The organism is Saccharopolyspora gregorii, from assembly GCF_024734405.1.
GTDB lineage: Bacteria > Actinomycetota > Actinomycetes > Mycobacteriales > Pseudonocardiaceae > Saccharopolyspora_C > Saccharopolyspora_C gregorii.
In genome coordinates, this window is sequence record NZ_CP059556.1 from 1,436,937 (window position 1) to 1,492,641 (window position 55,705).

At 74.1% G+C, this 55,705-nt stretch carries 56 protein-coding genes and 1 riboswitch (2 of these 57 only partly in view); of the genes, 27 read left to right on the plus strand and 29 right to left on the minus strand.

From position 1 onward, the window contains the following. The 6 genes from H1226_RS06280 to H1226_RS28080 all read left to right on the plus strand — a co-directional run. Positions 1-852, plus strand: the 3' end of a protein-coding gene (locus H1226_RS06280; RefSeq protein WP_258347821.1) for a putative cobaltochelatase. Its footprint begins 1,296 nt before the window's first position; the window shows 852 of its 2,148 coding nt (coding positions 1,297-2,148); the start codon falls outside the window, past its left edge; the stop codon is at positions 850-852. 458 nt (positions 853-1,310) lie between these two features. Continuing rightward, the gene (gene cobO, locus H1226_RS06285) at positions 1,311-1,925 is read left to right on the plus strand and encodes a cob(I)yrinic acid a,c-diamide adenosyltransferase (RefSeq protein ID WP_224963240.1); all 615 of its coding nucleotides are present in this window, start codon (positions 1,311-1,313) and stop codon (positions 1,923-1,925) included. After that, positions 1,922-3,313, plus strand: coding sequence for a cobyrinate a,c-diamide synthase (locus H1226_RS06290; protein ID WP_224963244.1), 1,392 nt, complete (start codon positions 1,922-1,924; stop codon positions 3,311-3,313). The genes cobO and H1226_RS06290 overlap by 4 nt, the downstream gene beginning before the upstream one ends. Positions 3,314-3,503: 190 nt before the next feature. Beyond that, the gene (locus H1226_RS06295) at positions 3,504-5,087 is read left to right on the plus strand and encodes a cobalt-precorrin-4/precorrin-4 C(11)-methyltransferase (RefSeq protein WP_258347823.1); all 1,584 of its coding nucleotides are present in this window, start codon (positions 3,504-3,506) and stop codon (positions 5,085-5,087) included. Positions 5,088-5,180: 93 nt separating this feature from the next. Next, positions 5,181-6,386: a bifunctional cobalt-precorrin-7 (C(5))-methyltransferase/cobalt-precorrin-6B (C(15))-methyltransferase gene (locus tag H1226_RS06300; protein ID WP_258347825.1), complete on the plus strand. Its 1,206-nt coding sequence runs from the start codon at positions 5,181-5,183 to the stop codon at positions 6,384-6,386. Next, complete coding sequence (locus tag H1226_RS28080) at positions 6,383-7,699, plus strand: cobalamin biosynthesis protein (protein ID WP_309148784.1); 1,317 nt, start codon at positions 6,383-6,385, stop codon at positions 7,697-7,699. The genes H1226_RS06300 and H1226_RS28080 overlap by 4 nt, the downstream gene beginning before the upstream one ends. 40 nt (positions 7,700-7,739) lie before the next feature. Here H1226_RS28080 and H1226_RS06315 read toward each other — a convergent pair whose 3' ends face one another. Further along, on the minus strand, positions 7,740-8,009 hold the full coding sequence (locus H1226_RS06315) for a DUF1876 domain-containing protein (RefSeq protein ID WP_258347827.1): 270 nt from the start codon (positions 8,007-8,009) through the stop codon (positions 7,740-7,742). Positions 8,010-8,344: 335 nt separating this feature from the next. Between H1226_RS06315 and cobA the strand changes: the two genes are divergently transcribed. Next, positions 8,345-9,589 carry a uroporphyrinogen-III C-methyltransferase gene (cobA, locus tag H1226_RS06320; protein WP_258347829.1) on the plus strand — a complete coding sequence of 415 codons (1,245 nt, stop codon included), beginning with the start codon at positions 8,345-8,347 and terminating at the stop codon, positions 9,587-9,589. A 93-nt stretch (positions 9,590-9,682) separates the two neighbouring features. Here the strand turns inward: cobA and metG are convergent, their stop codons facing one another. From metG to H1226_RS06345, 5 genes are all read right to left on the minus strand, one after another. Further along, entirely contained in the window at positions 9,683-11,401 is a 1,719-nt protein-coding gene (metG, locus tag H1226_RS06325; protein WP_258347831.1) for a methionine--tRNA ligase, read from the minus strand. A gap of 371 nt (positions 11,402-11,772) precedes the next feature. Beyond that, the gene (locus tag H1226_RS06330; RefSeq protein ID WP_258347833.1) at positions 11,773-13,008 is read right to left on the minus strand and encodes an NAD(P)/FAD-dependent oxidoreductase; all 1,236 of its coding nucleotides are present in this window, start codon (positions 13,006-13,008) and stop codon (positions 11,773-11,775) included. After that, the gene (locus tag H1226_RS06335; protein ID WP_258347834.1) at positions 13,005-13,133 is read right to left on the minus strand and encodes a hypothetical protein; all 129 of its coding nucleotides are present in this window, start codon (positions 13,131-13,133) and stop codon (positions 13,005-13,007) included. The genes H1226_RS06330 and H1226_RS06335 overlap by 4 nt, the downstream gene beginning before the upstream one ends. 119 nt (positions 13,134-13,252) lie before the next feature. Further along, positions 13,253-14,344: a winged helix DNA-binding domain-containing protein gene (locus tag H1226_RS06340; protein ID WP_258347835.1), complete on the minus strand. Its 1,092-nt coding sequence runs from the start codon at positions 14,342-14,344 to the stop codon at positions 13,253-13,255. A 25-nt stretch (positions 14,345-14,369) separates the two neighbouring features. Then, complete coding sequence (locus H1226_RS06345) at positions 14,370-14,930, minus strand: DinB family protein (RefSeq protein ID WP_258347837.1); 561 nt, start codon at positions 14,928-14,930, stop codon at positions 14,370-14,372. Between the two features lie 93 nt (positions 14,931-15,023). Here H1226_RS06345 and H1226_RS06350 point away from each other — a divergent pair, with 93 nt between their 5' ends. Next, positions 15,024-16,031, plus strand: a complete 1,008-nt coding sequence (locus H1226_RS06350; protein ID WP_258347838.1) for a helix-turn-helix transcriptional regulator — start codon at positions 15,024-15,026, stop codon at positions 16,029-16,031. A 100-nt stretch (positions 16,032-16,131) separates the two neighbouring features. Here H1226_RS06350 and H1226_RS06355 read toward each other — a convergent pair whose 3' ends face one another. Next, the gene (locus tag H1226_RS06355; protein WP_258347839.1) at positions 16,132-16,323 is read right to left on the minus strand and encodes a DUF397 domain-containing protein; all 192 of its coding nucleotides are present in this window, start codon (positions 16,321-16,323) and stop codon (positions 16,132-16,134) included. After that, positions 16,320-17,162 carry a helix-turn-helix domain-containing protein gene (locus H1226_RS06360; protein ID WP_258347840.1) on the minus strand — a complete coding sequence of 281 codons (843 nt, stop codon included), beginning with the start codon at positions 17,160-17,162 and terminating at the stop codon, positions 16,320-16,322. Before H1226_RS06360 ends, H1226_RS06355 begins: the two co-directional genes overlap by 4 nt. Before the next feature lie 129 nt (positions 17,163-17,291). Here H1226_RS06360 and H1226_RS06365 point away from each other — a divergent pair, with 129 nt between their 5' ends. After that, on the plus strand, positions 17,292-17,507 hold the full coding sequence (locus H1226_RS06365) for a hypothetical protein (RefSeq protein WP_258347841.1): 216 nt from the start codon (positions 17,292-17,294) through the stop codon (positions 17,505-17,507). Between the two features lie 186 nt (positions 17,508-17,693). Here H1226_RS06365 and H1226_RS06370 read toward each other — a convergent pair whose 3' ends face one another. Further along, entirely contained in the window at positions 17,694-18,632 is a 939-nt protein-coding gene (locus tag H1226_RS06370) for an MBL fold metallo-hydrolase (protein WP_258347842.1), read from the minus strand. Between the two features lie 173 nt (positions 18,633-18,805). Between H1226_RS06370 and H1226_RS06375 the strand changes: the two genes are divergently transcribed. The 6 genes from H1226_RS06375 (at position 18,806) to H1226_RS06395 (ending at position 21,568) form a co-directional block, all read left to right on the plus strand. Further along, positions 18,806-19,132 carry a hypothetical protein gene (locus H1226_RS06375; RefSeq protein ID WP_258347843.1) on the plus strand — a complete coding sequence of 109 codons (327 nt, stop codon included), beginning with the start codon at positions 18,806-18,808 and terminating at the stop codon, positions 19,130-19,132. Between the two features lie 338 nt (positions 19,133-19,470). After that, complete coding sequence (locus tag H1226_RS28245) at positions 19,471-19,728, plus strand: YbaB/EbfC family nucleoid-associated protein (RefSeq protein ID WP_373690066.1); 258 nt, start codon at positions 19,471-19,473, stop codon at positions 19,726-19,728. Beyond that, the gene (locus tag H1226_RS06380; protein WP_258347844.1) at positions 19,728-20,015 is read left to right on the plus strand and encodes a YbaB/EbfC family nucleoid-associated protein; all 288 of its coding nucleotides are present in this window, start codon (positions 19,728-19,730) and stop codon (positions 20,013-20,015) included. Before H1226_RS28245 ends, H1226_RS06380 begins: the two co-directional genes overlap by 1 nt. 5 nt (positions 20,016-20,020) lie before the next feature. Further along, a complete protein-coding gene (locus H1226_RS06385; protein ID WP_224960420.1) occupies positions 20,021-20,329 on the plus strand; it encodes a hypothetical protein in 309 nt (102 codons plus the stop codon). 13 nt (positions 20,330-20,342) lie between these two features. Next, positions 20,343-20,999, plus strand: a complete 657-nt coding sequence (locus H1226_RS06390) for a hypothetical protein (protein WP_224960419.1) — start codon at positions 20,343-20,345, stop codon at positions 20,997-20,999. A gap of 257 nt (positions 21,000-21,256) precedes the next feature. Further along, positions 21,257-21,568 (plus strand): hypothetical protein, encoded by a 312-nt coding sequence (locus H1226_RS06395; protein ID WP_258347846.1) that lies wholly within the window; start codon positions 21,257-21,259, stop codon positions 21,566-21,568. A gap of 59 nt (positions 21,569-21,627) precedes the next feature. On the opposite strand, the gene cobN is transcribed toward H1226_RS06395, so the two are convergent. Next, positions 21,628-25,242: a cobaltochelatase subunit CobN gene (gene cobN / locus H1226_RS06400; protein WP_258347847.1), complete on the minus strand. Its 3,615-nt coding sequence runs from the start codon at positions 25,240-25,242 to the stop codon at positions 21,628-21,630. A 123-nt stretch (positions 25,243-25,365) separates the two neighbouring features. Next, positions 25,366-25,496, minus strand: a riboswitch (cobalamin riboswitch). 254 nt (positions 25,497-25,750) lie between these two features. Here cobN and H1226_RS06405 point away from each other — a divergent pair. Genes H1226_RS06405 through H1226_RS06415 form a run of 3 tightly spaced genes read left to right on the plus strand, consistent with a single transcriptional unit; the run spans position 25,751 to position 29,204 of the window. Next, a complete protein-coding gene (locus tag H1226_RS06405) occupies positions 25,751-27,004 on the plus strand; it encodes a precorrin-3B synthase (RefSeq protein ID WP_258347848.1) in 1,254 nt (417 codons plus the stop codon). Next, positions 27,001-27,648, plus strand: a complete 648-nt coding sequence (locus tag H1226_RS06410; protein ID WP_258347849.1) for a precorrin-8X methylmutase — start codon at positions 27,001-27,003, stop codon at positions 27,646-27,648. Before H1226_RS06405 ends, H1226_RS06410 begins: the two co-directional genes overlap by 4 nt. A gap of 8 nt (positions 27,649-27,656) precedes the next feature. Beyond that, entirely contained in the window at positions 27,657-29,204 is a 1,548-nt protein-coding gene (locus H1226_RS06415) for a precorrin-2 C(20)-methyltransferase (protein WP_258349357.1), read from the plus strand. Here the strand turns inward: H1226_RS06415 and H1226_RS06420 are convergent. Beyond that, entirely contained in the window at positions 29,192-29,929 is a 738-nt protein-coding gene (locus tag H1226_RS06420; RefSeq protein ID WP_258347850.1) for a cobalt-precorrin-6A reductase, read from the minus strand. The genes H1226_RS06415 and H1226_RS06420 overlap by 13 nt on opposite strands. A 23-nt stretch (positions 29,930-29,952) precedes the next feature. Here H1226_RS06420 and H1226_RS06425 point away from each other — a divergent pair, with 23 nt between their 5' ends. Beyond that, on the plus strand, positions 29,953-31,035 hold the full coding sequence (locus tag H1226_RS06425; protein WP_258347851.1) for a cobalt-precorrin-5B (C(1))-methyltransferase: 1,083 nt from the start codon (positions 29,953-29,955) through the stop codon (positions 31,033-31,035). A gap of 7 nt (positions 31,036-31,042) precedes the next feature. Here H1226_RS06425 and H1226_RS06430 read toward each other — a convergent pair whose 3' ends face one another. From H1226_RS06430 to H1226_RS06440, 3 genes are all read right to left on the minus strand, one after another. Continuing rightward, positions 31,043-31,597, minus strand: a complete 555-nt coding sequence (locus tag H1226_RS06430; protein ID WP_258347852.1) for a PIN domain-containing protein — start codon at positions 31,595-31,597, stop codon at positions 31,043-31,045. 2 nt (positions 31,598-31,599) lie between these two features. Then, a complete protein-coding gene (locus tag H1226_RS06435) occupies positions 31,600-32,073 on the minus strand; it encodes a helix-turn-helix domain-containing protein (RefSeq protein ID WP_258347853.1) in 474 nt (157 codons plus the stop codon). Between the two features lie 384 nt (positions 32,074-32,457). Further along, positions 32,458-32,739, minus strand: coding sequence for a hypothetical protein (locus H1226_RS06440; protein WP_258347855.1), 282 nt, complete (start codon positions 32,737-32,739; stop codon positions 32,458-32,460). Positions 32,740-33,047: 308 nt separating this feature from the next. On the opposite strand from H1226_RS06440, the gene H1226_RS06445 reads away from it, so the two are divergent. Both H1226_RS06445 and H1226_RS06450 read left to right on the plus strand, forming a co-directional pair. Continuing rightward, entirely contained in the window at positions 33,048-33,914 is an 867-nt protein-coding gene (locus tag H1226_RS06445) for a helix-turn-helix domain-containing protein (protein ID WP_258347856.1), read from the plus strand. Then, positions 33,911-34,108 (plus strand): DUF397 domain-containing protein, encoded by a 198-nt coding sequence (locus H1226_RS06450; RefSeq protein ID WP_258347857.1) that lies wholly within the window; start codon positions 33,911-33,913, stop codon positions 34,106-34,108. The genes H1226_RS06445 and H1226_RS06450 overlap by 4 nt, the downstream gene beginning before the upstream one ends. A gap of 27 nt (positions 34,109-34,135) precedes the next feature. Here the strand turns inward: H1226_RS06450 and H1226_RS06455 are convergent, their stop codons facing one another. From H1226_RS06455 to H1226_RS06475, 5 genes are all read right to left on the minus strand, one after another. Then, complete coding sequence (locus tag H1226_RS06455; protein ID WP_258347858.1) at positions 34,136-34,879, minus strand: SDR family oxidoreductase; 744 nt, start codon at positions 34,877-34,879, stop codon at positions 34,136-34,138. A 128-nt stretch (positions 34,880-35,007) separates the two neighbouring features. Then, positions 35,008-35,442 (minus strand): nitroreductase/quinone reductase family protein, encoded by a 435-nt coding sequence (locus tag H1226_RS06460; RefSeq protein WP_224962053.1) that lies wholly within the window; start codon positions 35,440-35,442, stop codon positions 35,008-35,010. A gap of 214 nt (positions 35,443-35,656) precedes the next feature. After that, a complete protein-coding gene (locus H1226_RS06465; protein ID WP_258347859.1) occupies positions 35,657-37,243 on the minus strand; it encodes a CocE/NonD family hydrolase in 1,587 nt (528 codons plus the stop codon). A gap of 320 nt (positions 37,244-37,563) precedes the next feature. Beyond that, a complete protein-coding gene (locus H1226_RS06470) occupies positions 37,564-38,004 on the minus strand; it encodes a nitroreductase family deazaflavin-dependent oxidoreductase (protein WP_224962058.1) in 441 nt (146 codons plus the stop codon). Between the two features lie 19 nt (positions 38,005-38,023). Then, positions 38,024-39,088: an alkene reductase gene (locus H1226_RS06475; protein ID WP_258347860.1), complete on the minus strand. Its 1,065-nt coding sequence runs from the start codon at positions 39,086-39,088 to the stop codon at positions 38,024-38,026. A gap of 142 nt (positions 39,089-39,230) precedes the next feature. On the opposite strand from H1226_RS06475, the gene H1226_RS06480 reads away from it, so the two are divergent. After that, positions 39,231-39,773, plus strand: a complete 543-nt coding sequence (locus tag H1226_RS06480; RefSeq protein WP_224962061.1) for a MarR family winged helix-turn-helix transcriptional regulator — start codon at positions 39,231-39,233, stop codon at positions 39,771-39,773. A gap of 276 nt (positions 39,774-40,049) precedes the next feature. On the opposite strand, the gene cobM is transcribed toward H1226_RS06480, so the two are convergent. Further along, a complete protein-coding gene (gene cobM, locus H1226_RS06485) occupies positions 40,050-40,793 on the minus strand; it encodes a precorrin-4 C(11)-methyltransferase (RefSeq protein ID WP_258347861.1) in 744 nt (247 codons plus the stop codon). After that, positions 40,790-42,004: a precorrin-6y C5,15-methyltransferase (decarboxylating) subunit CbiE gene (cbiE, locus tag H1226_RS06490; RefSeq protein WP_258347862.1), complete on the minus strand. Its 1,215-nt coding sequence runs from the start codon at positions 42,002-42,004 to the stop codon at positions 40,790-40,792. The genes cobM and cbiE overlap by 4 nt, the downstream gene beginning before the upstream one ends. Positions 42,005-42,120: 116 nt before the next feature. Here cbiE and H1226_RS06495 point away from each other — a divergent pair, with 116 nt between their 5' ends. Then, positions 42,121-43,122: an MDR family NADP-dependent oxidoreductase gene (locus H1226_RS06495; protein ID WP_258347863.1), complete on the plus strand. Its 1,002-nt coding sequence runs from the start codon at positions 42,121-42,123 to the stop codon at positions 43,120-43,122. Positions 43,123-43,157: 35 nt separating this feature from the next. After that, entirely contained in the window at positions 43,158-43,574 is a 417-nt protein-coding gene (locus tag H1226_RS06500; RefSeq protein ID WP_258347864.1) for a MerR family transcriptional regulator, read from the plus strand. A gap of 14 nt (positions 43,575-43,588) precedes the next feature. Here H1226_RS06500 and H1226_RS06505 read toward each other — a convergent pair whose 3' ends face one another. The 3 genes from H1226_RS06505 to yaaA all read right to left on the minus strand — a co-directional run bounded on the left by H1226_RS06505 (position 43,589) and on the right by yaaA (position 46,632). Then, positions 43,589-44,005, minus strand: coding sequence for a pyridoxamine 5'-phosphate oxidase family protein (locus tag H1226_RS06505; protein ID WP_258347865.1), 417 nt, complete (start codon positions 44,003-44,005; stop codon positions 43,589-43,591). Positions 44,006-44,007: 2 nt separating this feature from the next. Next, the gene (locus tag H1226_RS06510) at positions 44,008-45,564 is read right to left on the minus strand and encodes a DEAD/DEAH box helicase (protein ID WP_373690021.1); all 1,557 of its coding nucleotides are present in this window, start codon (positions 45,562-45,564) and stop codon (positions 44,008-44,010) included. 324 nt (positions 45,565-45,888) lie between these two features. Further along, on the minus strand, positions 45,889-46,632 hold the full coding sequence (gene yaaA, locus H1226_RS06515) for a peroxide stress protein YaaA (RefSeq protein ID WP_258347866.1): 744 nt from the start codon (positions 46,630-46,632) through the stop codon (positions 45,889-45,891). 137 nt (positions 46,633-46,769) lie between these two features. Between yaaA and H1226_RS06520 the strand changes: the two genes are divergently transcribed. Then, positions 46,770-48,518 (plus strand): proline--tRNA ligase, encoded by a 1,749-nt coding sequence (locus tag H1226_RS06520; protein ID WP_258347867.1) that lies wholly within the window; start codon positions 46,770-46,772, stop codon positions 48,516-48,518. A gap of 52 nt (positions 48,519-48,570) precedes the next feature. Here the strand turns inward: H1226_RS06520 and H1226_RS06525 are convergent, their stop codons facing one another. From H1226_RS06525 to H1226_RS06535, 3 genes are all read right to left on the minus strand, one after another. After that, positions 48,571-51,135, minus strand: a complete 2,565-nt coding sequence (locus tag H1226_RS06525) for a tetratricopeptide repeat protein (protein WP_258347868.1) — start codon at positions 51,133-51,135, stop codon at positions 48,571-48,573. Positions 51,136-51,188: 53 nt separating this feature from the next. Next, positions 51,189-51,881: a haloacid dehalogenase-like hydrolase gene (locus tag H1226_RS06530; protein WP_258347869.1), complete on the minus strand. Its 693-nt coding sequence runs from the start codon at positions 51,879-51,881 to the stop codon at positions 51,189-51,191. A gap of 87 nt (positions 51,882-51,968) precedes the next feature. Then, positions 51,969-52,379 carry a YjbQ family protein gene (locus tag H1226_RS06535; protein ID WP_224960190.1) on the minus strand — a complete coding sequence of 137 codons (411 nt, stop codon included), beginning with the start codon at positions 52,377-52,379 and terminating at the stop codon, positions 51,969-51,971. A 148-nt stretch (positions 52,380-52,527) separates the two neighbouring features. On the opposite strand from H1226_RS06535, the gene H1226_RS06540 reads away from it, so the two are divergent. Together H1226_RS06540 and H1226_RS06545 are read left to right on the plus strand one after the other, a co-directional pair. Next, positions 52,528-53,553: an aminotransferase class V-fold PLP-dependent enzyme gene (locus H1226_RS06540; RefSeq protein ID WP_258347870.1), complete on the plus strand. Its 1,026-nt coding sequence runs from the start codon at positions 52,528-52,530 to the stop codon at positions 53,551-53,553. Positions 53,554-53,718: 165 nt separating this feature from the next. Further along, the gene (locus H1226_RS06545; protein WP_258347871.1) at positions 53,719-54,846 is read left to right on the plus strand and encodes a hypothetical protein; all 1,128 of its coding nucleotides are present in this window, start codon (positions 53,719-53,721) and stop codon (positions 54,844-54,846) included. A gap of 109 nt (positions 54,847-54,955) precedes the next feature. Here H1226_RS06545 and H1226_RS06550 read toward each other — a convergent pair whose 3' ends face one another. Both H1226_RS06550 and H1226_RS06555 read right to left on the minus strand, forming a co-directional pair. Next, positions 54,956-55,417 (minus strand): ferritin-like domain-containing protein, encoded by a 462-nt coding sequence (locus H1226_RS06550; protein ID WP_258347872.1) that lies wholly within the window; start codon positions 55,415-55,417, stop codon positions 54,956-54,958. Continuing rightward, a protein-coding gene (locus tag H1226_RS06555) for a hypothetical protein (RefSeq protein WP_258347873.1) crosses the window boundary here: on the minus strand, positions 55,414-55,705 show its 3' portion. It continues 146 nt past the right edge of the window; the window shows 292 of its 438 coding nt (coding positions 147-438); its start codon lies off the right edge, out of view; its stop codon occupies positions 55,414-55,416. Before H1226_RS06555 ends, H1226_RS06550 begins: the two co-directional genes overlap by 4 nt.

Consider the following 55,705-nt stretch of genomic DNA (forward strand, 5'->3'; position numbering starts at 1 on the left):
GCGCCCGCGCCCGCGTTCCGCGCCCGGCTGCTCGAAGTCCCCGGCGTCGGCGAAGGCGCCCCCGGCCGGCGGTCCCGCGCCCGCTCCCGCAGCGGGCAGACCGTTCGGGCCTCCACAGTGGACGGTCATGGCGTGCACCTGCCCGCCACCCTGATCGCCGCCGCCCCGCACCAGCGCACCCGCGGCCGCAGCGGCCCCGGCCTCGTGCTGCACCGCGACGACGTCCGGCGCTCCGTCCGCGAAGGACGCGAAGGCAACCTCGTGCTCTTCGCCGTCGACGCCTCCGGCTCCATGGCCGCCCGCGAACGCATGTCCGCCGTCAGCGGCGCCGTGCTCTCGCTGCTGCGCGACGCCTACCAGCGCCGGGACAAGGTCGGCGTGGTCACCTTCCGCGGCGACCAGGCCGAACTCGCGCTGCCGCCCACCTCCTCCGTGGAGATCGCCGCCACCCGGATGCGCGACCTGCGCACCGGCGGCCGCACCCCGCTCGCCACCGGTCTGCTCAAGGTCCACCAGGTCATCGGCACCGAACGCACCCGGGACCCGCGGCGGCGCCCGCTGCTGGTGCTGCTCACCGACGGCAAGGCCACGGTTCCCGCCGGTGACGGCGGAACCGGGCGCGCCCGCGCGAAGCGCGCGGTGCAGGACTCCATGCGCGCCGCCGGACTGCTCGCCGGGCTCGGCGTCGCCTCCGTCGTCGTCGACTGCGAGCAGGGCGTGGTGCGGCTCGGCCTCGCCGCCAAGGTCGCGACCGCGCTCGGCGGGGCCTGCCTCCGGCTCGACGAGCTCTCCGCCGACGCCGTCGCCGGAGTCGTCCGCGCCGCCCGCGGCACCACCGCCGGCGCAGCTTGATTCCGATTCGATTACGACACCGGCCGGGCGGAGTAGGAATATCCCGATGTAGTTGGTAAGGTGTTCTTCGTCCACCTGACCCCCAGGGGTGGACCACGAAGCGCCCTCGCGCTCCCGATGACCCCCAGGTCGGTCGAGCGCGGGGGCGCTTTCTATTGCTTGGGGGGTCGTGGTCGTTTTGCTCGGGGGGCGGGTGGCGGAACCTCAGCTGTTCCCTCGCTGCGGGATCGTTTTCACCGGTGGCTCCGCCACAGGAGAAAACGCTGTCCTCGCGAGGAAACAGCTGAGAACCCGCTGCGGTGCCGGTTGCTCGGGTGGTCGGCAGGTCAGCGGCTTCGCCGCTGAGAGGATCAACTGATCAACTGATCAATCGGTCGACTGGTTGGGGTCGGTCGGTGGTGGTGAGGTCTGCGACAGCGGGGTGGGGTGGTCCTGGGGGTGGCTTAGGGTCTGGGGTCATGCCTCAGGGAAAGCCGAACGTCGTTCCGCAGGACGGTCTCACCACGCGGCAGCGTCGCAACCGTCCGCTGCTGCTCGTGCACACCGGGGAGATGAAGGGCAAGTCCACCAGCGCCTTCGGGCTCGCGCTGCGCGGCTGGAACCAGGGCTGGTCCATCGGGGTGTTCCAGTTCGTGAAGTCGGCGAAGTGGAAGGTCGGCGAGGAGAGCGCGTTCCGCGCCCTGGGCAAGCTGCACGACGAGACCGGTGAAGGCGGCCCCGTCGAATGGCACAAGATGGGCGAAGGCTGGTCCTGGGCCCGCAAGCAGGGCAGCGAAGAGGACCACGCCGCCGCCGCGCTCGAAGGCTGGCGGGAGATCGCCCGCCGCCTCGGCGAGGAACGGCACGGCATGTACGTCCTCGACGAGTTCACCTACCCGCTGCACTGGGGCTGGATCGACGTCGGCGAAGTCGTCCGGACGCTGCGCGACCGGCCCGGCCACCAGCACGTCGTGATCACCGGCCGCAACGCTCCCCAGGAGCTCGTCGACGCCGCCGACCTGGTCCTGGAGACCACGAAGGTCAAGCACCCGATGGACGCCGGGCAGAAGGGCCAGAAGGGCATCGAGTGGTGAGCCCGCGCGTCGTCATCGCCGCGCCCGGCTCGGGGCAGGGCAAGACGACGGTGGCGACCGGTCTGCTCGGCGCGCTGCGCCGCCGGTCGCTGCGGGTCGCGCCGTTCAAGGTCGGCCCCGACTACATCGACCCCGGCTACCACCACGTCGCCTCCGGGCTGCCCGGCCGGAACCTGGACCCGGTGCTGGTGGGGGAGGAGCGGATCGCGCCGCTGTTCCGGCACGGCAGCGCCGGTGCCGACCTGGCCGTCGCCGAAGGCGTGATGGGCCTGTTCGACGGCAAGATCGACGGGCCGGGTCCGGGCGACGAACCGGCCTTCGGCTCCACCGCGCACGTCGCGGGCCTGCTGCGCGCCCCGGTGGTGCTCGTCGTCGACGCGCAGGGGCAGTCGCAGAGCATCGCCGCGCTGCTGCACGGGTTCCGCAGCTTCCAGCCCGGGGTGCGGCTGGCCGGCGTGATCCTCAACCGGGTCGGTTCGCCGCGCCACGAGCAGGTGCTGCGGGACGCGGCGGACTCGGTGGGGCTTCCGGTGCTCGGCGCGCTCGGCCGCACCGGCGGGCTCAGCGTCCCGTCCCGGCACCTCGGGCTGGTCACCGCCACCGAGCACGGCGGCGCCGCCACCGACGCCGTCGAAGCCATGTCGGACGCGGTCGAGTCCGGGGTGGACCTGGACGCGGTGATCGCGCTCGCGCGCAGCGCCCCCGCCCTGGACGGGCCCGCGTGGGACGCCGCCGCCGAAGTGGTGCCCGTCCCGGACCGCCCGGTGATCGCCGTGGCGGGCGGGCCCGCGTTCACCTTCGCCTACACCGAGCACGTCGAACTGCTCACCGCCGCCGGAGCCGAGGTCGCGGTGCTCGACCCGCTGCGCGACGAGGAGCTGCCCGCGGGCACCCGCGGGCTCGTGCTGCCCGGCGGGTTCCCCGAGCAGCACGCCGCGGCGCTGTCCGCGAACTCCGCGCTGCGGGCGGAGATCACCCGGTTCGCGGCCACCGGCGCCCCGATCCACGCCGAGTGCGGCGGGCTGCTGTACCTCGCCGAGGAGCTCGACGGGCATCCGCTGTGCGGGGTGATCCCGGCGCGCGCGGAGATGTCACCGCGGCTCACCCTCGGCTACCGGGATGCCGTCGCCGCCACCGACTCCGCGCTGAGCAGCGCCGGAACCCGGTTCACCGGCCACGAATTCCACCGCACCCGGCTCGAACCGGGCAGCGGCGGGCAGCCCGCCTGGTACTGGCGGGACGGCGCGGCCGTCGCGGAAGGATTCGTGCGCGGCGGGCTGCACGCTTCTTACCTGCACACCCATCCGGCCGGTGCGCCGGAGGCGGTGTCGCGGTTCGTGACCCGCTGTTCCCGGACGGTGACGGGCGGTGCGGGTACGGCCGTGTAGCCCGCCGCGATCAACAGGTACGGTCGTCACCTGTGCGGCCACGGTGGGCGACGGGGTTCCGGTGCCAGCGGACCGGTCGATCCCCCGCCCGACCTGGCCATCGAGCCGGTGCCCCCTCCCTCGGTGTGGTCCGATGTGGACGGTTCGGCGCGGCGAGCCGTACCGGTGACGCGGAAGAGGAGAGCGAACAGTGAGTGGCCGGATCTCGTTCATCGGTGCCGGACCCGGCGCCGCGGACCTCATCACGGTCCGCGCCGCGCGACGCATCGCCGAAGCCGACGTCGTGGTGTGGTCCGCCAGCGTGCTCGCCCCCGAATGCGTGCGGGAGCACGCGAGCCCCGACGCGGAGCTGCTCGACTCCTCCCAGCTCACCCACGAGCAGGCGGTCGAGGTGTACCGCCGCGCCGAGCGGGACGAGCTGCGGGTCGTGCGGCTGCACGCCGGTGACCCGGCGCTGTGGGGTTCCGTGCAGGAGCAGCACGACGCCTGCGCCAAGATGGAGCTGGACGTGGAGATCGTGCCCGGCGTCAACGGCTTCTCCGCCGCCGCCGCGGCCGTCGGCCGCGAGCTGACCACCGCGGACACCGCGCGATCCGTGCTGGTCACCCGCCTCGGCGCCGGGAACCCGGACGCCGAGCAGGTGCGCGAACTGGCGCGGCACCAGGCGACGATGGCGGTGACGCTGCCCGCCTCCCGCGCGGCCCAGCTGGTGGAGGAGCTGCGCGCCGGTGGCTGCGCCGACGAGGTGCCCGTGCTCGTCGCCTACAAGGTGAGCTGGCCGGACGAGGTGCTGCTGAGCACCACCGTCGGCGAGCTGGAGCAGGCGGTGAAGCAGCGCAAGCTGTGGGGCACCGCGCTGTTCCTCGTCGGCAAGGCGCTCGGCGCGAGCGGCCGGTCCCGCGGTTACGGCGAGTCCGGCTACCGCCGGACCGAGACCTCCGGGCGCCGCCGCGGCTACCGGTCGGCGCGGCGGCACGACGCGGCCGAGCGCTCCGGCTCCGACCAGGAGGACGCCCCCGGCTCGCGTGCGGCGTTCCACGTGGGCACCGGCCCCGCCGTCGAGCGCCCGCGGCCCGAACCGGCGGCCGAACCGGCGGCGCCCGCGCCCGACCCGGTGCCCGGGCGCGGTTCCGACGGTGCGACCGCGGTGCCGAACATCGCCTGGTGGGCGGTGCGTGAGTGGCAGGAGGCCGCTCGCGGTGCCGCCCGGGGGCAGGCGCGGCAGCGGCGCACCGAGGACCCGGCGCAGCCGGAGCTGTTCGGCGGCGGGCCGGAAGCCGAGACCGCACCGGCGGCCGCCGCGGCGTCCGAGACCACCGCGGCATCCCCGGAACCCGAGGGCACCGAGGCGCCGGTGCGCGCGGCGGAGACCGCCGCACCGGACCCGGCCACCGCGGACTCCGAAGTGGACGAACCGGCGCGGCCCGCGCTCGCGGTCGTCCGCGACTCCGGTGCCGGGACCGGAGCGGCCGGTTCGTCCGGCAAGGGCGACGAGAGCACCGGATCGGACGGCGGCGCCGAGCCGGCAGCCGCGACCGGCGAGCAGACCGGGACCGCGGGCACCGCGCGCACCTCGGCGGCGGAGACCACCGGCACCCCCCGCGCCACCGCGAAGACCCGCACCCGGGCGAAGTCGCAGACCAAGGCCCAGACGAAGGCCCAGACGAAGGCCCAGACGAAGGCGCAGACGAAGTCGCAGACCAAGACCGCGGGCACCCGGACCCGCACCGGGGGCGCGAAGTCGACCAAGAACAAGGGCGACGCGTCGAGCTGAGCGCGAGCGCATCCCCAGACGTGGCAAGGTGAACCGGGCTCGTGATCCGCGGGTCCGGCCGGTGCAGCGGCGTGGCAGGACGAGGTGGAAGACGTGACGGTCACGGTGATCGGGATCGACGGGGCGGAGCTGCCCGCGGGCGCCGCCGAGGTGCTGGGTTCGGCGCGGCTCGTGGTGGGCTCGCGCAGACACCTCGACGCGCACGCCCCGCAGCAGGCCCGGTCGCTGGACCTCGCGCAGTGGAGCCAGGCGCTGGGCGCGCTGACCTCGCTGGCGGGTGAGGAGACCGGGGTCGTGCTCGTCGACGGCGATCCGGGTTTCTTCGGCGTGCTGCGGGAGTTGCGGGAGCGCGGGGTGCGCTGCGCCGTCACCCCGGCCGCGCCGAACGTGGCCCGGCTGATGGCCCGCCTCGGCAGGCCGTGGGACTCGGTGCCGGTGGCGGCGGCGAGCGAGGATGACCTGCCCCGCGTGCTGAACCTGTGCCGGGCGCGACCGGCGGTGCTGGTGCTCAGCGGCCCGGGGGCCGGCCCGGCGCGGCTGGCTTCCGGATTGACCGGCTGGCGGCGCACGCTCGTCGTCGGCGAGGACCTCGGCGGCGAGGGCGAGAAGATCACCACCGCCACCCCGGAGGAGGCCGCGCAGCGCAGCTGGCGCCCGGACGCGGTGGTGCTGTGCGCGGCGGAACCGAAGGAGGTCGGCGCCCGGGGCTGGCTCGCCGGCGGTGAGGTGCTGCCGCCCGCGAACGGCTGGGCGCTGTCCGAGGACGAGTTCTCGCACCGCGACGGCGAAGTGACGCCCGCCGAGGTCCGGGCGGTGGCGCTGGCGGATCTCGCGGCCCGCCCCGGCGCGCTGATCTGGGACGTCGGCGCCGGCTCCGGTTCGGTCGCCGTCGAGTGCGCCCGGCTCGGCGCCGCCACGATCGCCGTCGAGTCCGACGAGACCCAGGTGGTGCGGCTGATCACCAACGCCGCCGGGCACGGCGTGGACGTGCGGGTCGTGGAGCGCGCCGCGCCGGACTCGTTGCGGGAGCTGCCGAAACCGGACGGCGTCTTCGTCGGTGGCGGCGGGCCGGACGTGGTCGCGGCCTGCGCGCACGCGGGCGCGGCGCGGATCGTGGTGGAGCTGACCGAGCTGGAGCGGGTCGGGCCGACCCGGGAGGCGCTGCGCACCGCGGGCTACCAGGTCCGCGGGGTGCAGCTGGCCGCGAGCAGGCTGGTGGAGCTCGCCGACGGCGGCTCCAAGCTGGAACCCACGGCGCCGGTGGTGCTGGTGTCCGGGCACCGCAAGGCCGACTCGTGATCGGTCTGTTCCCGCGCACCCCGCAGGAGCAGCGCACCGCGAACGAGCTGGCCGCCCGGTGGGGGCCGGACGCGGTGCTGGTCGACGGCGGACCGGGCCCGGCGCTGCGCCGGATGTGGTCCTCGCTGGACGCGGTGGTGCTGTTCCTGCCGGTGGGCGCGGCGGTGCGGCTGATCGCGCCGCTGCTGCGCGCCGAACGCACCGATCCGGAGGTGGTGTGCGTGGACGAGCACTTCGCCGTCACCGTCTCCGGTGGGGCGCAGGCGATCGCGCCGCGGATCGCGGAGGTGCTGGGGCGGATCCCGGTGCTCACCGCGGGCGCGGCGGCCACCGAGCTGGACGAGCTCGTGGACCGGCTCGGGGCCACCGCGGACGGTGATCTCACCGGGTGCGCGCGGGCGATCGACGACGAGGAACCGGTGCTGCTGGTGAACCCGCACGGGTTCCCGCTCCCCGCGCTGCCGGAGAACGTGTCGCCGGACCGGGAGGATCCGGCCTGGACGGTGGTGGTCGACGACCGGCGGCCCGGGGAAGATCTCGGCGACCGCGTGGTGCGGTTGATCCCGCCGACGCTGGTGGTGGGCGTCGGTGCCGTGCGGGGCGTGTCGCGGACCGCGGTGACCGGGCTGATGTCCCGGCTCGACCGGGAGCACGGGCTGGACCCGCGCGCGATCCGGGCGTTCGCCACCGCGGAGGCGAAGGCGGAGGAGCGCGGCATCCTGGACGCGGTGCAGGACCTGGGTTTCTGGCACTCGGCGGACGCCGAGGAGCTACCGCTGCGCTCCTACCCGGCGGCCGAGCTCGCCGAGGAGGACGTGCCGAACCCGAGCGAACGGGTGCGGGCCGAGGTGGGCACCGCGTCCGTCGCGGAGGCCGCCGCGCTGCGCGCCGCCCGCGAGTTCGCCGGGGAGGACGCCGAGGTGCGGCTGGTCGTGCCGAAGCTGGGCGCCGACGGCGTCACCGTCGCCGCCGCCCGGATCCGCCCGCGCGGCCGGATCACCACGATCGGTCTCGGCCCGGGGCCGGCGGACCTGCGCACCCCGCGCGCGGACGCGGAACTGCGCCACGCCGCCGCCGTCGTCGGCGGGGCGCCGGAGCTGGAGCTGATCCGCGACCTGCTGCACCCGGGCGCCGTGACCCGCCGCGTCGGGTCCGCCGAGGAAGGTGCGCGCGCCGCCGCCGAACTGGCGGCCGGGGGCCGCACCGTGGCCCTCGTCGGCCCGGACGACGCGGCACCGCTGCGCGCCGCCGTCCAGGACGAACCGGCCTGCCGGGCCGTGCACGCCGAATGGATCCCCGGCGTGCGCGGCTGACGGCCGGATCGTCGCCCCGGGAGCACCGGGGGCCGCGACCTCACGCCATGAGGTGCACGCGCCGGTGCTGGCGGGTGCCGATGTCCGCCGCGGCGGTGTCGAGCAGCTTGTGGCCGAGTTCGAACAGCGCCCTGGCGAGCGCGATCTCATCTCCGATCTGCGGCACGTCCGGGTCGTCCGGGTGCCGCCGCGCGGCGCCGTGCCCGTGCAGCGCCCTGCCGTCGCCGGTGACCATCCCGACGTCCGCGGTGGTCTTCATGCCGGCTTCGACGACCTGCATGTCCAGTGTGAGCGTCCGGTTCGCGTGCATGGCCGCCTCCCTGGTTCGCCTGTCCCCAGGATGCGCCGCCGAGGACCGCGCGGCAAAGCGGTCCGGGCGGCGGTTGCGCTGGTGAGAGAGGTCACCGCAGGTTTGACCTCCGTTCCGGGGCGGGTGACGATACTGCGGTCGGTCGAGGCGCCCCCCCGGATCGTTCGGCGGCGGCCCCGGCGGCACCCCGTGGCAGGATGGTCCGGCGCCGCGCTCGGCAGGCGCCCCGCCCCGGCGGATCGGACCCGGCGACGGGTCGAGGTGACGCAGCGGCGTCCCGCGCTCAGGCCACGGCAACGGCGCCGCGGTGAACATCGACACGAACGACGGACGGCATGACCACGCACTCATCTGCGCAGCACACCTCGGGCGAACACCACTACTTCGCGGGACTCGACCTCACCGGCAGGCGGGTGGTGGTGGTCGGTGCGGGCGGCGTCGCGCAGCGGCGCGTGCCCCGGCTGATCGGCGCGGGCGCGCGCGTGGAGGTCATCTCGCCGGAGGCGACGCCCGCGGTCGAGGCGATGGCCCAGGCCGGGGAGATCACCTGGCACCGCAGGCCGTACGCGGACGGCGATCTGGACGGCGCCTGGTACGCGGTGGCGTGCGCGACGGGCCACGAGGTCAACGCCGCCGTCTCCGCCGAAGCCGAGCGCCGCCGGGTGTTCTGCGTGCGCGCCGACGACGCCGCGCAGGGCACCGCGGTGACCCCGGCCGTCGCCGAGCACGGCGGGCTGCTGCTCGGCGTGCTCGCCGGGGGAGCGCACCGGCGTTCCGCCGCGGTGCGGGACGCGCTGGTCACCGCGCTGCGCTCCGGGGTCGTGGCCGAGCACGCGGAGCGGCCCGCACCGGGCGTCGCGCTCGTCGGCGGCGGCCCCGGCGCCCCGGACCTGATCACGGTGCGCGGCAGGCAGCTGCTCGGCCGGGCCGACGTGGTGATCACCGACCGGCTGGCCCCGCGCGAGCTGCTGGAGGAGCTCGGCCCGCACGTGGAGGTCGTGGACGCCTCCAAGATCCCGTACGGCCGCGCCGCCAACCAGGACGTGATCAACGAGCTGCTGGTGGAGCACGCGCGCGCCGGGAAGTTCGTGGTGCGGCTCAAGGGCGGCGACCCGTACCTGTTCGGCCGCGGCTACGAGGAACTGCTGGCCTGCGTGGCCGCCGGGGTGCCGGTCACCTCGGTCCCCGGCATCACCAGCGCGTTCTCCGTGCCCGCCGCGGCCGACGTGCCGGTCACGCATCGCGGGGTGGCGCACGAGGTCGTGGTGGTGTCCGGGCACGTCGGTCCGCACGACGAGACCTCGCTGGTGGACTGGCCCGCGCTGGCGCGGCTGCGCGGCACGCTGGTGCTGATGATGGCGGTCAAGCGCATCGGCGAGTTCGCCGCGGTGCTGATCGAGCACGGCCGCGACCCGAAGTCGCCGGTCGCGATCGTGCAGGAGGGGACCATGCGCACCCAGCGGGCCGTGCGCACCACGCTCGCCGAGGCCGCCGACGCGGTCCGCACCCACGAGGTGGCCCCGCCCGCGGTGATCATCGTCGGCCCGGTCGCCGACCTCACCCCGCCCGAACGCCGCTGACGTTCGAACGCCGCCGTCGAGCGCGGGAACCGATGACCGCGCGAGAACGGCCCACCCGGGCTGGTGGGCCGTTCGTGGCGTCGTCCGCGCGGGTCAGCTCTCGTCGGGGGCGCCGCCGAAACGGGCCCGGTAGTCCGCCAGGTCGTCCTCGGTGACCTTCGCGAACAGCACCGGCGGGATGGTGAAGTCGGTGCCCGCCGGGACGAGCTCGAAGGACCGCGCCTCCTCGACCGACACCCAGCTGCGCTGCGGGTCGTCGGAGGCGAACGCCGCGCGCATCGCCTTCGCCGCGCCCGGGATCAGCGGTTCGGACACCACCGCGTACAGGTAGATCAGGTTCATCGCGGTGCGCAGCGTCAGCGCGGCCGCGTCCTGGTCGGTGCGGATCTGGATCCAGGGCGCCTTCTCCTCCAGGTAGGAGTTGCCCGCGCTCCACATGGACCGCAGCGCCTGGGCGGCCTTGCGGAACTGCTTGGCCTCCAAGTGGGTCTGGTAGTCGGCGAGCAGTCCGCCGATCTCCGCGGCGAGCCGCTGCTCCGGTTCCCCGGCGGCGTCCCCGGCGGGCACCTGGTCGCCGAACCGCTTGCGGGAGAACGACAACACCCGGTTCACGAAGTTGCCGAGGGTGTCGGCGAGGTCCTTGTTCACCACGGAGGCGAACAGCTCCCAGGAGAACGAGGAGTCGTCGGACTCCGGCGCGCTCGCGATGAGGAAGTAGCGCCAGTAGTCGGCGGGCAGCAGCTCCAGCGCCTGGTCGGTGAAGATCCCGCGCTGGTCGCTGGTGGAGAACTTCCCGCCGTAGTAGGTCAGCCAGTTGAACGACTGGACGAAGTCGACCATCTTCCACGGCTCGCGGGTGCCCAGCTCGGTCGCCGGGAACATCACGGTGTGGAACGGGACGTTGTCCTTGGCCATGAACTCGGTGTAGGTGACGTCCTCGGCCTCGTACCACCAGGACTTCCAGTCCCGCTCGGCCGGTGCGAGGTCGGACCACTCCTTGGTGGCGCCGATGTAGCCGATCGGCGCGTCGAACCAGACGTAGAAGACCTTGCCCTCGGCGGCCAGCTCCGGCCAGGTGTCGGCGGGCACCGGGACGCCCCAGTCGAGGTCGCGGGTGATGGAGCGGTCCCGCAGCCCCTCGGTGATCCACTTCCGGGCGATGGAGGAGGACAGGTTCGGCCACTCGCCGCTCGCCTCGTCCAGCCAGCCCTCCACCTCGTCGGTCAGCTTCGACTGGGTGAGGAACAGGTGCTTGGTCTCGCGGACCTCCAGTTCGGTGCTGCCGCTGATCGCCGACCGCGGTTCCACGAGGTCGGTCGGGTCGAGCACCCGGGTGCAGTTCTCGCACTGGTCGCCGCGGGCCTTCTCGTAGCCGCAGTGCGGGCAGGTGCCGATGATGTAGCGGTCCGGCAGGAACCGGCCGTCGGCGGGCGAGTAGACCTGCCGGATCGACTGCTGCTCGATGAAGCCGTGCTCGTGCAGCTTCCGCGCGAAGTGCTGGGTGATCTCGCGGTTCTGCTCCGAGGAGGTGCGTCCGAAGTGGTCGAAGGAGAGCTCGAAACCGCGGTAGATCTCGGCCTGCGCCCGGTGCTGCTGCTCGCAGAACTCCGCGACCGGCAGCCCGGCGTCGGCGGCGGCCAGCTCGGCCGGGGTGCCGTGCTCGTCGGTGGCGCAGATGTAGAGCACCTCGTGCCCGCGCTGGCGCAAGTACCGGGAGTAGACGTCGGCGGGGAGCATGGAGCCGACCATGTTGCCCAGGTGCTTGATGCCGTTGATGTACGGGAGCGCACTGGTTACCAGGTGGCGGGTCATTCGAGAATGCTCCAATAGCGTTGTTTCGGTGCAGACCCCGCTGAATCCGGCCGACGCCGGCGCGCGCATGGGTGCTGACGAACACCGTTGACCAGGGAGATGCTACCGGCACGGGATCGTCGGCACGGCTCGCCCTCGCCCGGCCGGACGCGGTCCGCGAGGGGGTCGTCCGGCCGGGCGGGTGCTGGTCACCGCACGGGGGAGGACGGTGCGCCGGGCTGCTCGATCTCCCAGGTCGCCGAGGTCGGCGACGAACCGGTCGCGGCCGTCGCCGGTGCGGGACGTGCGCGAGGTGCTGGCCGGTGCGCCTCCCGGTCGCCGTCCCCGGGGCCCGTTCGACCGCTGGCCGAACGGGCCGTTCCGGGTCGGGATCAGGCGGGGACGGCCTCCAGCGCGGCGACGGCCTCGTCCCACGGCCGCGGGTCGGCGACCAGGGTCCGGAGCGCGCGGGTGGGTTTCGGGGGCACACCGATGGTGAGCGCCCCGCAGGCCGTGCTGCCACGGCGGTAGAGGGCCGCGGCCTTCGGCGCCGCCGGATCGGCGCCGTCGAGCACGCGCAGCCGCACCTCGTCCGGTTCGGCCAGGTCGCCGAACGCCTGCACCTTGAACCGGTACTGGTCGGACCAGAAGTACGGCACCGGGGCGAACGGGCTCCGCTCCCCGAAGCGTTCCGGCGCCAGTTCGGCCAGCAGGTTCCGCGCGGCCGCCATGCCCTGCTCGGTGGCGTTCATCCGGTGCTCCACCCGGACCGGGCGGCCCAGCACCGGGTGCGGCCAGCGCGCCACGTCCCCGGCCGCGTAGACACCGGGGGCCGCCGCGCAGAACTCGTCGCAGCCGACGCCGTCGGCGAGGTCCAGCCCGCTGCCCGCGAGCCAGTCCACCGATGGTGTGGAGCCGATCGCGACCAGCACCGCGTCCCCGGTGATCTCCTCGCCACCGGCCAGCCGCACGCCGCGGGTGCGGCCCTCGTCGTGGACGAGCCCGGCGACGGATTCGCCGAGCCGCAGCTCGACGCCGTGCGCCCGGTGCGCGGCGGCCAGCAGCGCGCCCGCCTCGGTGCCGATGGCGCGTTCCATCGGCACCGGTTCCGGCGCGACCAGCACCACTTCGTGCCCGAGTTCGCGGGCGACCGCGGCGACCTCGACGCCGAGCACCCCGGCACCGACGACGACCAGCCGCCGCCCGGGGAACGCCAGCGGTGCGCGCAGCGCCAGCGCGTCGTCGAGGGTGCGCAGCACGTGCGCCCCCGGCGACTGCTCCGGCAGCGCGCGGGCAGCGACACCGGTCGCGATGATCACCCCGTCGCAGTCCAGCGCGTCCGCGCCGAGCAGCACCCGGCGATCGGCCACGTCCAGCCCGGTCGCCCGGGTTCCCAGCCGCAGGTCCAGGTCGAGCCCGTCGAGCGCGTCGGCGGCGCGCAGCCCGGTGCGGTCCGGTTCCCACGCGCCGGACAGCACCTGCTTGGACAGCGGCGGCCGGTCGTAGGGCAGGTGCGGTTCCGCGCCGACCAGCGCGATCTCCCCGTCCCAGCCGCTGCGGCGCAGCTGCTCCGCCGCGGTGAGCCCGGCGGCGGAGGCGCCGATCACCGCGATGCGCCCGGCGCTCATCCGCGGGCCCGGATCGCCGCTGCCGGGCACCCGGCCGCGGCCGCCCGGCCCGTCTCGTGCACCTCGGGCGGGGGTGTGCTGTCCAGCAGCACCACGACGCCGTTCTCCTCGATCGTGATCTCCATGCTTCTTCCTTACCCCTCGACGGGTTCCGGCGTCACCACGGGATGCGAAGCGGCTTGGACCACCTCTGGATGTCAGGGGAGCGGCCCGCTCGACCAGTGCCACGGGGAGAACGGGCCGCTCACCTGGGGAGGTGCACGTCGTCGTGCTGTCCGGCCGAGAGGAACAGCGCGAGCTCCCGGCCCTCGTCGGCGACGGCGGACCGTTCGGCGGCGGTGAGGCGGCGCAGCGGATCGACCCGCAGCGCGTCCGCCTCCGCCCGCCAGGTTCCCGCGACCCGGCCGTCGACCAGCACCACCCGCTCGCCCGCCACGGACAGGCCGCGGTGCTCGTCGGCCACGATCCGGCTCCGGTCGTGGTAGCCGAGGAGCGCGTTGTCGAACGCGGGCAGGAACCGCACCGGTGCGGGCACGTCCGGGTCGGGGCGCGGTGCGTCCGGCAGGTCGAGCAGCTCGCGGCCCCGCTCGTCGCGGAACGACACCAGTTCCGGGCGAAGCTCGGCCACCGCGCCCGGCAGCCCGGCGAGCCCCGACCAGGCGCGCACGTCGGCGGTCGCCGCCGGGCCGAACGCGGCCAGGTAGCGGCGCACCAGCTCCCGCCCCACCGGATCGGAACCCGGCGGCGACGGCGGGTCGACCTCGCGACCCAGCCAGTCCGCGAGCGGCACCACCCGCACCCCGCCACCGCTGCGCCACAACCCGCGCGGCGGGAGCTGCACCGCTGGGACCAGCGCCGCCACCAGCACTTCGCCCAGCGCGCGCCGGGACGGGCCCGGCCAGCGGTCGGTGAGCTCCGCCGCCAGCTCCGCCATCGCGCGCGGTTCGCCGTCGGCCAGCACCGCCCGGCCCGCCGCGGCCAGCTCGTCCAGGTCGATCCCGTCGAAGTCGCGGCGGTAGGCCGCGAGGCCGCGCTGCCGCAGCATCGCGTCGTGCCGGGACCGCCAGCCGAGCGCGTCCTCGGCGGTGAGCAGGTGCACGGTGCGGCGCATCAGGTGCGTGCGCACCAGCCGCCGCCGCACCAGCAGGTCGGAGAGCTCTCCGGGGTCGAATCCGCGCAGCCGGGCGAACAATCCCGCGAACGGGGCCTGCGGTTCCTGCGCCTGCATACCGCACAGGTGGGCCACGGCCCCGGCCACCGGCAGGTCGGCGCGGTCCAGCAGCAGTTGCCGGGCGAGCGTCGCGCGGTTGAGCGCGCGGGTTCCGAGGACGGTCATCTCGTGTCCTGTTCGCGGGAGGGGATCAGAAGCCGCGGCGGCCGTCGATGGTCTCCCGCAGGATGTCGGCGTGCCCGGCGTGCTGGGTGGTCTCGGCGATCACGTGGATCAGCACCCGGCGCGCGCTGCGCACCTCGCCCGGCGGGTTCCACGGCACCTCCGGCAGCGGGTGCGCGACGTCCAGGTCGGGCAGCGCGGACACGACCTCCGCGGTGCGCGCGGCGACCTCCTGGTAGCGGGCGAGGACGTCGGCGAGGGTGTCGCCGGGCCGCATCCGGAAATCCTCCTGGAACTCGACCATGCGCTGCGGCAGCGTCGTCGCCGTCCCCGCCATCAGGTCCTCCCAGGTGACGCCGTCGGGCAGTTCGACGGCCATCGCGGCGGTGCCTTCGAGGATGAAGCGCACCCAGTTGCGCTCCACGGACGTCACGTGCTTGATCAGACCGCCCAGGCACAGCTCGCTGACCGTCGGCCGCAGCCCGAGCTGCTCGTCGTCCAGCCCGTCGGTGGTGGTGATCAGCGCCGTGCGGGCGGCGTCGAGCTCGGCGAGCAGGTCGGCGCGCTCGGCGTCGAGGGTGGTGGTCACGGTGGTCCTTCCGGTCGTGCTTCGTCGTCGTGGGCCCCACCTTGACACCGGTAGCGGACAGGGTGCGTCCGCTACTCCGGGCACGATGGGGTCGTGCCGAAGACCTCCGCGCGGTTGCTGTCGTTGCTGTCCCTGCTGCAGGCCCGCCGGGACTGGCCGGGCGCGCTGCTCGCCGAACGCCTCGACGTCAGCCCGCGCACGGTGCGCCGCGACGTGGACCGGTTGCGGGAGCTCGGTTATCCGATCGCGGCGAGCAAGGGGCCGGACGGCGGTTACCGGCTGGGCGCGGGCAGCGAATTGCCGCCGCTGCTGTTCGACGACGACCAGGCCGTGGCGCTCACCCTCGCGCTCCAGCTCGCCGGCACCTCGGGGGCGGGGCTGGAGGAGGCGGCGCAGCGCGCGCTGCACACCATCCGCCAGGTGCTGCCCGCCCGGCTGCGGCACCGCGTGGACACGGTCCGGGTGACCGCGGTTCCGCAGCCGGAGGCGCGGGTGCGGGTGGAGCGCGGCGTGCTGGTGGCGCTCAGCGCCGCGGTGCACGCCCGCGAAGAGCTGCGCTTCGACTACCTGCACCCGAGGCGGGAGGGACCGCCGCGGCGGGTGCAGCCGCACCACCTGATCACCTGGGGCGGGCGTTGGTACCTGGTGGCGTGGGACCTGGACCGGGCGGACTGGCGCACCTTCCGCGCCGACCGGATCGCACCCCGCACACCGACCGGCCCGCGCTTCGCGCCGCGCGAGGTGCCCGGGGGCGACGTGGCGCGGTTCGTCACCGAGAAGTTCCGGGGCGCGCAGGGCTGGCCGTGCCGCGGGGAGGTGGTGCTGCACCGGCCGGCGGAGGAGGTCGCCGAGTTCCTGTCGGACGACCTGGTGGAACCGCTCGACGAGGGGCGCTGCCGGTTGCTGGCCGGTTCCTGGTCGTGGTCCGGGCTGGCGGCGGCGATCGCGCGGTTCGGGGTGGACTTCGAGGTGGTCGGGCCGCCGGAGCTGCGCGCCGCGGTCGCCGACCTGGGGCGCCGCTGCGCGGCGTCGATCGACCAGCCACCGGCGGCATCGCCACCGGCGGCGGACGTCCCGTCGAGGAGAGCGCCGAAGTCGTGACCCGGACGGCCACCACCGGGCCGGACGGTCCCACCGGCCGGACGGCGAGCTCGGCTGGTGACCCCGCGAGCCGGGGCCACCACCGAGGCCGTCCGTGGTGTCAGCGGTCGTAGCGCCCGGTCTTCACCGCGGTGAGGAACTCGGACCACCGCGGAAGATCGGTGAGCAAGTACCCGGCCGCGCGATTCTTGGTGTCGCGGATGGCGGCACGGCCGTCCGCGCGCCCGATCTCGACGCAGTTGGTCTGGTTGCCGCTGTAGCTCGATTTCCGCCAGCGGAAGGCCTTGCTCATTTCTCTTTCTCCATCTGATCGGTGATCTCAGCGACGAGAGCCGCCGAGGCTTCGCGGCTCATCGCCATCCCGCGAAGTCTCTCGGCTGCGTTCCGGTAGTCCTGCACGTCCTTGGCATCGGTGATGGTCGTACTGGAGCGGTAGTGCTCGAGGTGCACCACCGGCTTGTCCCGATTGAACTCGATCAGCACGAACGGGCCTTCGAGCGCGGGCGAATATCCGCCGCCGAGCGGCAGGACCTGGACCTCGACGTTGTCCCGCTGAGCCCACTCCGCGAGATGTCGGAGTTGTTCGACCATCACGGCGGGTTCGCACGGCGGATAGCGGAGGGCGTGTTCACCGATGATCGCGTTCAAGGTGACCGGTGTGCGGCGGCTGAGCACATCTCGGCGCCCCAGTCGATAGGTCACGCGCTTGTCCGCTTCGCCGCGGGTGGCGCCCGCTCCGAGCATGATCGAACGTGCGTAGTTCCCGGTCTGCAGCAGTCCTGGGATGAGCAGTGGTTCGACATCGGTGATGCGCTGCGCGGTGCGCTCGTACTCGGTCAGCACGGTCAGCTGTTTGCCGACTCCTGGCGCTACCCAGTTCGGATCTCCGGCATCCCGGGCGAGTTGCAGCAAGCGTTCGCGCTCGTCGCCGGTGACGCCGAGGATTCCCAGCACGGCGCCGACATCGGCCTCGCGCGGCGTCAGTTTGCCGTTCTCCCAACGGGAAACATGGGTGTGGCTTCGCCCGAGCCGAGTTCCCAGTTCGCTGGTGGACAACCCTGCTGCTTTGCGCGCTGCGCGTAGCTCCGCTCCGAGCTGTCGCGCTCGAGGTGTGTCAGCTGTGCTGGGCATGCACAAATCCTAGCCAGAGCCCTGTCCCGCTCCCGCTTCACCCGAAGGAGATCTTGGCATTTGTGCATGCACAAGTTTATGGTTCTTGCACAAGCGGGAGCGGGATGGCGACAACGAATGGAACGATCGATGGCACGGGTGTTCATGGCCTCGGAGCGGGAATCGGTGTGGCACGTGGTGGAGCTGCGCACCGGTGGCGCACGGCCGATCGCCCGCTGCGGCCACGTGATCCGCGGCCGGGTGCACCGCCGCCTCGGCTGCCCGGAGCGGCCGCGCGGGATGTGCGACCCGTGTGCTTCGGACGTGAACGGCCGAGAACCGCGCCCCACGCCGGAGGTCTCCTGAGATTTCCAGCAGGCCCTCGGTGCCGACCGCCCGAGGGCCGGGCCGGTCCGCGTCCCCGACCCCCGACCGGGCGTGGACCGGTTCCCGGCCGGGTCGCCCTGCGCCCCTCCCCGAGCGCGGTGGCCCGGCCGGACCCCGGTGGCGGGCGGAGCACCTCCGCCCGCCACCGGACGACCCCGTGGCGGATCAGGCGGTGTTGACGGAGGTCTCCATCGGGGCGCCGCGCCATGCGACGGAGTCGCGGAGGGCGGCGGCGATGTCGGGGGCGGTGCCGGTCAGGTCGGCGTAGGCGCGGTGCAGGTTCGCGACGATGCGCTCGGCGTCGGCCCAGTCCGCGAACTCGCCGAGGTCGGCTTCCTGCGCGGCCCGCAACGGCGGGATCCCGGCGTCCGCCCCGGACTTCGCGAGGTCCAGCACCAGCCGGTAGTAGCGCTCGTGCTCGGCGAGCACGCCCGGCAGGTCCGCGGCCTCGATCACCGGCCCGTGCCCGGGCACCACGCGCTGCGGCTCGAACTCGGCGATCCAGTTCAGCGCCCGCGCCGCGCCCGCCGGCGAACCCATGAACACCAGCGGAGTGAGCCCGTGGAACAGCAGATCGCCGCTGAACAGCACGCGCTCCTCCGGCAGCCAGGCCACCACGTCGCCGCCGGTGTGCGCCGCGTGCCCGGGGTGGCGCAGCTCGACGGTGCGGCCACCGACGTGCACCGACAGCTCGGACCGGAAGGTCACCGACGGCACGCGCCGCACCACGTTCCCCCAGTCCGGGACGGGCGACCAGAACGGCGGGCAACCGTCGATCATCGGGTCGGCCGCCAGCGCGGCCCGCATGTGCTCGTGTCCGAACAGGACGGTCTCGGCGGGCAGCAGCGAGTTGCCGTAGGAGTGGTCGCCGTGCTCGTGGGTGTTCACCGCCCACCGGATCGGCGAATCCGGTGCGGTGCGGGCGATCTCGGCCAGGAACCGGCGGGTGCGCTGCTCGGTGGCGCAGGTGTCCACGACGAGCAGCCCGTCGTCCCCCGAGATCACCCCGGCGTTGTTCACCCACCAGGTCCCGTCCGGCTGCACCCACGCCCACACCCCGTCGGCGAGCGGTTCGAGGCGGGGCTGCGCGTCGTTCGTGTGCATGCGAGCAGTGTGCACCGGCGGCCCGAGTCCGTCCCGACCCGTCTCCGGGCGGGTTCGTGGGGGGAAGGCCGCTGCAGTACCCGGCACGCGCGGAATTCGTCCGGTCACCCGGCGTCCGGCTCTACGCTCCGATTTCCCGGCCAGGTGAGCCGGACAGGTGAGGAGGCCGTGTCGTGCAGGTGAAGAAGTTCCTCGGTGCGCTGGTGCTGGCGGGCGGTGTCGCGGTGGCGGCCCCGGCGGTGGCGCTGGCGGCGGACCCGCCGCCGGACCAGACCGTCCCCGGCAATGGCGACGCCGACGAGACCACGCCCGGTTCCGGCGGTACCAGCGACGGCACCGTGCCCGGCTCGGGCGGGGTGGGCACGATCGCCCTGGCGCAGGGCGACGGCGGTTCCGGCATCGGCGACAGCGGCGGCGGTTCCGGCATCGGCAACAGCGGTGACGACACCGGCTCGGGCATCGGCGACAGCGGCGGCGGCTCGGGCATCGGCCAGAGCTGACCCGATCGCCCGCGCGGAACGGCCCGCCCGACCGTCCGGTCGGGCGGGCCGTTCCGTCCTCGATGGGGAGAGGTCAGGACCCCTGCGGCCCGTCCTCCAGGTCGCCTTCGGCACCGGGAAACCACCTCTTCGGTCGTCCGCGCGGGATCGCGCGGGTGACTGGGGTCCGTTCAGGAAGTCCTCGATGAGATCGTCGAATCCGCCTCGCACCGGCTCGTTGGTCTCTTACGGTACCTGTCACGGGGTGTGGTCCCGTGTACGCGGAGAAAAGGGGGTGCGGTTTTGGACTGGGAAGAGTTGCGGCGCACGGCTGATGCTCTTGATGAGCAGGCCGGCTGATTCGCGAAGCCCGAGAAGAGCAGGAGACGCTGCGGTTCCGCGGCTCGTCGGAGAGCGGAGTCGCGACCGCGACCTGCACCGGAAGAGGCGCTCTGCTCGAACTCGACATCCGAGCCGGTGCGCTCGCTTCGAGTCGACCCGAGATGATTTCGCGCGACCTGGTGGAGTCCATCCAAGCTGCGCGCCGGTCGGCTGGTGAGGCGGTCGGCGAACGGCTCCAGCAGCTAGCGCCAGGATTCACCTCGGAGGCCGAGTGATGCAGGAGATCGAGGACCTGGTCGCTGAGATCGGTCGGCGCACCGAAGAAGTGGCGGAGGTCGGGAGGTCGCTCTCAGAACGACGAATATCAGTTGATGTTCCAGGGGGGATCGGCACCGTCTCCGTGAGCGGTCACGGTCAGTTGATCGACATCGAGCTCGATCGGGAGAACCTCTGGCGTACCAACGAATCGTCGCTCGGTCGGCTCGTCGTAGACGCGCTCGCGGACGCCGAACGGCAGGCTGCCGAATTGCGCGAACGCGATTTCCAGAACGGTCAGGGGTGAGCGGCGTGGCCGGGTTCGACGTGGTGATCGAGGCATTACGCGGGAACGTGATGTTCTTGCAGGAGGCCCAGGACAGCTGGGAAGAGGCGCACAACAAGGTCAAGGGGAAGACCTTGGAGGAGGACGACCTCGGCCTCTTGGGGAAGCAGGGCGACATTCCCGGTGCTTACAACGGCGCTGCGGAGAACCTCTTCGCCGGCCTGTTGAAGGGTGTCGAGAACCTGGGGAAGGCGGCCGCTTCCCTGCGTGCGGTGGTCGACGACCAGGCCGAACGCGAAGAAGAGATCGAAGCAGAGCTGCGGAAGACCCAGTAGGAGGTGGTGCAGCATGACGGCAGCGTTGACTGCGTTCCCTGATCGGGAAGCCGCCATCGTCGTCGAGTACGCCGAGAAGACCGGACGGTACGTGATCGTCCGGGTCATCGATGAGATCCGTGACTGGCTCGGCCATCCCGAGGTGGTCATGGATATCGCCCAGGCCTGGTCTCCCGCTGCCAAGGCAGGTCTGCTGCACGCCGACGACACCATCGTCGAGGCGCGCACGTCCATCAGCGGAAACTGGTCCGGGCCGGCGGCCACCAGCTATCTGACCTACTTGGATCACGTTTCCAAGGTGATGCTGGCGACCGGTGAGCTGTTCGACGAGTTCTCCGGGAAGATGCTCGACATCCGGCAGCACATCACCGACGCCTACAAGGAGGCGATCGGCATCATCGGCAACACCGGGGCGGAGATCCTGAGCATGACCGGTGGGATCGTCGCCGGTGCGAAGGAGTTGCTCTTCGGGGTGGCGGACGCCGTGCTCGAGGCGTTGGCGAACTTCCTGCGGCTGATCACCTCGACGGCGCAGAACATCGTGCAGATCATGACGGATTTCCAGCGCAGCGGGCTGGAACTCGCGCAGCGGGCGGCAGATCTGCAGATCCCGGAGGCATTGCCGTCGGTGGTCGCGGATTCCGGGAACTGGAAGGCGGGGTCCGCATGATCGGGGCCTGGCAGCGGGGTATCGGGGTCGCTGCTCTGCTGGTGTGCGCGGCGGGATGCGCGAGCAACCCGGGAACCGACCCGGCGAACGACGAGTTCCAGGAATCCCCGGAGGCGTGCTCGTTGCTGACCACGCAGGCGGTCGGAGACGCGCTCGGCGCCCCGCAGGTCACTCCGGAACCAGCGGGGAACGGGTGCACCTGGTCGTTCCGGGGTGCAGCGGAAATCGGACCGGGGCCGGCGTTGCGGACCCTTTCAGTGCGGAACACCGTGCACCGCAGCAACGGCGAGACCTCCGGCTCGGATCTCGCGCTCGCGGCGGTGCAGCGGGCCGGGCGGGATTCCGGTGGGCGGATGCAGGGCATCAGCGGAGTCGGCGACGCCGGGGTTCGCGGATCGGCCGCGGGAAGCGCGGAGTACGTGTTCGCCGTCGGCAACATCAGCGTCGCGCTCACCGTCGAAGGCCAGGACTTCGACGGTGCGAACGCGCAGCCGATCCCCGCGGACGCGGCGAGCCGGGCGGGCTCGCGGATCGGCCAGCAGATCACGACGGCGCTGCGCCGGGGCTGACCGGGTCTTCCAGGGGCCCGTCCGCCGGATTTCCGGCGGACGGGCCGCTCACCCGGCGGTCAGCTCTTCTGCGGCCCGTCCTCCAGGTCGCCTTCGGTCTGCAGGTAGATCTCGTGCAGGGCGGTGATCGTCTCCGGGTTCGGGGACTCCCACATGTTCCGGTTCGCCGCTTCCAGCAGGCGTTCCGCGATGCCGTGCAGCGCCCACGGGTTGGACTCGGTGAGGAACTTCTGGTTCTCCTCGTCCAGCACGTAGGTCTCGGCGAGCTTCTCGTACATCCAGTCGCCGACGACACCGGTCGTGGCGTCGTAGCCGAACAGGTAGTCCACGGTGGCGGCCAGTTCGAACGCGCCCTTGTAGCCGTGCTTGCGCATCGCGGCGAGCCAGCGCGGGTTCACCACGCGGGCGCGGAACACCCGCGAGGTCTCCTCGGTCAGCGAGCGGGTCCGGATGGCGTCCGGGCGGCTGCTGTCGCCGATGTAGGCCGCCGGTGCCTTGCCGGTCAGCGCGCGCACCGTGGCGATCATGCCGCCGTGGTACTGGAAGTAGTCGTCCGAGTCGGCGATGTCGTGCTCGCGGGTGTCGACGTTCTTCGCCGCCACCGAGATCCGCTTGTAGGCGGATTCCATGTCGCCGCGTGCCTCGGTGCCCTCCAGGCCGCGGCCGTAGGCGTAGCCGCCCCACACCGCGTACACCTCGGCGAGGTCGGTGTCGTCGCGCCAGTTCTTGCTGTCCATCAGCGGCAGCAGGCCGGCCCCGTAGGCGCCGGGCTTCGAACCGAAGATGCGCGTGGTGGCGCGGCGTTCGTCGCCGTGCCCGGCCAGGTCGGCCTGCGCGTGGGCGCGCACGAAGTTCTGCTCGTGCGGCTCGTCGAGCGCGGCGACCTTGCGGACCGCGTCGTCGAGCAGCGTCACCACGTGCGGGAACGCGTCGCGGAAGAACCCGCTGATGCGCACCGTCACGTCCACCCGCGGGCGGCCCAGCTCGTCGAGCGGGATCACTTCGAGCCCGTTGACGCGCCGCGACGCCTCGTCCCAGGTGGGCCGGACGCCCAGCAGCGCCAGCACTTCCGCGATGTCGTCACCGGAGGTGCGCATCGCCGAGGTGCCCCACACCGACAGGCCCACCGAACGCGGGTACTCGCCGGTGTCGGCGAGGTAGCGCTCGATCAGCGAATCGGCGATGGCGTGCCCGGTCTCCCAGGCGAGCCTGCTCGGCACCGCCTTCGGGTCCACCGAGTAGAAGTTCCGGCCCGTCGGCAGCACGTTGATCAGGCCGCGCAGCGGGGAACCGCTCGGGCCCGCGGGCACGTAGCCGCCGTCGAGGGCGTGCAGCGTCGCGGTCATCTCGTCGGTGGTGGCGTCCAGCCGCGGCACCACCTCGGTGACGGCGAACTCCAGCACCCGCACCACGTCGTCCGGCGCGTCGCCCAGCACCGAGCGGCACACCTCGACGACCGCGCCGAGCTCCCAGCCGCGCTCCTCCATGCCCGCGACGAGCGCGTGCGCGGAGCTCTCCACGTCGTCCACGGTGCCGCGGGCGACGCTGCCGTCCTCCAGCATGCCCAGCGCCTCGCGCAGGCCGGGCAGGGCGCCGCTCTGGCCGCCCCACACCTGCCGGGCGCGCAGCATCGCCAGCACCAGGTTCACCCGCGCCTCCCCGGTCGGGGCGGCGCCGAGGACGTGCAGGCCGTCGCGGATCTGCGCGTCCTTGATCTCGCACAGCCAGCCGTCGACGTGCAGCAGCATGTCGTCGAACTCGGCCTCGTGCGGGCGCTCGTCCAGACCGAGGTCGTGGTCGAGCTTCGCGGCCTGCATCAACGTCCAGATCTGGCTGCGGATCGCGGGCAGCTTCGCCGGGTCCATCGCCGAGATCTGCGCGTGCTCGTCGAGCAGCTGCTCCAGCTTCGCGATGTCGCCGTAGCTCTCCGCGCGCGCCATCGGCGGCACCAGGTGGTCCACCAGCGTCGCGTGCACCCGGCGCTTCGCCTGGGTGCCCTCGCCCGGGTCGTTGACCAGGAACGGGTACACCAGCGGCAGGTCCGCCAGCGCCGCGTCCGGTGCGCAGGACGCCGACATGCCCGCGGTCTTGCCGGGCAGCCACTCCAGGTTGCCGTGCTTGCCGAGGTGCACCATCGCGTGCGCGCCGAACTCGTCGGTCATCCAGCGGTAGGCGGCCAGGTAGTGGTGGCTCGGCGGCAGGTCCGGGTCGTGGTAGATCGCGATCGGGTTCTCGCCGAAGCCGCGCGGCGGCTGCACCACGACGACGACGTTCCCGGCGCGCAGCGCGGCCACCACGATCTCGCCGTCCGGGTCGTGCGAGCGGTCCACGAACTGCTCGCCCGGCGGCGGGCCCCAGTGCTGCTCGACGCTCTCCCGCAGGTCCTGCGGCAGCGTGGCGAACCAGTCGGCGTAGCGCTTCGCGGGGATGCGCACCGGGTTGCCGGACAGCTGCTCCTCGGTCAGCCAGTCCGGGTCCTGGCCACCGGCGGCGATCAGCGCGTGCACCAGCGCGTCGCCGTCCTGCGCGGCCACGCCGGGCAGCGCGTCCGGGCCGTCCTCCGGGCCGATGTCGTAGCCGGCCTCGCGCAGCCGCCGCAGCAGGCCCACCGCGCTCGCCGGGGTGTCCAGGCCGACGGCGTTGCCGATCCGGGAGTGCTTCGTCGGGTACGCCGACAGCATCAGCACCAGGCGCTTGTCCGCGGCGGGCACGTGCCGCAGCCGCGCGTGCTTCACCGCGATCCCGGCGACGCGGGCCGCGCGCTCCGGGTCGGCGACGTACACCGGGAGGCCTTCGGCGTCGTTCTCCTTGAACGAGAACGGCACCGTGATCAGGCGGCCGTCGAACTCGGGCACCGCGACCTGGGTGGCCATGTCCAGCGGGGACAGGCCCTCGTCGTTGTCCTCCCACGCCTCGCGGCTGGAGGTCAGGGTGAGGCCCTGCAGGATCGGCACGTCCAGCGCGGCGAGCGCGCCCACGTCCCACGCCTCGTCGTCACCACCGGCCGAGGCCGTCGCCGGCTTCGTGCCGCCCGCGGCCAGCACCGTCACGATCAGCGCGTCCGCCTCGCGCAGCGTGTCCAGCAGACCCGGCTCCGGGGCGCGCAGCGAGGCGCAGAACACCGGCAGCGCCTGGCCGCCCGCGTCCTCGATCGCCTCGGACAGGGCGTGCGCGAACGCGGTGTTGCCCGCCATGTGGTGCGCGCGGTAGTAGAGCACCGCGACCTTCGGACCCTCGGTCCGGCGCGGGGTGCGCTCCAGCAGGCCCCACTTCGGCGTCTCCACCGGCGGTTCGAAGCCGTGGCCGGTGAGCAGCACCGTGTCGGACAGGAAGTTGAACAGCTGCGCCAGGTTCTCCGGCCCGCCCTGCGCGAGGTAGCCGTGCGCCTGCGAGCAGACGCCGCCGGGCACCGTGGAGCACTCCATCAGCTCGGCGTCCGGGGCCTGCTCACCGCCGAGCACCACGACCGGGCGCGGTCCGGCGAGCAGCGCGTCCAAGCCCTCCTCCCACGCGCGGCGGCCGCCGAGCAGCCGCACCACCACGAGGTCGGCGCCCTCCAGCAGCGGCGGCAGGTCGTCCACGCCGAGCCGAGCCGGGTTGCCGAGGCGGAAGTCCGCACCGCTGGCGCGTGCGCTGAGCAGATCGGTGTCCGATGTGGACAGCAGCAGGATCATGCGGCACGCTCCCGGCTGAGCAGGGACGCGGGCGTGCGGACAGGACGCATGGTCAACCTTCCTCGGGGTCCTCGCCCCGGAGTCGTCGGCACCCGGTGTGGCACCGGGCGGTGGCGGCGCCGGAGTGTCCTGGCTCCCGGATCGGCGCTCGCTCCGGCCTTCCCACCCGCGCGGCGCGCGGGCAGTGGCCTCGTACTCGGAGTCCGCTCCCCGGTGACAGTGGCGGGACCGCGCCGGACTCGCACCGGCTTCCTCCGCACGTCGCCGCCGACAACTCTCCGCAACGGGGCGATCGTTCGTCAAGTGGCCGATCGTGCGCACGCGGGAGAGATCCCGCACTCGGCCGGTCCGGCCGCCCGGTGAGGCGCATCGCGTTTTGCGGACGGGATCCGGGCGGGACGTAGTATCGACGGTCGCCGGTGCGCCCCCGAGTCCGCGCACCCCGGACAGCGGCGCCGTGCGCTGCGAGTTCCGGACCAGACCACGATCGACGAGAGCGGGGACGAGCGTGCCGCGACGAGCCGGACCCGACGCGTGCCCCGGCGCGCTGCGGGTGCACGAGGCCGCCGACGGGGGACTGGCCCGCGTCCGGGTGCCCGGCGGGCGGCTCGCGGCGCGGCAGGTGCGGGCGCTGGCGACCGCGGCCGCGCTGGGTGACGGCGGCTGGGAACTCACCTCGCGGGCGAACGTCCAGGTCCGCGGGCTGTCCGCGGCGGCGGTGCCGGAGTTCGCCGACCTGCTCGGCGCGGCCGGGCTGCTGCCGTCGCCGACGCACGAGCGGGTGCGCAACGTCGTCGCCTCGCCGCGCACCCGCCCGGGGGCGCTGGACGTGCGCGCGGTGGCGGTGGAGCTGGACGAGGGGCTGCGCGCCGACCCGGAGCTGGCGGAGCTGCCCGGCCGGTTCCTGTTCACCGCGGACGACGGCGGCGGCGAGGTGACCGCGCTGGGCGCGGACGTCGCGCTGCACCCGGCGGACGGCGCGGTGGCGGTGCTGCTCGCCGGGGCCGACCTCGGGCTGCGGGTGCCCGCGGCCGACGCGGCCCGCGCCGCGGTGCTCGCGGCCGCCGCGTTCCTCGCGGAGCGGGACCGGCTGGGTGCGGAGAGCTGGCGGCTCGCGGAACTGCCCGGCGGCGCGGAGCGGATCGCCGGCCGCGTCCGGGAGGAATTCCCCTGCACCCCGGCGGAATCCGTGGTCACGCCCGGTGATCCGGTGCGCACGCACGCCGAGCTGGGCGTGCTGGCCCGCGACGACGACCGGGTCGACCTCGCCCTCGGCGCACCGCTGGGACGGCTCGACGCCGCGCAGGTCGCGGTGCTGGCCGCGCAGGCCGAGGACATCGCCGCGCAGCTCGAAGGCAGCGCCGCGCAGGCCGAGGGCGTCGCCGCGCCGCCGCACCCGCTGCGGCTCACGCCGTGGCGCGCGCTGCTGCTCACCGACGTCCCCGCGGCCGAGGCGCCGCGCAGGCTCGCCGAGCTGGCCGCCGCCGGATTCCTCACCGACTCGGGCGCGCCGCTGGCCGGGGTGACCGCCTGCACGGGCAGCCCCGGCTGCGCGAAGTCCCTCGCCGACGTGCGCGGGGACGCGCTGCGCACCACCCGGCCCGGCCCGCTGCCGGTGCACTGGGCGGGTTGCGCGCGCCGCTGCGGCCGACCGGCCGGACCAGGAGTGGAAGTGCTGGCCACCGAGGCCGGCTACGAGGTCGGCGGCCGTGCCGCCGGTGATACGTCCGCCGCGCTCGACGCGGCACGGAGGGCAGTGTGAACACCGCAGACAGCACCGGCGGCTACGAGTACGTGCGCGACGGGGCGGAGATCTACCGCCGCTCGTTCGCCACGATCCGCGCCGAAGCGGAACTCGACGGCATGCCACCGGAAGTCGCCCAGGTCGCCGTCCGCATGATCCACGCCTGCGGCATGGTGGACCTGGCCCGCGACATCGCCTGGTCGCCGCGCGCGGTGCTCGCCGCCCGCGAGGCGCTGCGCGGTGGCGCCCCGGTGTTCTGCGACGCCGCCATGGTCGCCGCGGGCGTCACCCGGCGCAGGCTGCCCGCCGACAACGACATCCTCTGCACCCTCGGCGACGAGCGGGTCCCCGGCCTCGCCGCGGAACTCGGCACGACCCGCAGCGCGGCCGCGATGGAGCTGTGGCGGGACCGGCTGGAAGGGTCCGTGGTGGCCGTCGGGAACGCGCCGACCGCGTTGTTCCGGCTGCTGGAGATGGTCGACGCGGGCGCGGGCAGGCCCGCCGCCGTGCTCGGGCTCCCCGTCGGGTTCATCGGCGCCGCCGAATCGAAGCAGGCCCTGGCCGACCACCCGGCGCTGGAGCACCTGGTGGTGCACGGCCGCCGCGGCGGCAGCGCGATGGCCGTGGCCGCCATCAACGCGATCGCGAGCGAACAGGAGTGAGCAGCACCGTGGAGCAGGCAGGCAGGTTGTTCGGCGTCGGGCTCGGCCCGGGAGATCCGGAGCTGGTGACGGTCAAGGCCGCCCGGCTGATCGGCGAAGCCGACGTGATCGCCTACCACAGCGCCCGGCACGGCCGCAGCATCGCGCGTTCCGTCGCCGCCCCGTACCTGCGGGACGGCCAGGTCGAGGAACCGCTGGTGTACCCGGTGACGACCGAGACCACCGACCACCCGGGCGGCTACCAGGGCGCCATCGACGAGTTCTACGCCGACGCGGCCGAACGCCTCGCCGCGCACCTGGCCGCGGGCCGCACCGTGGCGCTGCTGTGCGAGGGCGACCCGTTCTTCTACGGCTCCTACATGCACATGCACAAGCGGCTGGTGGGCCGGTTCGAGGTGGCCGCGATCCCCGGCGTGACCTCGGTGAGCGGGGCGGCGGCGATGCTCGGCAGGCCGTTGGCGGAACGCGACGAGGTGCTGACGGTGCTGCCCGGCACGCTCGACCCGGACGTGCTCGCGGAGAAGCTGGCGGGCACCGACGCGGCGGCGGTCATGAAGCTGGGCCGCACCTTCGACGGCGTGAAGGCGGCGTTCGAGAAGGCGGGCCGGCTCGACGAGGCCTACTTCGTGGAGCGCGCCACCACCGACCGGCAGCGGTTGCTGCCGCTCGGCGAGGTGGATCCGGCGTCGGTGCCGTACTTCTCGCTGGCGCTGCTGCCGAGCCCGGTGAACGCGGACAGCCCGCTGAACCTGACCGACGCGTCCGGGGTGCCCGTTTCCGCTGCGGCGCAACGGGAAACTCCCGAGCCCGCACCGACGGCGAGCACCGGCGAGGTCGTGGTCGTCGGCCTCGGCCCGGCCGGTCCGCAGTGGACCACGCCGGAGGCGCACACCGCCGTCGCCGCCGCCGACGACCTCGTCGGCTACGGCCCCTACCTGGACCGGTTGCCGACGAACCCGCGGCAGCGCAAGCACGCCTCGGACAACCGGGTGGAGGCCGAGCGCGCCGAGTTCGCCCTGGACCTGGCGCGGCGCGGTTCCCGCGTCGTCGTGGTGTCCTCGGGCGATCCGGGCGTGTTCGCGATGGCCAGCGCCGTGCTGGAGGTCGCCACCGAGGAGCGGTTCGCGGAGGTGCCGGTGCGGGTGCTGCCCGGTCTCACCGCGGCGCAGGCGGTGGCGAGCCGGATCGGCGCGCCGCTGGGCCACGACTACTGCGTGCTGTCCCTGTCGGACCGGTTGAAGCCGTGGGAGGTCATCGTCGAGCGGCTGGCCGCGGCGGCGAAGGCCGACCTGGCGATGGCCATCTACAACCCGGCGTCGCGCAGCCGCACCTGGCAGGTCGGCGCCGCCCGCGACGTGCTGCTGGAGCACCGCTCGCCGGAGACGCCGGTGGTGATCGGCCGCGACGTGGGCGGGCCGCAGGAGTCGGTGCGGGTGGTGCCGCTCGGCGAACTCGATCCGTCCGATGTGGACATGCGCTGCCTGCTGCTGATCGGCTCGTCCACCACGCGTTCGGCCGGCGGGACGGTGTTCACGCCGCGCCGCTATCCGGCGTGACGCAGCCGCGCCACGGCGGCGGCCACGGTCTCGACCACGGGCACCGGTGGTTCCGGCGGCCGCCGCACCAGCACCACCGCGACGCCCAGCAGCCGGGCCGCGTCCAGCTTCGGGCGGGTCATCGGGCCGCCGCTGTCCTTCGTGACCAGCACGTCGATGCGGTGCTCGCGCAGCAGCGCCACCTCGTCGTCGAACGCGAACGGCCCGCGGGCCAGCAGCAGTTCGGTGCGCGGCGGCAGCGGCGGTTCCGGCGGGTCCACGGCGCGCACCAGGAACCGCAGGTCCAGGTGCGCGAACCGGTGCACGCCCTGGCGCCCGGTGCTGAGGAAGATCCGCTCGCCCAGGCCGGGCAGCGCGGCGGCGGCCTCGTCGAGCGAATCCACCAGGTGCCAGTGCGGTTCCGGTTCCCAGCCGGGCCTGCGCAGCACCAGCAGCGGCAGACCCGCCAGTGCGCAGGCGCGCACCGCGTTCGCGGTCATCGCGGCGGCGAACGGGTGCGTCGCGTCCACCACCTCGTCGATGCGTTCGGCGCGCAGCCACGCGGCGAGGCCGTCGGCGCCGCCGAAACCGCCGATCCGCACCTCGCCGTCGGGCAGCCGCGGATCGCGCACCCGCCCCGCCAGCGAGGAGATCACGTGCACCGCCGGTTCGCCGCCGAGCCGGGCGGCGAGCTCGCGGGCCTCCGCGGTGCCGCCGAGCACCAGCACCCGCCGCACCTCGACCATGCGGCCAGCCTAGGCGGTGCGCCGTGACCGGCTCGGCGCTGCGCTACGGCTGGACGACCGGCGCCTGCGCCACCGCGTCCACCGCCGCCGCCTACACGGCGCTGCTCACCGGCGGTTTCCCCGATCCGGTGGGCATCGTGCTGCCGAAGGGCCACCGGCCCGAGTTCGCCCTCGCCAAGGAACGGCTCACCGGCGGGTCGGCGATGGCCGCGATCGTGAAGGACGCCGGGGACGACCCGGACGTGACGCACGGCGCGCTGGTGTCCGCGACGGTGCGCCCCGCCGATCCCGGTGCGGGAGTGGTGTTCCGCGCCGGCCCGGGCGTGGGCACCGTGACGAAACCGGGCCTGCCGCTACCGGTGGGCGAACCGGCGATCAACCCGGTGCCGCGCGAACTGATCCGCGGCGTCGTGCGGCAGGTCGCCGCCGAGCACGGCGGCAGCGGGGACGTGGTCGTGGAGATCTCCGTGGAGGACGGGGCGGAACTGGCCCGGCGCACCTGGAACCCGCGGCTCGGCATCCTCGGCGGGCTGTCCATCCTCGGCACGACCGGCGTGGTGGTCCCGTACTCGTGCTCGGCGTGGATCGACAGCATCCGCCGCGGCGTGGACGTGGCGCGCGCCGCCGGGCTGGAGCACGTCGCCGGGTGCACCGGCAGCACCTCGGAGAAGCTCGTCGACCGCACCTACGGCCTCGCCCCGGAGGCGATGCTGGACATGGGCGACTTCGCGGGCGCGGTGCTGAAGTACCTGCGGCGCCACCCGGTGCCGCGGCTGACGATCGCGGGCGGCATCGGCAAGCTCGCCAAGCTCGCCGACGGGCACCTGGACCTGCATTCGAAGCGGTCGCAGGTGAACTTCGCGCTGCTGGCCGGGATCGTGCGCGACGCGGGGGCCTCCGCCGAGTTCGCCGAGAGCATCCGCGGCGCGAACACGGCGCTGGACGCGCTCACCCGCTGCCAGGCCGAGGGCATCCCGCTCGGCGACCTCGTCGCCGCCCGGTCCCGCGACTTCTGCCTGACCACCCTCCAGGGCGCCCCGATCGACGTGGAGGTCCTGGTCATCGACCGCGCGGGCACCCTCGTCGGCCACGCCCCGTTCCGCTGACCGTCGCCTACCGCATCGAGCGCCGGGCGGCTTCGGCGAAATCGGGGACGACTTCGCCGAGCTGTGCCGGCAACGAGTCGATCGGGTCCGGCGGCCTGCGCCTGGCGAGCACGGCGTCCCGCAGGCATTGCGAGATCAACTCGGGATCTTCGTCGAGCAGGTCCACCAGGAACGCGTCGGGATGTGTGGCCGCAACGCCGTGTTCCCTCAGGTCGCGGGGCCGGAAATCGTCCAGGTTCGCGGTGACGATGACCTCAGCGCCGCCGTGCACCGCTGCGGCGAGCACGTGTCGATCCTCAGGCGCGTTGGTGAGCACGGGCATCAACCACTCGTAGTCGGTGCCCTCGGCCTGCGGGAAGGCGGTGCGCATCGCGGCGACGCGCCTAGTGGCTCTCTCCGGAGTGATGGTCGCGCTGGCTCGCGGGAGGTTGCGACGCACTTCGTCGAGAACCTGCGCGGACCAGAGCGGGCGGAAGGCGTGCAGGCCGGCCGGCCGGAGTAGCACGTCCGTGAGGTTGACCGGGATGAGCACGCAGGCGTCGAGGAAGGCGGGCGCGGTCACGATCACCGAGTGTGCATGAAGCCCATGTCGTCGTCGGCACTGCCGTCGGCTGCGGTCTCCCGAGTCATCTCGTCCAGCACCGCCTGTCGTTCTTGCCGGGACTCGCGTTCGTAGGACAGCACGTCGGCGAGGCGGACGCGACGGTGGCTCGAGCGCTGCTCGAAGGGGATCCGGCCGGACTCCAGCAGCCTGACCAGCGTAGGTCGGGAAATGTTCAGCAGGTCGGCCGCTTGCTGAGTGGTCAGCACCGCGTGGAGAGGTGCGACGCTGACGGCGAGGCCGCGGGACATCGCCGTGACCACTTCGCGGAGCACGGCGTGGACCTCGGCGGGCATCTCCAGAACGTCTCCATCCGGGCCGATCAGCTTCGCCTGCTGAACACGGTCCGTGTTGAACGATGCGGCGAGCTCGCGAAGCGCCGCGTGCGCCGATTCGTCGGGAGGGAGCACCGTTCGCCGTTCGAGCGAGGCGGTCATCGTCGGGCTCCTTCTGGCTAGGAGGTTGTGCTCGGTTTCTCATGGTAGCCGAAGGGGCCCAACGAATCGAACGAAACGAAAGGCTGATTCGTCGGGATGAACGTCCCGCGCGTGGGACGTGGTCTCCCCTGCGAACGGGATGAACGACGGGAGGTCTCGACGTCCCCCGGCCCGCCGCTTGAGGTGGCGAGCGAGGCGAACGGCCGCGCCCGCGTGGCGCCGCGAGGTCGTGCGACGCGGCGTTCGGCCGCTGCGGATGTTCGGGAGTCCCGGGAGAGCGGGAGACGGCGGTGGGGCAGGGCGGGTGTTCTGCACAGCGGGACGCATCCGATCCGGAGGCGGAGCGCGTCGCGGGAGGTGATCGGGAGCGGGATGTCCCGGGGGTCAGGAAGGCAGGCCGAGGGCGGCGGTGGTGACCGCATCGGGGTGCCCGGCCTGCCGCCAGTGCACCCGGGCCGGGAGGTCGAGGAGGGAGCGGTGCGGGTCGATTCCGCTCGCGCGGTAGGCGACGGCCTCGTCGTGGGAGTACACGATCACGACGTCGACGACGCCGGACGGCCAGTGCCGCACGTACAGCAGGGCGTCCAGCCGGCCGCCGTCGTCGTGCACCGGAACTCCCCGGAATCCCCGCGCTACGAGGCAGTGCAGGTTGTCGATCGCGTTCATGGCGCGAACTCCGTTCGAGGGGTGTCGAGGCTGGTCGGTCTCGGTGCGGGCGGGGTTCGGGACCGGGGAGGGGAACCGGTGGGGTCGGGCCGCGTCGGGGCGGGCCGGTCCGGCGGCACCGGGCGGGGAGCGGTGGGGGAGAGGAGAACCGCTCTTCCGCCCGGTGCGGCGGTGAGCACCGGAATCGGGCACCGATGTGGAGCACGCTACTTTTGCGGCCCGCTCCGAACTAGATCCCTGATCGGGTGATGATGTTGGTGGCGCAGTCCGGGCACACTCCTAACGCCACGACAGGAGAAGGGCAGCGGGTGAGCACGAGTCCGACGGCGCTGAAGCGCTGGATCGCCGGGGAGCTGGCACGGCTCCGGGAGCGCAAGGGGGCCTCCAGGGCCGAAGCGGCCAAGGCGATCCGCGGCAGCATCCAGAACATCGGCCACTTCGAAGTCGGCCGCCGCATGCCGAAACCCCTGGAACTCGAAACCCTGCTCCGGTTCTACGGGGTGCCGGACCGGATCGACTTCTTCCTCTCGCTGCGGGACCGCAGCCGCAAGAGCACCGACTGGTGGGTCCGGTTCGATTCGGAGGAAGCGCTGCCCGACTACCTCAAGCTGTTCCTCGGCATCGAGATCATGGCGGACAAGATCGAGAGCTGGGACACGCACGTGGTGCCGGGCTTGTTCCAGACCAGGGCGTACGCGGACGCGATCATGCAGGGCGGTGCGCCGAAGCTGCGCAAGAAGGACCGGGAACGCCGCGTCGAGCTCCGGATGGGCCGGCAGCAGGAAGTGCTCGGTAACGGGAGGACGCCCGTGGTGCACGCCGTCCTCAGCGAGGCGTGCCTCCGGCACGTCAACGGCGGCCGCGCGGTGCACGTCGAGCAGCTGGCCGCACTGCTGGAGTGGATCGACGAACCGAACGTGGAGATCCAGGTGCTGCCCTTCGAAGCCGGCCTGCTCACCGGCGTTGACGGCGCGTTCATGCTCCTGACCTATCCACGGGAGTTCGACCACGAGCTCGGGACCGCGTACGTGGAGAACCGCATCGAAGTGCTCTATTACGAGGAACCGGGGGCCGTCGCGCCGTTCCGGACGGCTTTCGACCAGCTGAAGGTGCAGGCGCTGAAGCCATCGGATTCCCGGGACCTGATCAAACGAGTGCTGGAGGAACACGCATGACCGGCCGCGTCACCGACTGGCGGAAGTCCACCCGCAGCCATGCCGCGAACGGGTGCGTCGAAGTCGGTTCCGCCGCGGATCGGGTCGGTGTCCGGGACTCCAAGCTCGGCGCCGGGAGCCCGGTGCTGGTGTTCACGGCCGCGGAGTGGGCGTCGTTCACCGCGGGCGCCCGCCGCGGCGCCTTCGACCGCTGAGGTTCCGCCGCCGGAGCTCGCGGGCGGTCAAGTGGCGAAGCCGCCGTCCGCGTTGAGGGTGGCTCCGGTGACGAACGCGGCGTCCGGGCTCGCCAGGTGGGCGACGAGGCTGGCGATCTCCTCCGGGGTGCCGTACCGGCCCAGCGGGGTGGCGGACCGCAGGCCCTCGGCGCGCGGCCCGGCGGCCGGGTTCATCGCGGTGTCGACGGCGCCGGGCTGCACGTCGTTCACGGTGATGCCGCGCGGGCCTAGGTCGCGGGCCGCGCTGCGGGTGAGCCCGGCGAGGGCCGTCTTGCTGGTGATGTAGGCGATCTTGTCCTGGAACGGCAGGTGGTCGGCCAGCGAGGTGCCGATGTTGATGATCCGCCCGCCCTCCGGCAGGTGCTTAGACGCCTCCTGGATGGCGACGAACGGGCCGCGCACGTTCACCGCCAGCGCGCGGTCGAAGTCCGCCAGCGGCAGCTCGTCCAGGTGCCCGGACTCGACCGTTCCGGCGTTGTTGACCAGGATGTCCAGCCCGCCGAACTCGGCGACGGTGGCGACCACGGCGGCCCGGACCTGCTCGGGGTCACCGGCGTCGGAGCGCAGCACCAGCGCGCGCCCGCCGGAGACCGCGATCTCGGCGGCCACCTGCTCCGCGGCCGCCGCCGAGTCGGAATGGGTGAGCGCGACGGCCGCGCCGTCGGCGGCGAGGCGGCGGGCGATGGCGGCACCGATGCCGCGGGAGGCACCTGTCACCAGTGCGGATCGTCCGGCGAGCGGTTGCGGCATGCGGAGCTCCTTCCCGGGCCGTGCCTCGATTGCAGCAGGCGCGGGCCGCGCGCGGTACCGCCGCGCGAGCTCCCCGATCGGCGCGCGGAGGTTCCGCGCCGACCGATAGGTCCACTGTGGACGGAAGGTCAGCGCGGGGCGAGCGACAGGACCGGGAACACGCGCTCCGTCTTCGCCTGGTACCCGGCGAAGTAGGGGAACAGGGCCGTCAGCTGCGCGAACTTGACGTCCCGCAGCACGCCGGTGATCTCCCGGGCGCGGACGTCCAGCACGTCGGGGCCCACCTCGATGCGGGCGTCCGGGTTCGCGCGCAGGTTGAAGTACCAGTCGGGGTGCACGTCGGCCCCCGCTTTCGAGGCGAACACCAGGTACCGGCCGTCCTCCTCCAGGTAGGCCAACGGGGTGACGTGCGCGCGGCCGGTGCGGGCGCCGGTGCTGGTCAGGAGCAGCAGTGCGGCCCCGGCGAAGGCTCCGCCCACCACGCCCGCGTTGGCGCGGAACTCCGCGATCACGGGTGCGTTGTACCGGGCCGCGACGGTCGCGGTGATCTCGTTCCCCTCCACTGGGCGGGTTCCTCTCCGTGCGCGGTGGGTGTCCGCGTCCGCCACCGCGGACATCATGATCACGATAGGGAACTCGGGCGCCCGGAGGAAACTCGGGAACCCCGACCGGCGCGCGGTCGAGGGGTCGGGGTGCGGGTGGCGCTGCGGCCTTCCCGCTATGCGGACGCCCGGCGGTCCCGCCCCGTCGCGGAGCGGGACCGCCGGTCGGCCGGGATCAGGGCAGGGTGAACGTCGGGTCGGCCGGCGGCAGGGGTGCGGTGAACATCGCGAGGTAGGTGTCCAGGTACGGCGCCCGCGCGCCGGGCTGCGCCACGTCGTCGGCCGGATCGTCCAGCGCGAGGTCGAGCCGGGCGCCGCGCACCTGCACGGTCTCCCGCGAGGGCGCGTCGATCCAGTCGCGGAACGGGGTCTGGACGCCGCCGGGTTCGACCGTGCCGATCTCCACGGCCAGCGAGTGCCCGGCGGGCAGCGTCCAGTCGGTCGACTTGAGGTCGAACTCGGTGGTGCCGGAGCGCAGCACCGCGACCTGCTCGTCGAACATGACCGCCGTGCCGTCCGGCGCGACGTCGTGCAGCTGCACCATCACGTTCCCGCGGCCCTCGGTCTCCAGCGAGATGCGCGGCGTCCCGGTGATCCGGGTGTCCCGCGCGACCGGCTCGGAGCGCTCGACGATGCCGCCGGTGGGCCCGTCGTCACCGCCGTCGTCCACGTAGGACCCGCCGGAGAGCTCGACCCGCGCGGAGCGGTCGGGCATCGGCCAGCTGTCCTGCCCGCGCCAGGCCCCGCTGCCGTCCTGCACGGCGAAGGCCGGGTACCGGACGGGCGGTGCGATGCCCTTGAGGTGCTCGTCGTAGAAGGACATCGCCTCCGCGAACCAGCCGTCGCGGCCCATCGCGAGCCGCCCGTCCGCGGTCCGCTCGTCGCCGCGGACGTGGTCCCACGGCCCGATCCACCCGCGCTCCGGACCCTCGTGGTCGTCCAGGAACTCCTGCACCGCCTCCGGTTCGGTGTTCCACTCCAGCAGGCCCTGGGTGAGGAACAGCGGGGTGTCGGTGCCCTTCGCGAGCTCCGGCAGGTCCCGCGCCCGCCAGTGCTCGGAATCCGGGTTGCCGTTCAGGTAGCCGGCCTGGTTGTCGATGAGGCACTCCGGGTGCGCCTGCTCGTACGCGGAGTTCGCCCGGTAGTGCGGGTCGTCGTCGGGCAGCTGCGGCAGCGCCGCCAGCCCGTTGTAGGTGCCGGCCACGTTGACGGCCGTCGTCCGCGGCACCCCGTTGGAGTGGGTGTTGCGGTACGGGTCCCAGATCGGTTCCTGCGCGATGACGCCCTTCAGCGCGTCCTGGTCGAGGCCGACGCCGATCAAGCCGGTGATCGCGTCGTAGGACTTGCCGTACATGCCGACGGATCCGGTGGACCACGGCATGTTCGCCGCCCAGTCGATGGCCGCCCGGACGTCCGCCTGCTCGCCGGGGCCCGCGTAGTCGAGGCAGCCGGTCGAGCCGCCGAACCCGCGGGTGTCGACCCGCACGAACGCGTAGCCGCGCTCGAACAGGTTCGTGCCCTCGATGAACTCGTCGAACCGGCCGGAGGGGCCGGTGTGCTCGAAGCCCTCGTCGGTGAGCTGCCCGGAGTGCCCGAAGTACGGCCCGGCGGAGAGGATCACCGGCACCTGCTCGCCCGGCGCGAGCCCTTCCGGCAGCAGCACGTCGGCGTGCAGCTCGGTGCCGGAGTCGTCCGCGGACGGGAAGTAGTGCTGCGTCCAGGCCGCGCCTTCGGGGACGCGGTCGTTCTGCTCGTGGGTCACGGGTTCGTCGGCGGTGGCGACCTAGGCGGTGCCCGCCGCGGAAGCGGCGGCGCCGGTCAGGGCGAGTGCTGCGGCGAGCGCGGAGGCGGCGCCGACGGCCGCGCGGTACCTCGTCACGGTTCCTCCAGGGTGGGTGCGGTGCGGTGATCTCTGCTGCGATCAGCAGACACCCGGCCGCAGCGGCATGCTCAACACCGCACTCCCGTGAACCAGGACACACCCGGGCGCCCGCCGGGGAACAGCCGTCCGGCCCCGATCGCGCCGCGGCGGTGGACGTCCCTCCGCCCCCCGATCGCGCGGAGGGCGCCCACCTCCGCGGCTCAGCCCTCGACGGGGCTCAGCGCCACGACCGGGATGACCCGGCCGGTCCCGCGCTGGTGCTCGGCCATGACCGGGAACGCCGCGACCGCCTCGGCGAACCGCTCCGCCCGCTCGGCGCCGGTGAGCTCCGCGGCCCGGACCCGCAGCCGCTCGGTGCCGACCTCGATCTCGGCGTCCGGGTTCGCCTTCAGGTTGTGGTACCAGGCGGGGTGGGTGTCCGCCCCGGCCTTGGAGGCGAAGACGAGGTAGCCGCCCGCGTGCTCCAGGTACACCATCGGATTGGTGCGGGTCGCGCCGCTGCGCGCACCCGTGCTGTGCAGCAGCAGGATCGGCATGCCTGCGAAATCGCCGCCGACCTTCCCGCCGTTCGCGCGGAACTCCTCGATGACGGGGGAGTTGAACCGCTCGGCCCACTCGGCCGTGACCGCGTTTCCGTCCATCGTGGACACTCCTCTCGGATCAGGCCGCCAGCGCGGGGTAATCGGTGTAGCCCTGTTCGCCGCCGCCGTAGAAGGTCGCCACGTCCGGGGTGTTGAACGGTCCGCCCGCGGCCAGCCGCGCGGGCAGGTCCGGGTTCGCGAGGAACAGCGAGCCGAAGGTCAGCGCGTCCGCCGTCCCGTCCGCCACCAGCGCCAGGTCCTCCGGGCCGGTCGGGCGGCCCGGGGTGTGCGGGTTGAGCAGGAACGCGCCGTCGTACCGGTCCCGCAGCCGCAGCGTCAGCTCCCGGTCCTCGCTCTCCAGCACGTGCAGGTAGGCGAGGCCGAGCGGGTTGATCGCGTCCACCAGCGCCGAGTAGGTCTCGTCCACCGAGTGCTCGGTGGTGTCGTTCGTGCCGGTACCCGGGGACAGCCGCAGCCCGACGCGGCGGCCGCCGATCTCCGCCGCCACGGCCCGGGCGACCTCGACGACGAGCCGGATCCGGCCCTCGACCGAGCCGCCCCAGCCGTCGGTGCGCAGGTTCGTGCTCTCGGCCAGGAACTGGTGCAGCAGGTAGCCGTTGGCGCCGTGCAGCTCCACGCCGTCGAACCCGGCCGCCACCGCGTTGCGGGCGGCGGTGGCGAACTCCGCGATGACCTCGGCGATGCCGTCCTCGGTGAGCTCCTCCGGCGTCACCATGTCCTGCATGCCGGTGGCGGTGAAGATCTGCCCGGCGGCGCGGACCGCGGACGGTGCGACCGGGAGCCTGCCCGGGGGCAGCACGTCGGGGTGGCTGATGCGGCCGGCGTGCATCAGCTGGGCGAAGATCGCACCGCCCTCGGCGTGCACCGCGTCGGTGACCTCCCGCCACGCGGCGACCTGCGCCTCGCTGTGCAGTCCGGCGGTGTTCGGGTAGCCCTGGCCGAGCACGGAGGGATGCACGCCCTCGGTGATGATCAGCCCGGCGGTGGCGCGCTGCCGGTAGTAGGTGGTGGTGGTCTCGTCGGGCAGGGTCCCCGCGGCACGGCTGCGCGTCATGGGGGCCATCGCGATGCGGTTGCGCAGGCGGGTTCCGGCCAGGTCCAGCGGATCGAATGCGGTGCTCATGCGGATCACTCCCGGGTTGCGGACGAGCAGTTACCTGTTCGAACAGGTAAATGCGACGGAAGCTTCCCGAGCGGATAAATGTGCAGTGCTGGTCACAACTACCGGTGCGCGGGCACCGCCGCGGGTTAAGGTGAACAGTTCGTTGACTGACCGATCAGGTGACCGGAAGAAGGGGGAACCGGTGGACTCGCACCGCGCGGAACCCGCAGCAGCGCCGCCGTGCTCCGACGCGGGGCCGCTCAGCTACGCGATCTTCCGGCTCGCCCGGGCGCACCGGATGCTCGCCGGTCAGCTGCTGCGCCGCTGCGGGCTGCACCCCGGGCAGGAACAGCTGCTGATGCACCTGTGGGACACCGGCGCGCAGCGGCAGACCGACCTGATCACCGTGCTCGGCTCCGACTCCGCGACCATGACCCGCACCGTGCAGCGGCTGGAGCGCGCCGGGTTCGTGCGCCGCACCCGCAGCGAGCAGGACCGCCGCGCGGTGCTCGTCGAACCCACCGCCGCCGGGCTCGCGCTGCGCGACCGGGTGGAGCGGATGTGGGAGGAACTGGAACGCGCCACCTGCGGTGAACTCACCGGCGCCGAGCAGCACGCGGCCCTCGACGTCCTGGAACGGCTCGAACGCAACGTCGCCGACGTCGCCTGCCCCCTCGCCGCCGAAGACCAAGCCATCGGCACCTGAGGCCGCGCCTGCTGCTTCTGCTGCCCAGTGCTGGGGTGGCGGAACCTCAGCGGCCTTCTCGCTGCGGGGTCGTTTTCACCGGTGGCTCCGCCACAGGAGAAAACGCCGTCCTCGCGAGAAGACCGCTGAGAACCCGCGGGTGGTCCCGTTGATCAGGTGGTCGGCGGCTCATCGGCTTCGCCGCTGACGAGAAACCGACAAGACCCGCCGGGCAGGTTCGAAGACGGTCAACGAGATTCCGCCACCTGCGCTCCTCGCACCGGAGGATGGCGGCTATCAGCTGCGGCAGCGGGTCGTTGAGTACAAGTGGCTGTCGGGGAAGGACGACGCGGTGAGCACCTCGCCGACCACCACCACCGCGGTCCGGGTGATCCCCGCCGCCCGCACCGCCGCCGCGATGTCGCCGAGCGTCCCCCGCAGCACCACCTCGTCGGCGCGGCTCGCCGCGGCCACCACCGCCACCGGGCAGTCCGCGCCGTAGTTCGGCACCAGCTGCTCCACCAGCTCCTCGATCCGGTTCACCGCCAGGTGCAGCACCATCGTCGCCCGGCTGAGCCCCAGCGTCGCCAGGTCCTCGCCCGCGGGCATCGGCGTCGCCTGCGCCGAGGTGCGGGTGAGCACCACGGTCTGCCCGACGCCCGGCACCGTGAGCTCGCGCTGCAACGCCGCCGCTGCGGCGGCGAACGCGGGCACCCCGGGCACCACGTCGTAGGGCACCCCGGCCGCGTCGAGGCGGCGCATCTGCTCGGCGACGGCGCTGAACACCGACGGATCGCCGGAGTGCAGCCGCGCCACGTCCAGCCCCGCCTCGTGCGCGGCGACGAGCTCGGCGAGGATCGCGTCCAGGTCCAGGTTCGCGGTGTCCACCAGCCGCGCCCCGTCCGGGCAGTGCTCCAGCAGCTCCACCGGCACCAGGCTGCCCGCGTACAGGCACACCGGGGACGCGGCGAGCACGTCCCGCCCGCGCACCGTGATCAGGTCGGCGGCACCCGGACCGGCGCCGATGAAGTGCACCGTCATTTCGCCACCGTCCACTGGGTGATGCGCATCGCGGGTCGCCAGCCGGTGAACCCGCCGACGGGGGAGGCGTGCTCCGCCGCGATCCGCACCAGCTCTCCGCCGCAGCGGGCGTACCAGTCCGCCACCAGGACCTCCGATTCGATCGTCACCGCGTTCACCACGAGCCTGCCGCCCGGTCGCAGCACGTCCCAGCACCGCTGCAGCACTCCTGGGACCGTCGCGCCGCCGCCGACGAACACCGCGTCGGGTGCCTCCAGGTCGGCCAGCGCGCCGGGCGCGGCACCGACGACCACGTCCAGGCCGGGCACGCCGAGGGTCATCGCGTTCGTCGTGATGCGGGCCGCCCGGTCCTCGCGGTGCTCGACGGCGATCGCGCGGTTCGCCGGGTCGCAGCGCATCCACTCGATCGCGATGCTACCGGCGCCCGCACCCACGTCCCACAGCAGTTCACCGGGCGCCGGGGCGAGCCGGGAGACGGTGAGGGCGCGCACGTCCCGCTTGGTCAGCTGCCCGTCGTGCTGGAACGCCTCGTCCGGCAGCCCGGGCGTGCGGGGCCTGCGCTCGGCGTCGTCGTCGGGGGAGCAGTGCACGGCGATCACGTTCAGCGCCGCCACCTCCGGGTGCGGCCAGCGGGCCGCCGTCGCCGCCACCCGGGACTCGCCTGGCCCGCCGAGGTCGCCCAGCACCGCCATCGAGCTGCCGCCGAAACCCCGCGCCACCAGCAGCGCCGCCACTTGCGCCGGGGTCTGCGCGTCCGAGCTGAGCACCACCAGCCGGCGGCCCGGCTGGATCTCCGGGTGCAGCAGTTCGGCGTGCCTGCCCACCAGACTCACCACCGACACGTCCTGCTGCGCCCAGCCCATCCGGGCGCACGCCAGCGCCACCGACGACACCTGCGGCAGCACCCGCAGCTGCTCCGCGCCCAGCACCCGCGCCAGGGTGGCGCCGACGCCGTGGAACATCGGATCGCCGCTGGCCAGCACGCAGATCGCGCGGCCCGCGTGCTCCTCGAACAGGCCGGGCAGCGCGGGCAGCATCGGCGACGGCCAGGCCACCGGTTCCGCGGTGCCGGGCGGCAGCAGGTCCAGCTGGCGGCGGCTGCCGAACACCACGTCGGCGGCGGAGATCCGCTGCCGTGCCACCTCGGTCAGGCCGTCCCAGCCGTCCGCTCCGATGCCCACCACGTCGACCGGTTCCCGCTGCTCGCTCACCCCACCACCTCACCACGCGCGGCCGCGGCGAGCGCGATCAGGTGCGCGCGCTTGACCTTGACGCGCGGGTCAGGGGTTAGCGTCCGCGCGCTCCAGCCACGACCGGGAGGAACCCGATGTCCCGCACGTCCCGCGAGGTCCGCCTCGCCGCCCCGCCCGCAGACCTGCCCACCGCGCGGGACTTCACCGTCGTCGAGACCGCCGTCCCCGAACCGGGACCGGAGGAGGTGCTGGTGCGCAACCTCGGCTTCCAGGTGTTCGGCGCGGCCGTCACCACCGCGCTCGGGCAGGACGTGGCGAACTTCCCCGGCCTGCACCCGGGCGGCGTGCCGTTCGCACCGGCCGTCGGGGAGGTCGTCGCGGGCGGCGGCGGGTTCGCCCCCGGTGACCTGGTGTCGCACGGCGCGGGCTGGCGCGAGTTCGCGGTGCTGCCCGCCGACCGGTGCGCGCCGCTCGGCGACGCGCTGCCCGACCCGCTGCTGCACCTCTCGCACGGCTGGACCGGCTACGCCGCGCTCACCCGGATCGCGCCGGTGCGGCCGGGGGACGCGGTGTTCGTCAGCAACGCGGCCGGGGCGATCGGCTCGCTGGCCGGCCGGATCGCGCGGCTGCTCGGCGCGGGCCGGGTGGTGGGCAGCGTCGGCTCCCCGGCGAAGGCGCGGCGGCTCGTCGACGAGCTCGGCTACGACGCCGCCGTGCTGCGCGGGGAACCGCTGGGCGAGCAGCTCGCGGCGGCCGCACCGGACGGGCTGGACGTGGTCGTCGACCTCGTCGGCGGCGAGCAGCTGCGGGCCGCGGTCGAGGCCGCCCGCCCGCACGCCCGGATCGCCCTCACCGGCGCGCTCACCGCGCAGTACGCCACCGCGGGGCCCCGGATGCGGGCACCGGTGGACCTGGACCTCGCGCAGCTGATCCTCAAGAGCGTCCGCGTCACCGGGTTCCGCGCCGACGACCACCCGGACGCGCTGCCGGAGTGGAACGAGCGGTTCGCGAGCTGGCTGCGCAACGGCGAGATCGACTTCCCGCACACCAGGATCAGCGGAATCGACCGGGCGCCGCGGGCGTTGGAGGACCTGCTGGCCGGGCGCCACGTCGGTGCCGTGCTGGTGGAACCCTAGGAAGACCGGCGCGGGGACGAGCAGGAGGAGCGCGGATGCGGATCGGCGACGCGGCGGCAGCGGCGGGCACCACCCCGCGCACCCTCCGGTTCTACGAGCAGCGCGGGCTGCTCGACCCGCCCGAGCGCACCGCCACCGGGCAGCGCACCTACCGGCAGCGGGACGTGGCGCGGGTGCGGATCGTCCGGCAGCTGCTGGCGCTCGGGCTCACCGTCGAGGACGTGGCCTCGATGGCGCGCTACCTGCACCTGATCGAGGGGGATGCGCTGCCGGAGCGCGGAATTCCGCTCGACCTCCCCGGGCAGGAGCAGCTGCTGCGGGACGCCACCCGGGTCGCGGGCGACCGGCTGGCCGCGCTGGACGCGGAGATCGCCCGCCTCAGCCGCTTCCGCGACCTCCTCGCCGCCTGCCACGCGCACGTCGAGCGCGCCCCGGCCACCCGCTCCGGCTGAGCCGGGGCACCGCGTCAGAGGTTGCTGAGGGCCCTGGTGACGGTGATCTCGATGACGACGCGGTTCGGGTTGGGCCGAGGCGGGCGGCCGTAGCGGGCTTCGGCGCGGGCTTCGGCGTCGGCGCGGAACTCCGGGTCGTCCCGGACCACCGCGACGCCCTCCACCGTCGCCCAGCGGCGACCGTCCACCTGGCACAGCGCCACCCGGGCCCCGGCGGCACCGGCGGCCCGGACGCGCCGCGCCTTGTGCGAACCGGCCGAGCACAGCACCCGGGCGGTGCCCGCCGAGACGTCCAGCGTGGAGTTCACCGGCACCACGTGCGGGGTGCCGTCCGGGCGCACCGTCGTCAACGTGGCCACGTGCGGTTCCGCCCAGAACGAGCGGAAGTCCGCGCTCGCGGCGGCGAGGTCGACGGTGCGCGAGGACGCCACGCTCAGCCCGCCCAGGACTGCCGGGAGCGCTGCGGGCGCTGCCCGCCGCGGGAGTTCGGGCCGCCGCGCCTGCTCCGGTCGCCGCCGCGCTGGTCGTCGAAGGACGGGCGGCCGCGCTGGTCGCCGCGGGCCGGCCGGTCCTCGCGGGCCGGACGTCCCTGGCCCTCGCGGCCGCGGCCCTGTCCTTCGCCGCGCGGCGGACGCGGTCCGCCCTGCCTGCGGCCGCCGCCCTTCGGGCCGCCGCCGCGCGAGGGCGTCTCCTTGCGCGGTTCGACGACGGCGACACCGCTGGGCTCGCGGGCGCCGGTCAGCCGCTCCAGTTCCGCGTCCTGCGGCGAGATCTTCGTGGTCGTCGCGTTCACCCCGGCCTTCGAGGCCATCTGCTGGAAGGCGCGCTTCTGGTCGTCGGTCACGATCGTGACGACGGTGCCGGTGGCGCCGGCGCGGGCGGTGCGGCCCGCGCGGTGCAGGTAGTCCTTCGGGTCCGCCGGCGGCTCCACGTGCACGACCAGGCTCACGTCGTCGACGTGGATGCCGCGGGCCGCGACGTTGGTGGCGACCAGGGTTTCGGTGGTGCCCGCGCGGAACTCGTCGAGGATGCGGGTCCGGGCGTTCTGCGCCTTGCCGCCGTGCAGCGCGCCCGCGCGCACCCCCGACGCGCGCAGCTTCTTCGTGAGCCGGTCGGCGTGGTGCTTGGTGCGCACGAACATGATGGTGCGGCCGTCGCGAGCGGCGATGCGGGAGAGCACGGAGAGCTTGTCGTCCGCGGACACCAGGAACTGGTGGTGGTCCATGCTGTCCACGCTGGCCGCGGGCGGTGCCAGCGAGTGCACCACCGGGTCGTTCATGTACTCGCGCACCAGCTTGTCCACGTCCCCGTCGAGGGTCGCGGAGAACAGCAGCCGCTGGCCGTCGGCCGGGACCAGGTCGAGGATCTCGCGGACCTGCGGCAGGAAGCCCATGTCGGCCATCTGGTCGGCCTCGTCCAGGGCGGTGCGCTCCACCTCGGACAGCACGCAGGTGCCCTGCCGCACGTGGTCGGACAGCCGGCCGGGCGTGGCGACGAGCACGTCGACGCCGCGGCGCAGCGTGTCGGCCTGGCGGTTGAACGGCATCCCGCCGACGACCTCGCGCACGTACAGGCCCAGCGACTTCGCCAGCGGCTTCAGCGCGGTGGTGACCTGCGTCGCGAGTTCGCGGGTGGGCACCAGCACCAGGCCGCGCGGGTGCAGCGGCCGGGCGCTGCCGCGCTGCATCGCCAGCAGCGGCAGGCCGAACGCGAGGGTCTTGCCGGACCCGGTCTGGCCGCGGCCGAGCACGTCACGGCCGCTGAGCGCGTCCGGGATGGTGGCGGCCTGGATGGGGAACGCCTGCTCCAGCCCGGCTTCGGCGAGCGCGGCCACCAGCTTCTGCGGCAGGCCCAGCGAGTCGAACGGCGCCGGGTCGACCGCGGTGACGCCGACCTGGTCGAACAGGCTCGGGGCGGGTGCCGCGGCGGGCTTGGACCCGCGGCGGCGGGGACGCCGGGAACGGGCGGCGGGGGACGGATCAGGACGCACTGCGAACCTCCGGGAACTGGCACGTCTCGGGGAGGTAGCGCGTCGTGCGCTGATCACAAGGACGAGCCCGGCGCATCGACGGCGCCGCTGGTGGATGTCGGAGCACCGGAGCCGGGGAGGACCGATCGCCAACGGGGGCCGGTCTCACTCGCCGGGATCGTCCCGTGCGAGCGGTTGTCCAGTGCGCCCGCAGTCTACCCGATGTGGTCATCGGATCGGCCCGGCGGGGCCGCGTTCAAGATCAACTACGGTCGCGGGGCGTGCCGCGGCGGCAGCTCTCGGTGAGCGTTCCGGTGCGCGGTCCCCGGTCGGCGGCGGGAGCGGTCAGGCGGGGACGACCACGCACAGCGCCCGCTCGGACTCCTGCTCCACCCGCATCCCGGCGCCGCGAGCCAGCCGCAGCACGCCGTCCACATCGGCCGGTTCGTCCGCGGCGGACGCCAGCACCCGGGCCAGCCGTCCCTTGTGGGACTTGTTGTGGTGGCTGACGACCTTGCGCGTCCCGTCCGCCGATTCCGACAGCACCCGCACCGACACCGCCCCCGGCAGCCGCGCCAGCTCGGCGTACGCGCCCGAGCGCAGGTCCACCACGAACTCGTCCGCGCCCTGCAGCACCGGCTCCAGCACCGGCCGCCACACCGCGCGCAGCCCGCCGAACCCGGGCAGCGCGCTGCCGCCCGACAGCCGGTAGGCGGGGATCCGGTCCGCGCCGCGCACCAGCCCGAACAGCGCCGAGGCCACCGCCAGCCGCGCGTCCGCCCGGGACCGCTCCGGCGCGGGCAGCGAGCACACGTCCAGCGCGTCGAACAGCACCCCGGTGTAGCGCTCCAGGCCCGGCGCCGTCGGCGAGTCGAACAGCGCCGCGTTGCGCTCCACTTCGGCGGTCTGCCGCGCGGAGATGCCCAGCGCGGACAGGCTCGCGGGCACGTCCGCCGCCAGCGAGCGCAGCGCCTCCGCCAGCTTCCGCCGCGTCGGCGTCAGCTCCGGGTGCGCGAGCGCGTCCAGCTCCAGCGGCGGCCCGTCGCCGCCGGCGGCCTTGGTCTCGGAAGGGGGCAGCAGCACCAGCACGGTCGGCCAGCGTAGTGGGCGGCCACCCGGTGCCGACCGGCGCACCGCACCGGCAATCCGCTGGCATCAGCCCCGGTAGCTGCCGATACCCTCGACGGATCGCCGCACCCCACCGACCAGCACGAGGAGCGCCCGCCGTGATCACGAGGATGTCGACGTTGTTCTTGCGAACCCTTCGCGAGGATCCGGCCGACGCCGAGGTGCCGAGCCACAAGCTGCTCGTGCGCGCCGGGTACGTGCGCCGCGCCGCCCCGGGCGTCTACTCGTGGCTGCCGCTGGGCCTGCGGGTGCTGCGCAGCGTCGAAGAGGTCGTGCGCCAGGAGATGGACGCCATCGGCGCCCAGGAGATCCACTTCCCCGCGCTGCTGCCGCGGGAGCCCTACGAGCAGTCGAACCGGTGGACCGAGTACGGCCCGCTGCTGTTCCGCCTCAAGGACCGCAAGGGCGCCGACTACCTGCTGGGGCCGACGCACGAGGAGCTGTTCACCCTCACCGTCAAGGGCGAGTACAACTCCTACAAGGACTACCCGGTCATGCTGTACCAAGTGCAGACCAAGTACCGGGACGAGGAGCGCCCCCGGGCGGGCATCCTGCGCGGCCGCGAGTTCGTCATGAAGGACTCGTACTCCTTCGACCTCGACGACGAGGGCCTGGAGAACTCGTACCGGCTGCACCGGGACGCCTACATCCGGATCTTCGACCGGCTGGGCCTGCGCTACGTGATCGTCGCCGCGACCTCCGGCGCGATGGGCGGCTCCGCCTCCGAGGAGTTCCTCGCCGAGAGCCCCACCGGTGAGGACACCTTCGTGCGCAGCACCGAATCCGGCTACGCGGCCAACGTCGAAGCCGTCGTCACCCCGGTGCCCGAAGCCGAGTCCATCGAGGACAAGCCGGCCGCGCAGGTGCACCACACGCCCGGCACGCCGACCATCGAGACCCTGGTCGACCACCTCAACGGCGCCGGGCTGGGCCGCGAGTTCACCGCCGCCGACACCCTGAAGAACGTGCTGGTCAAGACCCGCGAACCGGGTGCCGAGGAGTGGAAGCTGCTGGCCATCGCGGTTCCCGGCGACCGCGAGGTCGACTTCAAGCGGCTCGAAGCCGCCGTGGAACCCGCCGAGGTCGCGCTGCTCGACGAGGCCGACTTCGCCGCGAACCCGTTCCTGGTGAAGGGCTACATCGGCCCGAAGGCGTTGCAGGACAACGGGATCCGCTTCCTCGCCGACCCGCGCATCGTGCCCGGCACGGCGTGGGTCACCGGCGCCGACCAGGCCGACCACCACGTGGTGGACCTGGTGTGCGGCCGCGACTTCACCCCTGACGGCACCATCGAGGCCGCCGAGGTCCGGGAAGGCGACCTCGCGCCCGACGGCGGCGGCACCCTCGTCGCGGCCCGCGGCATCGAGATCGGGCACATCTTCCAGCTGGGCCGCAAGTACGCCGACGCGTTCGGGCTGGACGCGCTCGGCCAGGACGGCAAGCCGAAGCGGATCACGATGGGCTCCTACGGCATCGGCGTGTCCCGCCTGGTCGCCGCCATCGCCGAGCAGAGCCACGACGAGCTCGGCCTGGTGTGGCCGCGCGTGATCGCCCCCGCCGACGTGCACGTGGTCATCGCGGGCAAGGACGAGACGGTCCGCGAGGGCGGCGAGCGGCTCGCCGCGGAACTCGACCGGGCCGGGGTGCGGGTGCTGCTGGACGACCGGACCTCCTCACCCGGCGTCAAGTTCGCCGACGCCGAACTCGTCGGCGTGCCCACGATCCTCGTCGTCGGCAAGGGCCTCGCGAAGGGCGTCGTCGAGGTCAAGGACCGCGCCACCGGCGAGCGCGAGGAGATCGACGTGGACAAGGCCGTCGAGCACCTGGTGAACGTCGTCCGCGGCTGACCGCCACCGGCGACCGGGCTGCGCCGTCCCCGCCGCGGGGACGGCGCAGCGCTCACCGGCCGCGCCGCCGGCCCGACGTGGACGATCGGGACCGGAGGGAGCGGAGGAGCGCCAGCGCGCACACCACCAGCATCCCCGCGGCGACGAACGCGAGGTGCCCGGCGGGCACCGCCGTGAGCGAGTAGCCGAGCACCGCACCCACCATCGCCACGTCCGGCCACCACAGCGCGAACGGCAGCGCGACGGCGACGCGGTCCCGCACGGCCACCAGCACCGCCATCGGCACCGCGACCGCCCACCACGCCCACAGGGCCGCCGACCCGTGCCCGGACCAGACCAGCGCGACCTGCGCCAGCACCAGCGCGGGCGGCACCACCACGGGGAACAGCGGAGGCTGCGGTCGCGCGGCCGGCGCGGGATCCGCGGGGAAGCGGGGGCTCGGCGGGGGCTCGGCAGGCAGGTCGGGCGGCTCGTCCGGGAGCGCGGCCAGCCGGTCGGCGAGCTCCTCGGCACGCCGGTGGTCGCCGGCCTCCCGGTACAGCCGCGCGCAGCGCTCGTAGTGCTGCCGCGCCCCCTCGGCATCGCCCCCGGCGAGCCGCAGGTCCGCGAGGTGGTGCACCGCGATCGCCGCGCGGTGCGGGAACCCGTGGCGCTCGGCCGAGTCCCGAGCGGCCCGGTGGCAGTCCGCGGCGCCGTCGACCTCGCCCCGGCGCGCCAGCACCACGCCCAGCGCGTTCCACGCGATCTCCGCCTGCTCCGCGAGCCCGTGCCGGTCGGCGAGCGCCCGCGCCGCCTCGTACCGGCGCGCCGCCTCGTCGAGGTCACCGCGCAGCAGCGCGACCCGGCCCAGCCCGCCCAGCGCGGCGCACCGCCCGGGCGCGTCCTCGTCGCGCCGGTGCCGGTCCAGCAGCCGCCGGTACTCGGCGGCCGCCACCTCGTGCTCGCCGGTCTCCGCCGCCAGCCGCGCGTACGTCGCCATGGTCCGGGAGAACGTGGCCGGGAAGCGGGGATCGGCGTAGCGCGCGCGGGTCAGCTCGATCGCCTGCCGCACGTACCCGGCGGCCTCGCCGGGCCGCCCGCCGGCGAGGTGCGCCTCGCACAGCGCCAGCAGCGCGCGCAGCTCGGCGTCCTGATCGCCCAGCACCCGGGCCGCGAGCAGCAGCGGTTCGGCCGCCCGCCGCGCCTCGTGCACCCGGCCGGTCCGCTCGCAGCGGACGAGCAGCGCCTCGGCGACGCGCGCCGCCGCCGCGCACAGCCGTTCCGCGTCCGCTCCGGCGGTGCCGCGCGCCACCGCGTCGGTCAGGCCCGCCAGCAGCGCGTCGTGCTCGTCGTGCAGCGTGCGCAACCCCGCGCCGACCTGCTCGGAGGTGGCGTCCGCACCCGGCCGCAGCGGTGCCACCGCCGCGTCCGCGACGTCCGCGCAGTGCTCGGCGAACCGCAGCGCCAGCGACCGCCGGAGCCGCGCGGGCAGCGCCGCGAAGGACTCCGCCGCGCACTCGCCGGTGAGGTCGTGGAACGCGCCGCCGTCCGCGCGCGGTTCCAGCAGGTGCGCCGCGCACAACCGGTCCAGCAGCAGCCGCGCGAACCGCGGGTCGGGCTCGTCGAGCAGCACCGCCGCGCGGGCCGCGGTGAACTCGACGCCCGGCAGCAGGCCGAGCCGCTCGAACAGCGCGGCGGCGGACCGGTCCACCCGGTTCGGCGACTCCCGCAGCGCCGCCGTGGACAGCGCCACCGCCGACCGCACCTTCTCCAGCACCGACAGCCGGTGTGGCGAGCCCAGGTCCGCGGCCACCACCCGGGGTTCCCGGCGCGGGTCGCCGCGCAGCAGCTCGCCGACCACGCGCAGCGCCAGCGGCAGGTGCCCGCAGCGCTCCGCCACCAGCAGCAGGTCCTCCCGCAGCCGCGCGCGGGGGTCCGCCGGGTCGCCCCGAGCGATCTCCCGCCGCAGCAGCTCCACCGCCGACCCGGCGGGCAGCGCGCCGAGCCGGACCGGTTCCGCGTCCACGTCGAGCTCGTCGCGGGAGGTGATCAGCACCCCGTGCACCGGGTCGGACGGCAGCAGCGCGGCCACGTCCCAGTGCGGCCCCACGTCGTCCAGCACCAGCAGCAGCGGCAGCCCGGCCGCGGCGAACTCGGCGAAGCGCCGGTGCAGCAGCCCGACGCCGACCGCGTGCGCGGCGGGCACCTCCAGCAGCGCCAGTAGTTCCGCGACCGCCTCCCGCAGCCCGAACTCCCCGCGGTCCCGGTAGCCGCGGCAGGGCAGCAGCACGACCCCGCCGGGGTGCTCCCCGCGCAACCGGTCCGCCGCCGCGATCGCCAGCGCGCTCTTGCCGCAGCCGCCCATGCCGGTCAGCAGCCGCACCGGGTTCCCCGCGCCGAGCACGGCGTCCAGCTCCGCCTCGCGGCCGACCAGCCGGGCCGGTGCGCGCGGCAGCGTCGAGGCCAGCGGGCGCGGCGGCGGCACGGGAGCGGCGAAGTGCACGTCGCCGTTGATCTGCCCGGCCTGCACGACCAGGCCGTCGTTGCGGTGCACCGCGTTGCTGGTGCGGATCTCCTGCGCCGCGGTGCGCCGGGCCCCCTGCCCGGCGGAACCGTCGTGGGCGCGGTCTCCGGTCATCCTCCACGTATAGCGCAGGAGATCACCTCGGACACCGCGTTCGCGCGGATCGATCAGCCCTGGACGGCCTTGAGCACCGCGCCGGTGTCGGTGAGGTCGGACAGCACCACGTGCGCGCCCGCGTCCCGCAGCTCCTGCTCGTCGCTGCGCCCGGTGGCCACGCCGACCGCCACCGCCCCGTGGTGCAGCGCGCCCGCCACGTCGCGCGGGGTGTCGCCGACGACGACCACGGTCTCCGGGGCGAACTCGGCACCGTGCTTGGCGGCGGCCTTGCCGACCGCGGCGCTGATCAGGTCGTGCCGGTGCGGGGAGTCGGCGCCGAACCCGCCGATGTCGAAGTCCACGTGCCGGTGCAGGCCGAACGCGTCGAGCTTGTGGAACGCGACCTCCGGCAGGTTGCCGGTGACGAGGCTCTGCACCACGCCGGGCACCTCGGCGAGCGCCGCCAGCGCCTCCGCCGCCCCCGGCATCGCGCTGCCGCGCAACGACAGCGAGTCCAGGTCGGCCAGCACCACGTCGGTGAGGGTGCGGAACATCGCGCGCACGGTGTCGGTGGCGGCGTCGATGCCGTGCGCGGCGAGCACTTCGCCGGTGATCGCCAGCTCGGTCTTGCCCGCCATGTCCGGCACGTGCCGCAGCGACGTCCCGGTGACCTCGGCGAGGGTGCGCCGGTACCAGTCGACGCCGATGCCGCGCGCGTCGATCAGGGTGAGGTCCACGTCCCACAGCACGAGTCGGGAGGTCATCGCCCCATCCTGGCACGACACCTCGCGACCATGATCAAGATGTGAGCCATCTCCGCGCCCGGCCCGGTTTCACCCGAAGAGGTGGAATCAGCCTTCGACGAAGCTCAGCCGGACCCGCCGCACCGGGTTGTCCACGTTGGTGTCCACCAGGCAGACCGACTGCCAGGTGCCCAGCGCCATCCGCCCGTCCAGCACCGGCACCGTCGCGTAGGGCGGCACCAGCGCGGGCAGCACGTGATCGCGCCCGTGCCCCGGCGAACCGTGCCGGTGCCGCCACCGCCGGTCCGCGGGCAGCAGCTCCCGCAGCTGGGCCAGCAGGTCGTCGTCGCTGCCCGCACCCGTCTCGATCACCGCGAGGCCCGCCGTCGCGTGCGGCACCCACACGTTCAGCAGGCCGTCCCCGGCCCCCGCCGACCGCAGGAACCGGTCGCACTCGGCACCCAGGTCGTAGACCACCTCGACGGAACCGGTCCGGATCTCCACTTCCTCACTGCGCATACCGCCACGGTAGAACGGAGCGCCGCGCGGCCCGTCCTGCCGCTCCGGTTGCGGGGGCGCGCTTCCCCGGCCGCGCGTGGTCGGCGGTCCCGCCGGGCCGCGCATCCGGTGCTGGCGCACCGGCCACCGCGTCGACGAGGATCGGAACATGCGCACCGCCTTCGGCCTCCGGTTCGACGTCCCCGGCGGATACCTGAACACCGCGAGCATCGGCGTGCCCTCCACCGGCACCGTCGAGGCCGTCACCGCCGCGGTCGCCACCTGGGGCGCGGGCGGGGCCCGGCCCACCGACTTCGACGCCGACACCGACGCGGGACGAGAACTGTTCGGCCGGCTCGTCGGCGTGCCCGCCGACCGCGTCGCCGTCGGCGCCACGGTCTCCCAGCTGGTCGGGATCATCGCCGCCGACCTGCCGGACGGAGCCCGCGTACTGGTCGCCGAGGACGAGTTCACCAGCGTCACCTTCCCGTTCGCCGCGCAGGCCGACCGCGGCGTGCAGGTGGAGGAGGTCCCGCTCGAAGCGATCCCGGAGAAGGCCGCCGACCACGACCTGGTGGCGGTGAGCGTCGTGCAGTCCGCCGACGGCAGGCTCGTCGACCTGGAGGCGCTGCGCGAAGCGGTGCGGGACCGGCCGACTCGGGTGCTGCTGGACACCACCCAGGCCGCGGGCTGGCTGCCGATGCGGCTCGACTGGGCCGACCACGTCGTCGGCACCGGCTACAAGTGGCTGCTCGCGCCGCGCGGGTCCTCCTGGCTCGCGCAGCACCCGGACGCTCCCGCGCCGCGGGCGAGCCACGCCAACTGGTACGCCGGGGGCGGCATGGACAGCATCTACGGGCTGCCGCTGAAGCAGGCCCCGGGCGGGCGCGGGCTCGACCTGTCGCCGGTGTGGCTGGCCCAGGTCGGCGCGGCCGCCGCGATGCGGGAGCTCGCCGCCCTCGACCTGGAGCAGGTGCGGGCGCACTGCACCGGGCTGGCCGACCGGGTGCGCGCCGAACTCGGCCTCGCCCCCGCCGGCTCGCCGATCGTGGCGGTGCCCGGCGACGACGCCGCCCGCAGGCTCGCCGACGCGGGCATCGCGTGCGCGGCCCGGGCGGGCAAGGCGCGGCTGGCGTTCCACCTGTACAACACCGACACCGACGTCGACCTGGTGCTCCGCGCGTTGCGCGGCTGAGCAGCCGGAACGTCTTCGCTGCGCACGTGCTGTTCTGCGCGCGATCCGCAACCGCTACCGTTAGTGCCCGTGCCGGACCCCCAAGGTGCACCCGAAGAGATGACAGGCTCGCCGCAGAACGCGCAGCGAGCTGACACTGCGCCACTCCAGCGCGACAACTCCCTGGTGAACCACGAGCACCGCAGCGCCAGTCCCACCGACTTCAGCCCGGACACCCTGGGCGGACCCGGCGAGACGACCCGCCCCGCGTTCCAGCAGCCGCCGGCCCAGCAGCTGTCGGCCCAGCAGCCGCACGCGCCGCAGCCCGGACCCGGCACGCCCGGCTACGGCCAGCCGCAGCAGCACCAGGGCCAGAACCACGCGGCGCAGACCGCGCACCAGCAGGCCTACCCGCAGCACTACCAGGGCTGGGGCGGCCAGTACGCCGCGCAGCACCCCGGCCAGCAGCAGTACCCGCAGCAGGGCTACGGCCAGCAGAACCCGGCCCAGCAGACACCGGTGCAGCAGCAATCCCCGCAGCAGCACTCGGCCCCGCAGCAACCCGCCCAGCAGGCCCCGGCGCAGCAACCAGGCGGGCAGCCGAACGGAGCGGCCCAGCAGCACGGCGACATCAACCGGCGCGCCTACCCCTCCACCAGCAGGCAGGCACCCGTCCGTCCCGAACCGGCGGAGCGCGCGGGCGGCGGCCTGCTCGCGGGCACCTCCATCACCCCCTCCGGCTGGGTGCTGCGCGGGCTCGTGCTGTTCGGCGTGGCCGTCGTCTCCGGGCTGCTCTGGCTGCTGATCAAGCCCTCCTCCGGTGACGACCAGGCGGCCGACCCGCCTGCGCCCGTCCCGCAGACGCAGAACCGGTTCAACCTGGAAGTGCGCGAAGAGGGGCGCCAGGGCTGCGCCAACGTCTCCACCGGCCAGATCAAGGCGTTCTTCGGCGAGCACGGCTGCGAGCACCTCACCCGGGCGCTCTACACCACCACGCTGCCGGACGGGCAGCGCGTGCTCACCTCCGTGGTCACCGTGCGGCTGGCCGACTCGGCGAGCGCCGCGCAGCTCAACGAGCTCGTCACCCAGGACGACACCGGCAACGTGATGGACCTGGTCTCCTCGGGCCCGGACCTGCCCGACGACTTCCCGGGGCTCACCAGCGACGTCGGCTACCACTCCGAGCAGCAGGACCGGCTCGTCGTCGTCGGTGAGTCCGGGTACTTCGGGCAGCCCGACAACTACGAGGACCAGCGGCTCACCGACGTCACCAAGGACGCCGTGCGCCTCGGCTGGCCGCAGGACAGCGGCTGAACCTCCTGCCGCGCGGACGGCGGAACCCCAGCGGTACCTCCGCCGCAGGAACCCCGAGGACCCGCGTGCGCACCGCCGGTCAGCGGCTCCCGGGCCAGCGGGGCGCCGGTCAGGGCTTGCCGGGCTGGGCTTCCGCCGCCGGGTCCTGGCCGATCGTGATGCGCCAGCGGGTGGCGCGGGTGGCGGCCGTGGTCAGGGCGGTGAGCGCCAGCCGCCGCACCGCGGGGTCGACCTCGCCCGGCGCGGTGTTCTCCAGCACCGCGCGCCAGCCGATCGCGCACTCCCGCTCGGCGACGACGAGCGCGCGGATGGCCGAGCCCTCGTCGGTGACCCGGTCCGGCAGCGAGTAGGCGGGCGCGGCCGCCGGGGGAGTGGCTCCGGTGGCGCTGATCAGGCGCTGCACCTCGTCCCGGTGCCCCTCGTGGACCCCGGTGGCCTCGGCGACGGCCGCTTGCACCTGCGAGCGGGTCACGAACGCGGTCACCAGCTCGTAGGTCCACACCGCGGCGTTCTCCGCGTCCAGCGCCGCGTTCACGGCGGTCTTGGCCTCGTCCGGCAGTTCTCCGCTCACGCCAGCACCTCCGCCAGGCTCGCGCAGCTCGCCGAGATCGATCCGGTCAGTCCCGCCCGGTAGCCGGGCAGGCTCGGGCACAGCTTCGCGGCGGCCTGCTCCGCCGTGGCCAGCGCCTGCTTCAGCGCGGCCTGCGCCTCGGGCGCCGAGGCGGGCACCTGCGCGGCGGGAGCCCGGTGCTCGCGGGGCTCGTCGGGCGGATCGAGGCGGTCGATCTCCTGCTGCAGCAGCCGCGCGTGCTCGGCGCGGATCTCCGCCACCGCGCCGGCGCCCGCCCCCAGCGAGGGG

Bases quoted from the DNA above. Each gene is read 5' to 3' on its own strand.
- H1226_RS06330 (WP_258347833.1), bottom strand. From the start codon at position 13,008: ATGAGCGCCGGGCGCATCGCGGTGATCGGCGCCTCCGCCGCCGGGCTC.
- H1226_RS06360 (WP_258347840.1), bottom strand. From the start codon at position 17,162: ATGCCCAGCACAGCTGACACACCTCGAGCGCGACAGCTCGGAGCGGAG.
- H1226_RS06380 (WP_258347844.1), top strand. From the start codon at position 19,728: ATGCAGGAGATCGAGGACCTGGTCGCTGAGATCGGTCGGCGCACCGAA.
- H1226_RS06340 (WP_258347835.1), bottom strand. From the start codon at position 14,344: ATGACCGTCCTCGGAACCCGCGCGCTCAACCGCGCGACGCTCGCCCGG.
- H1226_RS06530 (WP_258347869.1), bottom strand. From the start codon at position 51,881: ATGACCTCCCGACTCGTGCTGTGGGACGTGGACCTCACCCTGATCGAC.
- H1226_RS06470 (WP_224962058.1), bottom strand. From the start codon at position 38,004: ATGGACGGAAACGCGGTCACGGCCGAGTGGGCCGAGCGGTTCAACTCC.
- H1226_RS06315 (WP_258347827.1), bottom strand. From the start codon at position 8,009: ATGCACGCGAACCGGACGCTCACACTGGACATGCAGGTCGTCGAAGCC.
- H1226_RS06495 (WP_258347863.1), top strand. From the start codon at position 42,121: ATGTCCCGCACGTCCCGCGAGGTCCGCCTCGCCGCCCCGCCCGCAGAC.
- H1226_RS06420 (WP_258347850.1), bottom strand. From the start codon at position 29,929: ATGGTCGAGGTGCGGCGGGTGCTGGTGCTCGGCGGCACCGCGGAGGCC.
- H1226_RS06435 (WP_258347853.1), bottom strand. From the start codon at position 32,073: ATGACCGCCTCGCTCGAACGGCGAACGGTGCTCCCTCCCGACGAATCG.
- H1226_RS06390 (WP_224960419.1), top strand. From the start codon at position 20,343: ATGACGGCAGCGTTGACTGCGTTCCCTGATCGGGAAGCCGCCATCGTC.
- H1226_RS06370 (WP_258347842.1), bottom strand. From the start codon at position 18,632: ATGCACACGAACGACGCGCAGCCCCGCCTCGAACCGCTCGCCGACGGG.
- H1226_RS06540 (WP_258347870.1), top strand. From the start codon at position 52,528: ATGCGCACCGCCTTCGGCCTCCGGTTCGACGTCCCCGGCGGATACCTG.
- H1226_RS06535 (WP_224960190.1), bottom strand. From the start codon at position 52,379: ATGCGCAGTGAGGAAGTGGAGATCCGGACCGGTTCCGTCGAGGTGGTC.
- H1226_RS06475 (WP_258347860.1), bottom strand. From the start codon at position 39,088: ATGAGCACCGCATTCGATCCGCTGGACCTGGCCGGAACCCGCCTGCGC.
- cobA (WP_258347829.1), top strand. From the start codon at position 8,345: ATGACCACGCACTCATCTGCGCAGCACACCTCGGGCGAACACCACTAC.
- H1226_RS06355 (WP_258347839.1), bottom strand. From the start codon at position 16,323: ATGAGCAAGGCCTTCCGCTGGCGGAAATCGAGCTACAGCGGCAACCAG.
- metG (WP_258347831.1), bottom strand. From the start codon at position 11,401: ATGACCCGCCACCTGGTAACCAGTGCGCTCCCGTACATCAACGGCATC.
- H1226_RS06525 (WP_258347868.1), bottom strand. From the start codon at position 51,135: ATGACCGGAGACCGCGCCCACGACGGTTCCGCCGGGCAGGGGGCCCGG.
- cobN (WP_258347847.1), bottom strand. From the start codon at position 25,242: ATGATCCTGCTGCTGTCCACATCGGACACCGATCTGCTCAGCGCACGC.
- H1226_RS06365 (WP_258347841.1), top strand. From the start codon at position 17,292: ATGGCACGGGTGTTCATGGCCTCGGAGCGGGAATCGGTGTGGCACGTG.
- H1226_RS06335 (WP_258347834.1), bottom strand. From the start codon at position 13,133: ATGGAGATCACGATCGAGGAGAACGGCGTCGTGGTGCTGCTGGACAGC.
- H1226_RS06500 (WP_258347864.1), top strand. From the start codon at position 43,158: ATGCGGATCGGCGACGCGGCGGCAGCGGCGGGCACCACCCCGCGCACC.
- H1226_RS06440 (WP_258347855.1), bottom strand. From the start codon at position 32,739: ATGAACGCGATCGACAACCTGCACTGCCTCGTAGCGCGGGGATTCCGG.
- H1226_RS06450 (WP_258347857.1), top strand. From the start codon at position 33,911: ATGACCGGCCGCGTCACCGACTGGCGGAAGTCCACCCGCAGCCATGCC.
- cobO (WP_224963240.1), top strand. From the start codon at position 1,311: ATGCCTCAGGGAAAGCCGAACGTCGTTCCGCAGGACGGTCTCACCACG.
- H1226_RS06455 (WP_258347858.1), bottom strand. From the start codon at position 34,879: ATGCCGCAACCGCTCGCCGGACGATCCGCACTGGTGACAGGTGCCTCC.
- cobM (WP_258347861.1), bottom strand. From the start codon at position 40,793: ATGACGGTGCACTTCATCGGCGCCGGTCCGGGTGCCGCCGACCTGATC.